The organism is Brevundimonas sp. P7753 (genome assembly GCF_013386595.1).
Taxonomy (GTDB): Bacteria; Pseudomonadota; Alphaproteobacteria; order Caulobacterales; family Caulobacteraceae; genus Brevundimonas; species Brevundimonas bullata.
Window position 1 is genome coordinate 1 of sequence record NZ_JACARP010000068.1, and the last position, 54,387, is coordinate 54,387.

The window sequence follows — 54,387 nt, forward strand, 5'->3', positions numbered from 1 at the left end:
TATGGGCGGCTGAAGGTGGGCGGGCAGGCGTTGGTGGTTGGGCAGACGGTGGCGTTGGCGCCTGTGGGGCAGGGGATGGCGGTGAAGGGGCGGAGTTTGGAGCGCTGAGGGCATCGGTCGGCAAACGCCGCTTACCGCCGCTACTGACTGATACTTTCTGATACTTTTGAAAAAGTCCGCGAACCTGCCGTGATCGGCCTTCATGGTCCTGATCTGCCACCGCTTCGAAAGGTAAACGATTGATTTCGTTAAGGCCGATTTTCGTGGCCGGCACGTAGTTTGCGCCGATTCAGCGGTCGCCGCACTTTTTCAACAGTATCGACTCATTGCGGACGTTCGGCGGTCTGCTGTGCGACGGTCCGCCATGTTGGGCGTGCTCAGATTGAGTAGGCGTGATCGTTGCGACCTAGTCAGCCCACGATTTAGGCGCGACCATCAGTCAATTGAGCTGATTCCCTTTCAGCGGGATTGATATGGTGTCGCCGTTTGGAACTGGGTTTTGCGACCAAGAAATTGCGGCAGATCTGCCAACAGGAAGCGTCTGCCCGAAAAATGTTGGGCGACGAGGCCGCTGCGGGTTTGCGCCGCCGACTTGCCGATCTGGAAGCGGTGGATGCTATCACCGAGTTGCCCTGGCTGCCCATCACTTATGGGTACGATGGGGAGGCGTCGATTGAATTTCATTCTGGCTATTCGCTGAACGTCGTGGCTATTCGCGGAGCCCCTCGCATGGTCGAGAATCTAGAGACTGACTGGACAACCGTGGATCGCATTAAACTCGTGGACATCATCAAGCCATGAGCGTCGCCGAAATCTTCCAGCCTGATTGGGTCTCGCCTCCTGGTGAAACGATCAAGGATGCGCTTGCCTACAAAAACCTGTCGTTAGAGGCGTTTTGCGTCGCGATCGGAATGGCCTTGCCCTCAGTCGAGGGGCTAATCAAAGGCGACCTCGCGATTGACGTGGCGATCGCCGATCGCTTGGCAGACACGCTCGGCTCCAATCGCCAGTTCTGGATATCGAGGGAAACCTTTTATCGGGCGAGACTTGAAGCGCGCCCGGTGGCTCCGTCGATCACCTTCGACACATTCGCCCGGCAACTGCCGCTTAAGGACATGAGAAACTTTGGTTGGTTCGAGAGCTTTTCGGGACTTTCGGACAGAGACGCCGCGCTAGCCTTCTTCGAGGATGCGCCAGGAGGTTGGCAGTCTTCGGGAAGCCAGGTTATGGACGCGGTCCGGTTCCGAACCTCGTTCGCCCATGAAAGCAATCCTGCCGCCGTGACGGCTTGGCTGAGACAAGGTGTTCGACGGGCGCATGAAATCGAGTGCGCACCTTGGGACGCAAAGGCGTTAGAGGCGGCGATTCCCGCAATACGGGCTCTGGTGCGCCAGAAAGATCCGATGGTGTTCTTCCCGAAGCTGGTCGATATCTGCCGGGCGTGCGGTGTGGCCGTCGTCTTCGTGAGGACGCCAAAGGGATGCCACGCCAGCGGAGCGACCCATTTTGCAGAAGAAAACAAAGCTGTTGTCCAGCTCAGCTTCCGATATCGCTCGGATGACCATTTCTGGTTCACGGTGTTTCACGAGCTGGGGCATCTTATCCTTCACCCTGCGAACAGGCTCTTTGTCGAGGGCAAGGACTATGAGGCGACTGAGGAAGAAGATGAAGCCAACCGGTATTCTGCGCACATCTTGATCCCCAAGGTATTTGATAGTGAGGTTCAGGCGGTCGGGAAAGATTTCAAGGCCGTGATGCGGCTGGCTCGGCGGATCGGCATCTCTCCAGGCATCCTTGTCGGTCAAATGCAGAACCGCGGCATTCTTCGCCATGAACAGCTGAACTTCCTGAAGGAGCGTTACAACTGGGCCGCGCTCCAGGCGATCACCCCCTGAAGGGGAGATAGGCATATTGCGACTTTTGCCAATTGCACAGGGAGTCTTCCATAACCTGCATCCCGACCCCCAGTGCCTCGCCTATCTGAACGACGGCATCGGTTAGATCCCGGTTTGAGATGAGAGCTTTCGGGTCATCCGTCAGCAGAAGTTTGGCGCCTACGACCGGGCCACTGGCGCCGACGAGATAGGGATATGGAGGCTCGATATCGGCAATTCCAAGCTTTCCGATCATCGTCAGGAAATCGAACTTGGCCGTTCGCCCGAATTGAACGATCGGGCAGTCCCTGTAGAGACGATGGAACACCGCCTTGGGGGCATTGCTCGAATTGGCTGCGGCATCGGCAACCAGCAGACGAAAGCCGCGATTGAGCCCAACCCAGGCCACGTAGCTCGAGATTGTGTCAGCGAGGTTGTTTTCCGCGTCTGGCCGGATGCTTTCATACTTCCTGTGATTGCCAAAAGGCACGCCGGCTAGGCCGGCGGCGTTATCGACGTACCATTGGCGGAATTCCGGAAGGTTGCTGCTGGTGCGGGTCCAGGTCCAAATGGGGCCACTGCCGAGCGCGCCGTAGACGCGCCGGGTCAGTTCCCAGCCGACGCGCTTATGAAAGCCGAAGTGGGTCGACAGGAAAGTCAGCCAGGCCGCTTCATCGCTGTCGCCCTCATTGTGGTACAGCCAGGCCGCGCGGACGGGATCGAAAAGAGCGTTGTGGGGATCCTTACGGCGAGGATCGATCGGGCGCTGCCCCAGCCGCCGCACGAATTCGATCCGATGCAAGCTATCGATCATTTGCCGAACGAGGCTGTCGAGGGCGTCTGCCCTAGCGATGCCTGGCAACGGCGTCACGCGCACTGAGAACGTCTGCAGTCGGTTCTTGAGTTCTTCAGACCGAACTTCGTCGATGTGTCTCATGCGGTCGTAACCTTCGCGGCGATATCGGTGGAGCCGTCCAAATCGAGCTGTGCGACCGCACGGCTCAATCTTCGGGAATTTTTGCGGATATAGGCGGCATAATACTGCGTCGACATAGACCGCCGGATTTCGACAACTTGTCGGAGCTTTTCACGGGCCCCGTCGAAGTTTCTCGTCAGCGCAAATATCGCGAGCAATCTAGCGATATCGGCCCAGTACGGGCTAAGCTGCTTAGCCTTGTCTAATGCGTCGGGAATTCCCGCGACTCCGCCCATGCGGATGGCGGCCTCGATTACAAATAAAGTTTTGATGTCGTTCCATTGAGAACCCGCTGGCATGTCGGGCATCTCTCGCGTGGTTTGAAAGCCCTCATGAATGTACGCGTCAATCTTCGCTCGATCCTCTTCATAGAGGTGAAGGCTGCCGACCATGTGTTTGTAGGTGCCGAGGGCGACGCCGAGATCTCTGGCGAGTATTTCCTGGAACATCGTAAAAGCGAAGACGTCATGGGGGAGGCCCTTATAAACGTCATTCGATCGCATGTGCACGACTAGGTTGAGCAAGCCGTCTCGAATTAGGAACTGTAACGTGCATGTGCACGGCGTGTCTTTCCGTCTCTCTGTAATATCTTCTCGATCAAAAAGTTGAATAACGGCTTGGCGCGACGTCGCGCGTTCTGACAATATCGACTTTACGATCTCGTATTGGGAGCGGTCTCCGCCAAAAATCCTCGGGCCGTAAGCTCCCCAGATTGTGCCATCGAGCTCAGCGTACTCGTCGTATCGCTTTAGATAGTATTGGATAGGCGCTAGCTCATTATTGCATGATATATACCAAATAAATTCACCGATTCCGCTGAAAATTGTACCTTTTGTGTCGGTTCGACTTAATCGCGCTCTTGGTCGCGTAAGTTCCAGGACAACGCCTTGAACTTCAACGGTAGATCCCTTCGTCGCCACGACGCCCATTTTGCTTTTTTGCAGCAGCCGAAAAGCTTCGTCGAGCAGGTCGTCGAGCGTTGATGCCTTAAGGTACATATTGCGCGCTGCCTCCCAAACGCGAGTCTTAGTCTGGTCTGGGCGTGGCGCAACTTCAAGGTGTCCACGCTGAGAATACCCTTGATGGGGCGATCCAAGGTCTAGTTTCTGGAGGCGGTCTAAGTTCCGTTTCTGGCGCTTCCGGGACCTCCGCCGACAACCGCTGCTGACTCGTGGCGGCGGTTTGGAACGTCTGCTTCGGGGACCTGCGAAGACTGCTATGTGGCCGAGATTAACGAGGGCGACGGCTTCGATGGTGTTCTCGCCCATGCGGTGAATTCGGCAGCGGCTCGAGCGGCAGGGGAGGCGTCCGAAGGCCTGATCGCCGCAGCGCGTCAGTTCCCTTGACGGCCGTCGCTGGGGCGAACGCGCCGAATGAGGGGCTTCCTTCGGTGGACGACGCCATCCGAATGAGTGCTGCCGTCGCCGCCGTTGTCTTAGCGGCGGATGCGAAGGCGGACCCGCAGGGACGAGGTCCGCTATTCGGTCAGCGGCGGCGCGCTCCATACCGATCGCGGGAACTGACCGTGTTCGAGGGCGGTGTCGAATAGGTTGCGGAGATATGACGTTTCCAGAGGTGGCGCTCGTTGGCGATCGTCCTTGGACGTTTGGGCCTTCGGCGGCCGCCATGCAGACCCAGCTCCGCCGCCGCCCAGTACGTCTCCGCGACTTCGTCCAAGCTGTCTTGGGGCGGAGCGGGAATCTGGGCGGCGGCGCGCTCCGCGACGGGGTCGACGCCCTTGAGAAGCTCCAGCCTGAGTTGCGTCGCCTTTTGCCGTGCATCGGCGAGCGACACCGCCGGATAATCGCCAAGGATCACCCGACGCCGAGGGCCGTCCTTGACCGCGAATCGAACTTCGAACTGCCTCAGGCCTGACGGCCAGACCCGCAGGCTAAGACCTCGGGCGCCGGAAACACGGCGCTCGAACCGACAGTCGAGCGGCTTGAGGCTGGAGATCTGGCGATCCGTCGTGATGACCTGGGTTGGCATCGAGGCAGCGTCCTGAGCAAATCAGACGCGCCCAGCCTAACATCTAGGGGGGCAATAGGGGGGCAGTCGGTGCAAGATTCGCTGCAAACCCGTGCACAGGCCTGCAAACACCAATTCGAATATATTCAGCAGCTTAAACGGTTTTTGTAATGTGATGAAAAGCCCTGAAACGGCATTCGGGGCGATTTACACCGAGAGGGTCGGCGGTTCGAACCCGTCGCCGCCTACCACTTCAAATTATTGATTTGAAATAACTCTTATCGCAGCGCTCGAGCTGAAGCTGTTCGATTTAGGTCTCAGCTTCCATAGTCGTCGCAGCGCGGGGCCATGGGTCGATGTCCAGCCTGGGCATTTGTGCGCATAGTGGCCATGGCGTCCAGCGCCCTCCTGGCCAGGCTGAGATGCGCTTAGCATGCTTGGCGTAGGAGGGCTTTCGGTCAGGTCTTTCAGCGCTTGGTGGCGGTCTCGATGATCGTGCGGGCCTGGGCGATAGCGGCTTCGGTCGTGATCCCACCGTCCTGAATCTTCTGGGCCAGATCCATCAGGGCCGGGCCGGTGACGACGCCGGTCTGGGCTTCTTCCTCAACATAGATGCGGCCAGTAACCGCGATGGCGGCGTCCCAGGCGTCGCGGACGGCGGCCCAGTAATCCCGCGTTGCGGCCCAGTAGTCATCGCCCGCCTTGGGCGAGTAGCTGGTCGAACGGTCGTAGGTGTTGATCACGTCTTCCTGGACGATGGCGACGGGCTCGCCGCCGGCCCGGCCGTCCATCTTCATGTTGTCCTGGATGTGGACCCAGCCGTTCGGCGTCAGGGCGTGACGGTTTGTGCCGAGATAGCGGTCATAGACGGGGTTCAGCACCGCGTCGCGACGCGCCAGCGGGCGCCAGGTCGGCTCGGAGCTCCAGACCTTCATGCCATTGGCGTAGGTCCAGCGGCCGACGCCGCCGTAGCGGGGCGAATCGTCCGTCTGCCAGACCGTCTGGGACCAGGCACCGACGCGCTGATCGGCGGACACCGGCGTCAGCGCCCATTCGTTGGCTCCGACATAGGCCAGGACGGTTTCCGGCTGATAGACCCAGTCCTGACGCCAGTGCTTGATGACGATGGCCTGGCCTTCGTGCTCCATGACCAGGATATGCTGCAGGCTGATCCGGTCGCCCTTGTCATAGACGACGCGCACGATCTCGCTGCCGCCCGACAGCTTGCCCTCCATCGGGTCGTAGTCGGCGTGGAAGCTGACGTTCTCGCGCATGTCGAAGTGGACGCGGTACTGACCGGCCTGGGCCAGGATCGACTGGCGGTCCTGCTCGAACCGGCTGGCGGGTGCGGTGACGCTTGAGGCGGTCTGGGCCAGGGCGGCAGCGGCGGGCGCAGCGCCCGCCAACAGGGCGGCAGCGATGAGGATGGCGCGCATTGGGCGTTCCTTTCTGGGTGAGGGTGTCATCGGGCTTCCGGGGTCAGTAGCGGACGTTCAGCGAGACGCCGAAGTTGCGGCCCGGCTGTGTGAAGGCGTCCCGAATGGTGCTGGTCTGCGACAGGCCGCGAATGTCGCTCCACCAGGCGTACTTCTCGTCGAAGACATTGAAGACGCCCGCGCGCAAGGTGGCCTTTTCGGTGACGTTCCAGAAGGCGGTCACATCCATGATGGCGAACGCTTCGCCGCCCCAGCAGGCGCCGCCGCCGCAAGCCGCGCGGTCCTTGTCGTCGGACCATGTGACCGTGGCCGAACCGCCCCAGACGCCCGAGGGCGCGGCATAGTTCAGGCCGGCGACGACCTTGACGGGATCGACGCTGGTCAGCTTGCCGCGCGCGCCGTCGGTTTCCTGATCACCGTCGGCGAAAGAGGCGGCCACGATGGCCGAGACGCCGTTGCCCCAGCGGATGTCGCCGCGCGCTTCCAGACCCCAGATCTTCACCTCGGTCAGGTTGACGTACTGATAGATCAGGGGATCGACGCCGGGCACGCCCGTGCCGCTGACCACGATCTGGGTGATGAAGTCGTCGTATTGGGTGTGGAAGGCCGTGGTCGATAGCGACAGGGTTCCGCCGAACATGTCGAGGTTGCGGAAGCGGACGCCCGCCTCGATGCTCTCGCTGGTTTCCGGCGTCAGATCCGGGTTCGGAATGGATTCATATCCGAACATCGGGTTCTCGAAGAAGTTGTTCACCTCCATCGGCGAGGGCGCCTTGAAGCCCTGGGCGTAGTTGGCGAAGACACCGAAGTGGTCATCGGCCCAATAGATGGCGCCGATCTTGGGCGACAGGTGGCTGTCGCTCTGATCCTTGGCCACGACCGGATACAGGGCGTCCGGCTTGGGCGTCAGTTCGTACCAGTCGTAACGCAGGGCCGGGATGATGCTGAGACGGCCGCCCAGCAGTTCGATCTCGTCCTGAACGAACAGGCCGGCCAGATCATATTCGGTCTTGGGGAAGGGGCGGACGGGGAAGACCTCGCCCATCGGCGGCACCGTGCCGCCACGAATGCCGTCCTGGGTGGTGCGCGACCAGTCGCCGCCGAGGGTGACGCGGTGCTGGACTGATGCGCCGCCGAACGTTTTGGACCCCTGGGCCGCCATGCCCACGATGCTGTTGTCGAAGGTGACGTCGCGGGTGCGGTCCACCGCCGGGGTGCGGTCCTCATAGGTGAACTGACGTGTCGTGGCGTCCTGCCAGTAGGCGGCGACCGACCCTTCATCCAGGCCGAAGACGTCGCTGAAACGCCAATCCAGGCTGACGCGGTCGCGCTGAGTCTCGTCCTGCGCGGTCAGGCCGATGACGGTGGCCGAATAGCTGCTGAGCGCCTCACCCTCCATGTCCTGATCGAAGTGGTCATAGGTCAGGCGGACGGTGTGGTTGGCGTTGGCGTCCCAGACCAGCTTGCCCAGGACGGCGTTAGAGGCGAACTCCTGCGGGTTCGGCTGGGTGCGGGCAGAGCCCGTGCCGCCGACTTCGGCCATGTTCTCGGTCTCATGGGCGTCGCGGCGGGTATAGGCCAGCAGGCCCGACAGCGAGCCGCTGCGGCCCGCCAGCGCCAGACCCTCGGTCCAACTGTCGTCCGACGAGTTATAGCCGACCCGCGCGCGGGCGCCGAAGGTATCGCCGCTGTTGATAAAGTCGGACGGGTCCTTGGAGATGAAGCTGACCGCGCCGGCGATGCCGTCCGAGCCATAGAGGGCCGAGGCTGGACCCCGCAGGATCTCGACGGACTTGACCAGATCAAGGTCGTTGTAGCCGCCGCGTCCCACCGCCTGGGCGCCGAAGCTGAAGCCGTTGGGCACGCGCACGCCGTCCTGAATGATCAGGACCCGGTTGCCGCCCATGCCGCGAATGGTGAAGCCCGAGTTGCCGTCGCGGCCGGCGCCAGACAGGGCGGCTGAGAAGCGGGCGGGGCTGGTGGGGACGCTGACGCCCGGTTCGAACCGGATCAGGTCCTTGATGTCCGTGACCAGGTTGGTCTCGATGGTCTCGGCTGTGATGATGCTGACGCTGGCCGGAACATCGTCCACACGGCGCTGGGTGCGGGTGCCGATCACGGTGATCGGGGCGACCGGAACGGCCTGCTCCAGATCGACGACGTCTTCAGCGAAGGCCGGGAAGGCGGCGGCCGAAAGGGCGGTGAGCCCGGCGGAGAACATCAGAAACGAACGCATGGTTACGGCCCCGGTTGGAGAGGGCTGCGCAATTACTGCGAACGATTATCAGAATCAACTGCAATATGGGCGGGGACCTGACAAATCCAGGGCGCGTCGATGACCCGCGTCGGGGTCTTAGGGTCTGTGCAGGTCCAATCGCATACCGGCGACGATCAAACAGGCCGCGTCGGCGACGGCGGCGACGCGCTGGTTCAGGCGACCGGCTTCATCGCGGAACCGGCGGCCTAGGGCGTTTTCGGGGACCAGCGACCAGCCGACCTCATTGCTCACCACCCAGACGGTCGCCGGGCAGGCGGCGAAGGCGTCGCTCAGGTCGTCGATGGCGGCGGGCAGGTCGTGATCGGCGAGCATCTGATTGCTGAGCCACAGGGTCAGGCAGTCGACGACGGCGACGTCCTCAGCGGTCAGGTCGCGGACCGCGGCGGCCAGGTTCAGCGGTGCTTCTAGCGTGCGCCAGGCCTCGCCTCGTTCGTCCCTGTGCCGGTCGATGCGGTCGCGCATCTCGTCGTCGAAGGGCTCGGCGGTGGCGATCATCAGGGAAGGGCGGCCGGTCTTCGCCGCCGCCTGTTCGGCCTGCTTCTGGGCGAAGGCGCTCTTGCCCGAACGGGCGCCGCCGAGGACCAGGGTGATAGCCATGCTTCGTCTCTCCGGTTGACCTGAGGGGCGCGCGGTCCTACTGCCACGGTCGCGTCAGGTTCCCCGAAAGGGGATCAAAAGGGAACGGAGTGTGAAACTCCGGCTGTTCCCGCAACTGTAAGCGGCTAGCCCGCGCGTCATACGCCACTGGCGGTCCGGAAGGCCACGGCCTGAACGACTTCTGGGAAGGCGACGTGCACCGGCGTTGATCCGCGAGCCAGGAGACCTGCCTGTCGCCGTCGTTCTCCGCGCGGTCGGGATGTGCCGAGCGGTCGAGGTGACTCGTGTGACGACAAGTGGAAACCAGCCGCGCCAGCGGTCCCTTCCGCGTGTCTGATCGACGCGCGAGAGGTCGTTGGCCGGCGTCGTCAAAGGAGCCGCCGGATGAACCGGATCGCCTATGCCTCTCTCGCTGCCGCCAGCCTTCTGGCCGCATTCCCCGCCGTCGCCGAGATCGCGGACCAGCAGGCCGCCGCGCCTGACGTGGCGGGCCGCGCCGGCGCCACCGCCCTGGCCGACGTCATCGTCACCGCCAACCGTTCGGCCCAGCCGATCGAGCGCGTCGGCGCCTCTGTCACCGTCCTGACCCAGGCCGCTATCGAAGCCCGCCAGACCCCCGCCGTGGCCGAGCTTCTGGCCCAGACGCCGGGCGTCAGCTTCACCCGTAACGGCGGCGTCGGTACGGCGACGGGCCTGAACATTCGCGGCGCCGAAAGCCAGCACACCGTCGTCCTTATCGACGGCGTCAAGCTGAATGACCCGTCCTCTACCCAGGGCGGCTTCAACTTCGGCAACCTCCTGATCGGCGACACGTCTCGCATCGAGATCCTGCGCGGCGCCCAGTCGACCCTGTGGGGCAGCCAGGCTATCGGCGGGGTGGTCAACATCGTCACCGCCGAGCCGACCGAAGCCCTGCAAGGCAGCCTCGACGCAGAGGCCGGCGCGCGCGGGACGACCTATTTCCGGGGCGGGATCGGCGGCGCCAACGACCGCCTGAGCTGGCGTTTGGCGGCCAGCCGCTATGACACCGACGGTTTCTCGGCCTTTGCCGCCGGCAAGGAAGACGACGGCTACACCAACACCGGCCTGTCGGGCCGCCTGAATCTGAAGATCACGGACGCCGTGTCGCTGGACCTACGCTCGGTCTGGTCGAACGGCCAGAACGACTTTGACGCCTTCAACGGCGACAGCCGTGAGTACGGCAAGACCAAGGAACTGGTCGGCTACGCCGGCCTCAACTTCGACCTGCTGGACGGCCGTTTCCGCAACCGGATCGGCTATGCCTACACCGACACCAACCGCCTCAACTACAACCCCGCGACTGCGGCCCAGCCTTTGACCTTCGACGCGGCGGGCGAGAACCGCCGTTGGGAATATCAAGGCACGTTCGCCGTCACCGAGACGCTCAACACCACCTTCGGCATCGAGAGCGAGCGTTCGGAAATGCGCACCCGCTCCCCGTCGGCCTTCAACCTGAACCCGGCCTTCGCACGCGGTCAGGCGGACCTCGACAGCGCCTATGCCCAGGTGCAGTGGACGGTGCTGGACGGTCTGACCCTGACCGGGGGCCTTCGTTACGACGATCACGCCCAATACGGGGACAACCTGCTGGGTCAGCTCGCGGCGGCCTGGGCCCTGAACGACGGCGACACCGTCGTGCGCGCCAGCTGGGGCCAGGGTTTCCGCGCGCCGGGCCTGTATGAGCTCTACAGCGAATACGGCAATCTGACGCTGCAGCCGGAAGAGTTCGACAGCTGGGAAGTCGGCGTCGAGCAGCGCCTGTTCGACCGCGCCGTGGTCTCGGCGACCTACTTCAACAGACAGGCCGACAACGAGATCCGCTACAATGGTTGCTCGACGCCCTCGACCGACCCGCTGTGCACCGTCAACGGCGTGGGCCGCTGGGGCTATTACCGCAACGTTCAGAAGACCGAGGCGCAAGGCGTCGAACTGATCGGCCGCGTGGACGTGACCGAGCGTTTGAATGTCAGCGCCAACTACACCTGGACCGACGCCAAGAGCGCCTCGGGCGCCACGGACGGCAAGCGCCTGACGCGTCGCCCCGAGCACATGGCCAACTTCGCCGCCGACTACGCCTGGCCGGTGGGGCTGAAGACCGGCGTGGCGGTGCGCTATGTGGGCGAGACGTTCAACAACGACGCCAACACGGTCGTCGTGGGCGAGTACACCCTGGTCGACCTCCGCGCCTCCTATCCGATCAACGACAACCTCGAAGTCTATGGTCGGATCGAGAACGCCTTGGACGAAGAGTATCAGACGGTCCTGAACTACGGCACGCCGGGTCAGGGCGTGTTCGGCGGCGTTCGCATCCGGTTCTGATCCGATGCATGACGCCGCGTTTCTGACGACGGCGACCCGGCACGGCGGCGGTCTGATGAGGGCCGCCGCCGCCTATCCCGACGCGCCGCGACCGTGGTTGGACCTGTCCACCGGGATCAACCCCGAGCCGTGGCGCGGTCCGCGCGCCCCGGAGGCGGAGCTGAACCGTCTGCCCGATCCCGCCGCCCTGGTCGCGCTGGAGACGGCGGCGGCGGCGGCCTTCGGCAGCGCGCCGGAACGGACGGCGGCGGCAGCCGGTGCCGAGGCGGCGATCCGCCTTCTGCCCCTGCTGCTGGGCGTGCGCTCGGTCGAGATCGTCGGTCCGACCTATGGCGCCCACGCCGAGGCCTGGCGAGCGGCGGCCGTGGCGACGCGCCTGATCGCAGCCGATCAGGCGGCGGCGTCGCAGGCGGGCGTGCTGGTCATCGTCAATCCGAACAATCCCGACGGCCGTCTGACCCGGCGCGCCGACCTGATCGCCATGGCGCGCGAGCGTTCGGCCGCGGGACGCTGGCTGGTGGTGGACGAGTCCTTCATCGAATGCGCGCCGGGCGACAGCGTGTCGGACCTGATCGAACCCGGCCTGATCGTCCTGCGCTCGTTCGGCAAGTTCTATGGACTGGCTGGCGTGCGGCTGGGCTTTATGCTGGCCGCGCCGGATATGATCCAGCGGCTGCGCGACTTGCTGGGAGATTGGCCGGTCGGCGCAGACGCCATCACCATGGGGCGCGGCGCCTATGCCGCCGCCGAATGGCGGTCGCGGACGTCCGCCGCTCTGGACGAACGGGCGGGGAGACTGGATCAAAGGCTGACGCGCGCGGGGTTCCAGATCGTGGGAGGAACCAGCTTGTTCCGCATGACGCGCACGCCGCACGCCGCACGCTGGTTCCAGCACCTGTGCCGGGGTGGAATCCTGACCCGGCCCTTCGACCATACGCCCGATGCTCTGCGCTTCGGCGTGCCGACCGAGCGGGATATGCGACGATTGGCCCGCGCGCTGGAGGCCTTCTCGTGAGTACGACGCGGCGAACGGCCTTGGTTGGAGCAGGGGCGGCCCTGATCGCCGCGCCCGCCGTGGCGCATCCTGCGCCCCGTCGCATCGTCTCGCTGAACGCCTGCCTCGACGCCATCCTGGTCCACGTCGCCGACCGAGGGCAGATCGCGGCCCTCAGCCACTATGCGCGCGAGCCGGTCGGCTCGACCATTTCCGAGGTGGCCAAGACCTTGCCCTTCACTTGGGAGACGGCGGAAGAGGTCATCGCTCTGCGCCCCGATCTGGTGCTGACCAGCCGCCACAGCGCCCTGGCCACCCGCAATGCCCTGGGCCGCATGAACATCCCGACCGAGCTGTTCGCCGTGCCCGACAGCGTGGCCGCCAGTGTGGATCAGGTGCGCGAGGTGGCCCGGCTGGTCGGTCGCCCGGCGCGGGGCGAGGCCCTGATCGCCCGCATCGAGGCGGCCCTCGCCGCCGCTGCGCCGCCGCCGGGATCGCAGCCGCTGAAGGCCCTGATCTATCAGCCCAACGGCTTCGCCGCCGGGCGGGGCACCCTGATGGACGAGATGATGACCCACGTCGGGTTCGACAACGTGGCTGGGCGGTACGGCCTCGGCAAATGGGGCAATGTCCCGGTCGAGCGGTTGCTGGCCGATCCGCCGCAGGTCCTGCTCAGCGGCACGCCGGCGCAGGGATCCCGCACCTGGGCCGACCGGGTGATGCGCCACCCGGCGCTGGCCTCGCTGTCCGGTCGGATGGTGCAGGCGCAACTGGACGAGAAGCTGCTCTATTGCGGCGGCCCGGTGCTGATCCAGACCGCCGCCGCTCTGGCTCAGGCGCGCCGCACGGCGCTGGAGGCCCTGACATGACCCTGCCGCGTCCCTTGATCATGATCGGGCTGCTGGCCCTGATCGCCGCGCTGTTCATCGCCAGCATGAGCGCTGGGCGCGTTTGGGTCCCGTGGAGCGGCTGGGCCGCCCAGCGTGGCGATCCGGCCTGGGCCATCCTGTTCGAGCTGCGTCTGCCGCGCACCGTCCTGGCCCTGATGGTCGGGGCGGTGCTGGGCCTGACCGGGGCGGCGCTGCAGGGCTATACGCGCAATCCGCTGGCCGATCCGGGCATGCTGGGCGTCTCGACCATGGCGGCGCTGGGCGCGGTGCTGACCTTCTATCTGGGCGCGGCGGCCAGCGCGCCCTGGGTGCTGCCCGGCGCGGCCATGGTCGGCGCGGGGCTGGGCGTGGTCCTGCTGCTGGCGCTGGCGGGGGCGACCAGCAGCGTCGTCACCTTCATCCTGGCCGGCGTGGTGATCCAGACCATGGCCGGCGCCGGGGTGGCCTTGGCGCTCAACCTCGCCCCCAACCCCTGGGCGGTGAACGAGATCGTCAACTGGCTGATGGGCTCTCTGGCCGACCGCAGCGTCGTCGAGCTGAAGTTGGCGGCGCCCGGCATGATCCTCGGCTGCCTGCTGCTGATGACCCAGGGGCGGACGCTAGACGCCCTGACCCTGGGCGAGGCCGGGGCGCGGTCGCTGGGGGTGCGGCTGGACATCGGTCGCTTGATGCTGGCGCTGGGCGCCGCGCTGGCGGTGGGTTCGGCGGTGGCGGTGACCGGGTCCATCGGTTTCGTGGGCCTGATCGTACCACACCTGCTGCGGCCTCTGATCGGGGCGCGGCCCGGCGGTCTGCTGCTGCCCTCGGCCCTAGGCGGGGCGGCCCTGGTGCTGGCGGCGGACATACTGGTGCGGCTGACGCCTTCGGCGGCGGAGATCAAGCTGGGCGTGGCCATGGCGGCCCTGGGCGGCCCCTTCTTCCTGGCTCTGTTGATCGGGATGCGGAGGAAGCTGGCGTGAGCATTCTGAGCGCGGACAATCTGTCTGTCCGACTGGGCGACAAAGCGGTTCTGGACGGCGTCGGCGCGGTCTTCGCGCCGGGCTTGGTGACGGCGGTGGTCGGGCCGAACGGGGCGGGCAAGTCGACCCTGCTGGACTGTCTGGCGGCGTTGAGGAAGCCCGATGCCGGGCGCGTCACGCTGGACGAACGAGCGCTGGGCGACCTGCCGTCGCGAGAGCGGGCACGCCGCATCGCCTATCTGCCCCAGAACGCCGAGATCGCCTGGGCGGTGGACGGGCGGACCTTCGTGGGTCTGGGCCGCACGCCCTATGTCGGCGCCTGGGGCCTGACCGCTCAGGACTGGGCGGCGGTGGATCGCGCCCTGACCGTCACAGGCGTTCAGGCCTTCGCCGACCGTGTGGTTTCGAGCTTGTCTGGCGGCGAGCGGGCGCGCGTCCTGATCGCCCGCGCCCTGGCCGGTGATCCGCAATGGCTGCTGGCGGACGAGCCTTTGGCGGGGCTGGACCCCGGCCATGTGCTGGACGCCTGCGACCTGTTCCGGCGGCTGGCGGATGAAGAGGGGCGCGGCGTCATCCTCACCCTGCATGACCTCGACGCCGCCCTGCGGGTTGCAGACCGCGTGATCGTTCTGGCCGAGGGGCGGGTGCTGGCCGACGCCGCGCCGGTCGAGGCCCTGTCGCCCGCCGTGCTGAAGGCGGCCTATGGCGTCGAGGCCCGCACGCTGGACGGCCTGCGCGGTCCGGTGCTCGAAATGGTCGGCCGTGCCCGCTAGCGTGCCGACGCCGTGGATCGTCGCGGGCGCCCTGCTGGTCGAGGGGGCGTTCGGCTGGCCGCGCCGCCTCAGCCATCCGGTCGTCTGGATCGGCGGTCTGATAGCGACCCTGGAACGGCGCTGGAACCGCGCGGCGTGGCCAGCGAAGTCAAGGCGCGCGCTGGGCGTCCTGACGGTTCTGATCCTGGTGGTCGTGGCGGGCGGCGCGGGCTGGGGCCTTGAGCGGCTGGCCGCAACGGCGCCCTTCTGGCCGGGACTTGCCCTGTTGCTGATCTGGGGGGCGACGGGGCTGGCGGCGCGCAGCCTGTTCGACCACGTCCGCGCCGTGGCGCGTCCGTTGGCGGCCGGCGATCTGCCTGCTGCGCGCCTCGCCGTCAGCATGATCGTCGGTCGCGACGTCGAGGCGATGGACGAAGGCGAGGTGGCGGGCGCCGCGCTGGAAAGTCTGGCCGAGAGCTTTTGCGACGGGGTGGTCGCGCCGGTCTTCTGGTTCGTGGTCGGCGGTCTGCCGGGTCTGTTCGCCTACAAGGCCGTCAACACCGCCGACAGCATGATCGGCCACATGGAGCCGCGCTGGCGCGCCTTCGGCTGGGCGGCGGCGCGCACTGACGATGTGATGAACTGGATTCCTGCGCGGATCGCCGGGACCCTGATCGCGCTGGGCGGCTGGCAGGGCTGGCGCGTCATGTGGCGCGACGCCCGCAAGCACGCTTCGCCCAACGCCGGCTGGACCGAGGCGGCCATGGCGGGCGCGCTTCGGGTTCGGCTGGGCGGGCCGGTTCGCTATGACGGGATCATCACCGACCGCCCCGATTTCGGCGACTGGGCGCCGCCGCGCGCCCATGATCTGAACCGGGGTCTTCGCGTCTATGGCCTGGCCTGCGCCGCCCTGATCTTGCTCTTGATTGTAGGAGGCCTGGCATGGCCGCATTGATCTTGACCGACCTGTTCGCCGTGCCCGCCCTGGACCGGGCGCCCCAGTCTGCTTTGCAGCAGATGCTGGACGGCAAGGCCAAGCCGCCGGGCGCCCTGGGACGGATCGAGGAACTGGCCCTGACGCTGGGCCTGATCCAGCAGCGGCTGAAGCCGGTCGTCGAGCGCCCGGTGCTGCTGGTCTTCGCCGGCGACCATGGCCTGACCCGCTCGGGCGTGGCGGCCTTTCCGTCCGGCGTGACCGTGGCCATGGTCGATGCTCTGCTGGCGGGCAGGGCCAGCGCCAACGCCTTTGCCCGCGTGGTCGGGGCGAAGGTCCAGGTGATCGACGCGGGCGTGGCCGCCGACTTGTCGGACCGGGCGGGCCTGATCCACGCCAAGGTCGCATGGGGCACGCAGGACGCCTCGGTCGAACCGGCCATGACGTCCGCTCAGGCCCAGGCCGCGCTGCTGGCGGGCGCGCGTGTGGCGCAAGCCGCAATCGCCGATGGCGCTGATCTGATCGCCTTGGGTGAAATGGGCATCGGCAACAGCGCTTCGGCGGCTCTGCTGATGCATCGGCTGGCCCCTGCTCCGCTGGACGATTGCGTGGGGCAGGGGGCGGGACACTCGCCGGAAGGCATGGCGAGGAAGCGCGCGGTTCTGGCCAGGGCTGGGGCCCGATCTGATGTCACCGCGCCCTTCGATGTGCTGACCCAGTTCGGCGGCTATGAGATCGCCATGATGGCCGGCGCCCTGTTGGCGGCGGCCAGGGCCGGGGTCCCGGTTCTGGTGGACGGCTTCATCGGCACGGCGGCGGCCCTGCTGGCGGTGCGCCTGGTCCCCGCGGCCCGCGACTATTGCCTGTTCGCCCACGCCTCGGCCGAGGCGGGGCATCGCCTGATGCTGGACGCCATGAATGCCCGGCCTCTGCTGGAGCTGGACATGCGGCTGGGCGAGGGGACGGGCGCCCTTCTGGCTGTGCCGCTGGTCAAGGCGGCCTGCGCCCTGCTGTCCGAGGTCGCCGAATTGGCCGACGTGCTGGAGGCCGCGGGGTGATCCGGCATGAGGCGCGCCTGTTCGTCTGCGCCGTGCAGTTCCTGACGCGCATCCCGACGCCGCAACTGGCCGGTTTCCAGCCGGAATGGATACAGCAGAGCGCGCGCTACTATCCGTTGGTCGGCCAGGTCGTCGGGGCGCTGTCCGCCCTGACCCTCTATGGTGCGGCCCAGGTCTGGAACCCGTGGATCGCGGCCCTGCTGGCGGTGGCGGCGGGTGTCGTGCTGACCGGCGGCTTTCATGAGGACGGACTGGCCGATACGGCGGACGGGCTGGGCGGGGGCCTGACCCGTACGCGGCGGCTGGAGATCATGAAGGACAGCCGGTTGGGCTCCTATGGGGCCCTGGCGCTGGGGCTGACCCTGGCTCTGCGCGTGGCGGCCCTGGCCATGCTGACCCAGGCCTCGCTCCTGTTCGCGGCGGTTGCGCTGCTGGCCTCGCATGGCCTGGGGCGGGCGGCGGCGGTCGGGGCCATGGCGATCATGCCCTATGGCGGCCACCCCGGCATGGCCAAGGAGGGCCGCCCAGATCGCGCCTCCTGGCTCGGACTGACCGTGGCCGCTCTGATCGCCCTGTGGCCGCTGACCTTCTTCTCGCCGGCCACGGGGGCAGGGGCTGTGGCGCTGGGACTGGCGACAGCCGCCATTCCGGCCTGGCTGGCCTGGCGGCTGATCGGCGGACGCACCGGAGATGTTCTGGGCGCGGTCGAGCAGGCGTTCGAGGTCGGCTTCCTGCTGGCCGTTGCCGGGCTGGCGGTGCGATGAAGCTGATCGTCGCGCCCTTGCATGAGGTGGCGGGTCTGGTGACGCGTCATCAGCCGTCGCACCTGATCAGCCTGGCCTCGCCCGGCCATGTCGATGCCCTCTTGGCCAAGGCTCCGCCGCACCGGCTGGACCTGAGGTTCAACGACATCGTCGAGCCGTGTGAAGGCCTGACGCCGCCGACCGAGGCGGATGTCGCCGCCTTGCTGGCCTTTGCGGCAAGCTGGGACGGGACGCGGCCCTTGCTCATCCATTGCTGGGCCGGGGTCAGCCGCTCGACGGCGGCGGCCTATGTGATCGCCTGTGACCGCACCGCGCCGGGCCGCGAGGCGGACTGGGCCAAGCGCCTGCGTAGCCTGGCCCCGACCGCCACGCCCAATCCCCTGATCGTGGCCCTGGCCGACCGCTGTCTGAACCGCGACGGCGCCATGACCCGCGCCGTCGCCGCCATCGGACGCGGGGCCGAAACCGCCTGGGGCCAAGCCTTTGAACTCGACCTGTCGCCTGAAAAAGAAACGTGCCGATGACCGAAGCTGAGCTGAACGCCCGCCACGCCGAGAAGATGAAGAAGGTTCAGGCCGCCCGCGCCCGGATGATGGCCGGCAAGACGGTCGAGCGCGGTCTGGTCATCGTCCACACCGGGACCGGCAAGGGCAAGACCACGGCGGCGCTGGGCATGGTCTGCCGCATGATCGGCCACGGGATGAAGACGTCGATCATCCAGTTCATCAAGGGGGCGATGGAGACGGGCGAACAGAACCTGTTCGACGGCTTTCCCGATCTGGTCGAGATGCGGCCCATGGGCGAGGGCTTCACCTGGGACACGCAGGACCGCACCCGCGACATCGCCAAGGTGCGCGAGGCGTGGGACGCCGCCAAGGCGCGGATCATGGATCCGGAGTGGAAGATGGTCGTGTGCGACGAGCTGAACATCGCCCTGCGCTATGATTATCTGCCGGTCGAAGAGGTGCTGGCGGTGCTGGCCGCCCGCCCGGCCGATACGCACGTCGTCATCACCGGCCGCAATGCGCCGCCCGAGCTGATCGAGGCGGCGGATCTGGTTACCGACATGCAGATGGTCAAGCACCCGTTCCGCAGCGGCGTGAAGGCGCAGGCCGGGGTCGAGTTCTGATGACGGCGCGCCTGATCGTCTGCACCACCTGCCGTCATTCGGACGAGGAGCCGGTGGACGCCGAAGGCCGCACCGGCGGCCAGCGTCTGCTCGGTCTGATTGAAGCCGCGGGGGCGGACGTCGACGGTCTTCGTGTCGAGGAACAGGCCTGTCTTTGGGCCTGCGCCAGCCGCTGTTCCGTCTATCTGTCCGGGCAGAACAAGCCCGGCTATCTGGCGGGGCGGTTCGCGCCGACGCCAGAAGACGCCCAGGCCGTTGTCGACTTCGCCCGCCTCTACGCCGCCAGCCCCGAGGGCGCCGTCGCCTATCGCGACTGGCCCGAAGGCATCAAGGGGCACTTCATCGCGCGACTGCCCAACGGCGACTGACGTCTGCTGTCCGGGCTGTTCAGTCGCGGATGAAGTGGGGCAGGAAGCGAGAGGTGTTGCGGGTGATCAGGCTGACATCCTCGCGCAGGCTCATGCCGGCGGCCTCGTCTCCGACAACCCATGAGCCGACGATGACATGGTTGCCGTCGAAGCTCGGCGGATTGCAAAGTGCCTGACGGATCCAGCGTCCCTCGCCATAGCCGCCGTCGATGATCTCGGCGACGCTACGGCCCTGGTCGATCAGTTCGACATTGGCGCCTTCGCGTGAAAACAAGGGCTTGCGGACGTAGGATGATCCAAGGGCTGAATGCGCCGGATCGTCCTCGAAATAGGCTTCCAGCAGGTTGGGGTGGCCGGCATGGCGTTCCCACAGCAGGGGCAGGATCGCCTTGTTGGACAGGATGCTCTTCCACGCCGGTTCCAGCACCGTCATCCCCGCCATCGGCAGCGGCGCGGCATAGTCGTCGCGCAGCATCTGCTCCCACGGATAGAGCTTGAACATCGCCTGGATGATCCAGTTCTCGTGGTCCACGAACTGTCCGTCCGCGTTCAGGCCGATCTGGTCGATGGCGACGAACTGCGGGTCCAGCCCGGCCTGCTGGGCCAGGTCTTCGAGGAAGCGCACGGTCTGGCGATCCTCGACGAAGTCTGCGTCCGAACTGAAGTGGACGAAGCCGCCGCCCGGGAAGATGGCCCGGAAGCGCTCAACTAGCTTCTCGTGCAGGCTGTTGAACTGATCGACGTCGGCGGGCAGGACGCCGGCCTTGATCTGATCCTCCAGCCACAACCACTGGAACACCGCCGTCTCATAGATGCTGGTCGGGGTGTCGGCGTTGTATTCGTAGAGCTTGGCCGGACCCGTGCCGTCATAGGCGAAGTCGAAGCGGCCATAGAGCGACGGATCGCCCCGGTTCCAGCTGGCGGCGACGTAGTCTCGCATGGACTCGGGGATGTCGAGGTGCTCCATCAGCCGTTCGGACTGGACCGCCTCGGCGACCAGATCCAGGCACATGGCGTGCAACTCCTCGGTCGGCGCCTCGATCCCGTCCTCGACCTCGGCCATCGTAAAGGCATAGGCGGCGGTTTCGTCCCAATAGAGTTCGCCGCCGGTGTGACGCCAGGTGAAGCCGAGGCTGTCGGCCTGGGCGTCCCAGTCAGGGCGGGGATCAAGGCGCAGACGTTGCATGGATCAGGCCGGGTCCTTGTCCGCGATGGGCGCAGATTGGCCGATGCGCGGGGTGACGATGGTCACATCCTTCTGGGTCAGGCGAGCCAGGACGTCGTCGGCCGAGGAATGGCCGGGCAGGATGCCGGCGTCGCGCAGCTTGGCGTCCAGATCGGCGCCGGTGCGGCGGTCTTCCAGGGCCTGATTCTCGCGCAGTTTTTCTTCCTGCACGGCCTGGCGCTGCTTGATGCGTTGCAGGCTGTCGGCGGCTGAGCCGATGCGCGACTGGGCGCCGGCCGAGTTCAGCGCCACCGAGGTCTGGGCGCGCTGGACGGACTCGTTGACCTTGACGATGTCGATCTCGCGACGAAGCGTCTCGATCTTCTGGTCGGTCGAGGCGATGGCGGTGCGCAGCCGCGCCTCAGCCGTCTTCATGTCCTCGATCAGCGGGCCGCGGCTGTTGATCTCGACTTCCAGTTCGGCGATGCGGCCGGCGACTTCGCGCGCCAGATCGGTCTTGCCCTGACCCAGGGCCGAGCGCGCCGAGCTTTCATACTTGGCGATCTGGTCATGGAAGCTGGCCATTTCGTTTTCGGCCATGCGGCGGCGCGCCACCAGGCCGGCCAGGTCGTCGCGCGCCTTGCCCTGAGCGTTATCGGCGTCGCGGATTTCCTGATCGAGGATCTTCAGCGCATTGGCGTCGACGACGCCTTGGGCCGCGTCATGGGCGGTGCCGCGAAACAGGGCGGAGAGTTTTCTGAGCATGGACATGGTGGGGTCTCCGAGATCAGGCGGCGTCGGCGCCGAAGGTTTCACGCAGTTCGGTGGCGTCGATGGCGTTTTCCGCCAGGGTGCGCAACTCGATCAGGATGGTCTGCAGCGTCGTCTTGCACGACAGCTCGCCCATCAGCTCATAGACGTCCTCGCCGCCGACGTTAGTGATGGCGAAGTTCGACAGCGGCACCACGCGCTGGGCCTTCAACAGGAACTCGTTGAAGGCGTGGCGGTCGGCCTGTTCGGCCACGGGCCACAGCAGCACCGAACAGACGATCTGGGCCCCGCCGACGCTGAGATAGACCGGCAGATCGCCGTATTCGTGCATGGTGGCCAGCAGCACGGCGTCCGCGCCTTCCAGCACGCGCAGGGTCATCTCGCCCTCGCGGACCAGAGGCGAGGCGTCCATGGCCTCCTTGATGGCCGGCACGGTCCAGGGGGTTTCGATCACGGCGTCCATGTGGTGGTCGTCTCCAGAAGTGATGGGGTCAGAAGTGGGGCGGCGCGCCCGGCCGGCAAGGTCTCGTCCGGCAAGATGGGGGCCGCGGGTCGAATCGGTGATGATGGCGCGGACGGCCGCCTTGACGTCGTCGCGTGCGGCCTCGGGCACCCAGAGCTCCAGCTTGACCAGCCCGGCCTCGCGGCGCGCCTGTCGCCACGCACGAATGCGCTCGGTCGCGGCGGAGGGAGGGGCGGGGGGCTTGGTCATGTTTCATGTAACGCGTAACATGAACGCTTGACATCGGGCAATGCAGGACGGAATTTCAGACCATGACCCGCATCATTCGGTCGCACCGTCTGTGTTTTCTCGCAGTCGGCTCGCCGCAGGCCTAGATAGTCACTCATGTTCAAGAAGCTTTTCGGACAGTCGGAGAAGGCCGCGCCCGCATCGCGCCTCGCCACAGTGCGCAACATCACTGTGGGTCGCACCGTGGCGCTGGACCCGCTGGCCTGGCGTCGGCTGGGCGATGAGACTCTTTTCACCCTGGACCGCGACGTGCTGGACATCACGGCCCAGGGTCTGGTCACGCTGGACGGCGGGCAGTTCGTTCACCGCTTCTATACCGACGACCACGTCATGCTTCAGGCCATGAGCGACGACGAGGCTGGGGCCGAAAGCTACGACTTCAGCCTGTTCATCCCCTGGACCTCGGCCTATCCGCCGGGCGAGCGCGAGCGCCGTATCTGGCGCGACCGCTTGTCGGCGCCGGTGTTTCATGGCGCGGCCGAGGAACTGCCCGACTATCCGCGCTTCTGGTTCTCTGAAAGCGACGCCGTCCAGCCGCCCGTCACTCTGTGGGAAACCATCTGGGACGACCGCACGGCGGTTACGCCCTATGCGAAGATCTTCCAGACCTGCATGCTGTACGGGCGCGACCTGGCTGGCGGACGCGAACTGATGATCGCCTTGGAGCAGCAGCCCGAGGGCGGCGAGACGACACACGAAATCATGATCGGCATTCCTCTGGAAATGGCCGAGTTTCGCGCCTGACGGCGCCTGGGGAGATGCAGCAGATGTTCGACTGGTTCACGTTTCAGCAGGGGGCGATCGCCTTCCTGATCGCCTTCGCCATGGCCGGGGTCTTCACCCTGGCGTTCAAGCTGATCTACCAATGGGTCACGCCCTATCACGAGCATACGCTGATCCGGGAAGGCAACACCGCCGCTTCCATCGCTCTCGGCGGCGCCCTGATCGGCTACGTCCTGCCCTTGGCCTCGGCCCTGTCGCACACCGTCAGCCTCATGGAGTTCGCCGCCTGGGCCCTGCTGGCCGGCGTGATCCAGATCCTGGTCTTCGACACCATCAGCCGCATGGCCTTCCGCAACCTGGTCGTCCGCATCGAGGCGGGCGAGATCGCGGCGGCGGTCTATCTGGCCGCCATCTCCATCTGCGTCGGGCTGCTGAACGCCGCCTGCATGACGGCGTGACCGCGATGACTGATCCCAAGGACCTGCCGAAGACCGTAACGATGCGCCGGATGAAGCGCTCGCGCATCCTGCACGTCAGCAGCCTGATGGCCACCGCCAGCTTCTCTCTGGCCGCCTGCGGGTCGCCCCAGCGCGTGGCTGCGCCCGAGCCGGAGCCCACCCCGGTCTATACCTCGCTGGACGAGTGCCGCGCCGCCAACGACATCTCGGACGCCGAGTGCGACGCCGCCCAGGCCGCCGCTCAGAAGGCCGCCGCCGAGACCGCGCCGCGCTACGCCACCCAGTCCGAATGCGAAGGTCAGTGGGGGCCGTCGCAGTGCCAGCCGAACAACAGCGGCGGCGGCTCCTTCTTCACGCCGCTGCTGGCTGGTTTCGTCGTCGGCCAGATGCTGAACGGCGGCGGCTATCGCGGGGGCGGCCCGATGTACCGGGATCGCAACAACCAGTATTCCAACGGTTATGGCGGCGGTTACGCCTATCGCGACTATCGCACCGGCCAGACCCTGACCAACGGCCGGGAATACGGCGACGTGGCCCGTCAGGCCCCCAGCCGGGTGCAGAGCCGCACCACGGTCGTCTCGCGCGGCGGATTCGGCGGCGGCGGTCGAGGGTACGGCGGCTAGGTTGTTCGCCGATGCTGAGACAAGGGTGCTGTCGCCCTTGACGTGAGCGGGCAGGGGGCTACGAACCCCGGCCCCTCTCCCCGCAGGTTTTCCCATGACGTCCGCGACGCCCGCCACGATTGGCATCGACTTCGGCACGACCAATACGGTGGTGTCGCTGACCCATGGCGACGGCCCCGCGACCCTGGTGCGGTTCCAGACGGACGAGAAGGACCTGTTCGCCTTCCGCTCGGCGCTGAGCTTCCAACTGCACGAGGCCCGCGACGGCGGCTCGCCCGAGCGTGTGATCGAGGCCGGGCCCTGGGCCATCGACGCCTATGTCGAGGACCCGCTGGACACCCGCTTCATCCAGTCGTTCAAGACCTTCGCCGCCAGCGCCGCCTTTACCGAGACTCGCATCGACAACCGCCGCTATCGCTTCGAGGATCTGCTGTCGGCCTTCCTGTTGCGGCTGAAGCACCATGCCGACGGAGCCATGGACGACCTGCCGCCGCGCATCATCGTCGGCCGTCCCGTGACTTTCGCGGGCGGCAATCCCAACGAGGCCCTGGCGCTGGAGCGTTATGAGGCGGCCTTCGCCCGTCTTGGTTTCACCGACATCCGCTATGCCTACGAACCCGTCGGCGCGGCCTTCTTCTTTGCGCGCGAGCTGAAGCAGGACGCCAATGTCCTGGTCGCCGACTTCGGCGGCGGCACCAGCGACTTTTCCATCGTGCGGTTCGAGCGGGCCGACGGCGCCCTGAAGTCCACGCCGCTGGCGCGGTCGGGCGTGGGCGTGGCGGGCGACGCCTTCGACTATCGGATCATCGACCAGCTGGTCTCGCCGGAACTGGGCAAGGGCAGCCTGTACCGCGCCTTCGACAACCGCCTGCCGATCCCGCAGCGCTACTATAGCGCCTTCGCCCGCTGGGATCAGCTGGCTCTGCTGCGCGCCTCCAAGGACATGCGCGACATTCGCGGTCTGGCCTCCACCGCGCTGGAGCCCGAGAAGATCGAACGCTTGATCGAGGTGCTGGACGACAACCACGGCTATGCTCTCTACCGCGCCGTCTCGGGTCTGAAAGAGGCCCTGTCGCGGGACGAGGAGGCGGTCTTCTCCTTCCTCGCCGGATCGGTGCGGATCGAGAAGCCGGTCAAACGCACGGACTTCGAGGGCTGGATCGCGCCCGAGCTTCAGGCCATGGAGGCCGCCGTCGACGAGGCCATGGCCCAGTCAGGTCTGGAGGGCGCGCAGATCGACCGCGTCTTCCTGACCGGCGGCACCTCCTTCGTCCCGGCGGTGCGCGACATCTTCATCCGCCGCTTCGGCGCCGACCGCATCGAAACCGGCGGCGAGTTCGAATCCATCGCCTCCGGCCTGGCCCTCATCGGCCGCGAGGCGGATCTCGACCTGTGGAGCCAGAAGGCGGCCTGATCTTGCCAGTTTAAGGAGCGCCCGTGGGGCCTGAGTTAGCGGTCCACGTGGCTTCGCATGCGGCGTTAGGGCTGTTGGCGTCCACTGGTTACTTCTCTGGTCGTATGGTTCAACAATCCCTGGTATTTTTTTGGTGTGGGGTGCTCTGATTGCATGGGGCGGCCGCAGAGGAGGATACTATGATCCGTATGTTTATGCTTTCAGCATCTGTTCTGCTTGGGTCTATGACTGCAGCTCCTGCGAAGGATGTCGAAGGAGACCCGATGGTTGGGTGTGTCTATCCGAACCAGATCGAGCGAGTTGGATACCACGTTCTTCCGGAAAGCCGATATTTCCAAGCGTCACGGGGACGCGTCTACCGATTGGACACCCAGCACGCATGTTTTGAGCCCTTTACCCTGAGGGTGCGCGTGGAGCCTCACTTAGCGACCAGCGCCAGGATGTGTCCAGGGGACCAAGTGCGAGTGACAATGTCGGTGTCGGGAGTCCCTCGTTCCAGCTTGGCTAGATTGTCTGGACCAATCAGAGATCCAGCGGAAATCAGGAGCGCACGTTCAGGTCTAGCTCGCTGAACGTCATACTGACGGATTGCCAAGGCTGAACTATGCGTGACTGTTTCGCATGGAGCCGTCACACTCGAAGCAACGAGAGGGTGACTGTTTATTGGGCTGGGAGCTAATCCCGGCCCGCCAGCCGTTCGTCCAGCCAGGCGTAGGCCGTGTCCAGCATCCGCTTCTCATCAGCCACGCCATAGGCATCGCGTTTTTCCCTCTGGCCGCAGGGCGTCGGCCACCAGCTGCTGCGGCGGCGTCGAGACATAGTGGTCGAACACCCGGCATCATCCGCACCTCGAGCGCCTTGGCGGGGGCGAGGGGCATCAGTCGCACAGGCCGGGATAACGCACGGTCAGATGCTCGATGATGGCCGTGGCCTCGACGACCGTGCGCTCGCCGTCCTGCAGCACCGGAAACTTTCGGATCGGCCACAGCGCCGTCAGTTCAGCGAAGGCGCCCTCGCCCTCCAGCAACCGGAACGCGAACGGCGTGTCGTTCTCATACAGCGCGATCAACGACTTCTGGCAGTAGGACGAGAAGGGGTGGGCGTAGAGCTTCATGGTGACTTTAGAACCTTGATGGTCGTCTGCGGACATTCCACGCGTCAGCTAAGGGTGGTTTGCGGTCCTACTCCGTACTCTCTGGTAGGCGGCAATAGGCCTCCAGCAATGCAGCAAAGGACGGAGCGACCTGCTCGACCGTGTCGAAATCATGATCCCAAATGTAGACGGCGTCACTGCGATCTCTCATGCGAAACGAGAGCAGGTTGCCCGAGCTATCGGTCGCGAAAGGGGCCAGATCATCAGGATAACCGAGCGGCCTCCAATCTCTGGTAGCCTCGACAGCCTCGTCTGGTGTCAGGAAGTCGCCCAGGTGCGGAAGATCCGATCTCTCGTCTATTGCGTCCCATAGTTCGGTGGTCGGTCTCGGCAGGCCGATGGCTAGGACCGCGCTGCGATAGGAGTCAGGATAGGTGTAGGACAACGCCTTCTCCGCCTGTTCCAGGGCGACCGGGCGCACCTTAACTGGTGGATAGTCCTCGTGAGACCAGCGTTGACTAAAAGCGCCAAGCCAAGCCGCTGGATCATTTTTCATAGCCACCTCACAGCTTGCTGCGTCCACGGGAGACAGCGCAGTCATGCCCACAGTTAGGACGGCCGCAAGCGATGAGGGAAGGCGCATGCCTCGATCCTAGCCGCGCAAGCAATGTCTGCAATGGGTTGAAAGCAGACATCTGAGCCAAACCAGAAACCGGAATTTGACCCCTCCGCCTCCCGATGCGAGATCGCGGCCCTCAGCAAGCGAGGGAACGCCCCATGACCATCACCCTGTACGGCATCAAGGCCTGCGACACGATGAAGAAGGCGCGCGTCTGGCTGGATGAAAACGGCGTGAACTACGCCTTCCACGACTACAAGGTCGCCGGCGCCAACATGGCCGATCTGAAGCGCTGGATCGCCGAGCATGGGTGGGAGGCGGTGCTGAACCGCGCCGGAACCACATTCCGCAAGCTGTCGGACACCGACAAGGCCGACCTGAACGTCGACAAGGCCGTGGCCCTGATGCTGGCCCAGCCGTCGATGATCAAGCGGCCGGTGCTGGATCTGGGCGACGGCCGGACCCTGGTCGGCTTCAAGCCCGAACGCTACGCCGAGGCGCTCCTCTAGTCTTAGGCGTCGCCTAATCCTCGACGGTGGTTTCCGGGCGGTCGTGGCCGTCCGCGCGTTCGGTGATCCACTGACCTGAGCTGTCCTCGAACTCGATCCACGAGGTGCGGTCGGGCACCTGCTGCTCGCGCGAGACGGCGACGGCGGCGGCGCGCGCGGCGTCATGGGTGGCGAAGGTCTCGGAGAAGCTGTCGCCCAGCTTGTAGGCCCAGCCCCCGTCGTGGGGGACGATGCGATAGATGATGCGGGTCATGGGCCACTCTGTCGATTGAGGATGGCTGACGCTTGGCCTCCGCGCGCCCGAAGTCGAGTCACGCTGTGGTGACGACCGCCGCCACCTTACAAAGAGTTCATGCGCGATCCTGCATCTGATCGGCGCGATCACCGCCTCTTGTTATCAGAAGGCCGCAGCGTCACGCTCGGCTCCACTATTCAAGAAGGGGCGAAACCCATGGAAGAGTTCATTCCCATAGCGTTCTTCATCATGATCGGCGCGATCGTGATCGTGCCGAACTGGCTGAAGAGCAAAGAGCGCAAGGAGATGCAGGCGACCCTGCGTTCGGCCATCGACAAGGGCCAGCCGCTGCCGCCTGAAGTCATCGACGCGCTCAGCAAGGAAAACATCAAGGCGCCGGCGACGGCGGCCCGCGACCTGCGCGTCGGCGTCATCCTGCTGGCGGTCAGCCTGGGCATCGCCCTCTTCGGTTATATGGTCAGCTTCGCCGAGATGGACGCCTTCTATCCGATCGCCGGCAGCGCCGCAGTGCCCGGCATGATCGGTCTGGCCTTCATCATCCTGAGCATTTTCAACAAGAACAAGGGCTGAGGGGCGACGGGGAGGGGAAACCGTCATGGCCAAGCCTTTACGCGATCTGCACGATGTCGAGCTCGCCGCCCTGTCGGCGGCGGGCGGTCGTCGCGAGTTCGGGGAGTTGGTGCGCCGCCACAGTCCGGCGGTGCGCGGCCTGCTGCGTCGGATGGGGGCGCAAGCCGCCCTGGCTGATGACGTGGCTCAGGACGCCTTTCTGCTGGCGTTCGAGAAATGCGCCGAGTTTCGGGGCGAGGGGACCTTCGGCGCCTGGATCAAGCGGATCGCCGCCCGCCTCTATCTGAAACGTCGCTCGAAGGACGCGCGCTATGTGGCTGAAATCGAAAACGACGAGGTCGCGCCCAGTGTCGACAGTGCGGGGCGCATGGACCTGGACGAGGCGATGAAGGGGCTGACCGAACCGGAGCGCCTGTGCGTCTCCCTGTGTCACGGGGCGGGCCTGTCCCATCCCGAAATCGCGGCCGCCATCAATTTGCCGCTTGGAACGGTGAAATCTCATGTCAAGCGTGGTCTGGATAAACTTCGGGCCCGGCTCCAGTCGGTGCCGGTTGCTCACGGGAGCGCATCCCATGTCGGTTGATGAATTCGACCCTGCCATTGAGCGCCTGTTCGCTCGGGCGCCGAGTTTCCCCGATTCGGCCCAGTTCGAGGCCGCCTTGGCTGCGAAACTGAACACGTCGTCACGTTTCAGGACCATGGCCCTGTCGGTCGCAGGTCTGGTCGGCGGCGTCATCGCCGTGCGTGAAGTCCTGAACGTCGATTTCAATTTCGCTTCCTCGGCGGTGTCCGCATCGGCCGGGTCGCAGCCGGCTCCCCAGGGGCTGAGCATGGCGGGCGTGGACGCCGCACAGGCCGCCCAATCCTTGCTGGACAGGCTGGGCCTGACCGGCCTGGACATGAGCGCCATGGGCGGAATGCAGATGTTCTGGGCCACCGCCGGGGTGCTGGTCGCCCTGCTGGCGGCCGGGGTGGTGAAACTGTCTCAGGAAATCTGACCGCCGTTTTCCTGACGAAGTCGCGACCTACTGCTGAAATTTCGGGTCGCGGCGTAAACGCCTGCGTTGCGGGCACGACGCCGACCCTCTAGGGTCGCGCCGGTTTAGCGACCAGTCTTGGCAGCGGTTTTTGGGGCGACGTTTCGTGGTTGATGTCTTCGAACAGGTCGAGGAGGAGCTTCGCTCCGATCGATACAAGCGTATGGCCCGCACCTGGCTGCCCATCGGCGCCGGCCTGCTGGCGGTCGCCCTTGTCGCCGCCCTGGCCTGGTGGGGCTGGCAGAGCTATCAGACGAATCAAGCCGACAAGGCCTCGGCCGCCTATGACCGCGGCATGATCGCGTTGCAGGCCAATAACCCGTCGGGCGCCGACGCCGCCTTCGCCGAAGCCGCCAAGACGGGCAACGGAGCCTACAAGGCCCTGGCCCTGATGCAGCAGGCCGGGATCGCCGTCTCGGCGAACAAGACCGAGGACGCCGTCAAGCTGTTCGACGACGCCGCTAAAGCGTCTCGCGACCCGATCATAGCCGACGCCGCCGCGCTGAAGGCCGTTTTCCTCATCATGGACACCGCGCCCCTGGCCGACATCCAGAAGCGTCTGGAGCCGCTGGCTAACGACAAGCGCCCGCTGCACGCCTTCGCCCAGGAAGCCCAGGCCATGGCCTTGCTGCAACACGGCAAGACCGCCGACGCCCGTCAGATCTTCGTGCAGCTGCAACTGGGTCAGAACGTGCCTGATTCGATTCGCCAGCGCGCCCAGGCCGGCGTTCAGGCCGTCGATTCCGGCACCGCCGCCGGTCTGGCCGCCATCGTCAAGGCCGCCGCCGCGACGCCGACGCCCGTTGCGGCCCCGGCTCCCGCTGCTGCTGCTCCGGCTCCCGCTGCTGAGGCGGCGCCCGCCGCCGCCCGCCCGTAATCTACGCTTTCAGGACGCCATTCATGAATCGTACGCTGAAAGTCGCCCTGTTGTGCGGCCTCGCTTTGACCGTCGCGTCGTGCGGCACTGTTCGCAACGCCCTGCCGTTCGGCCTGGGCAAGCCCAAGGAAGACGTCGCCAGGGCGTCCGAAGGCCAGCGCATCTCGATCTTGGAGTTCGAACAGCAGCTGGCCCCCTCGGCGGCCCTTTCGGGTCGTGACTTCTTCCTGCCGGGTCCGCAGGCCGCCACGGCCTGGACCCAGCCCGGCGGCAACGCCGAAAACTCGGTCGAGCACGTCATCGCCGCGCCGGAATTCTCGGTCGCCTGGAAGCGGAACATCGGCGCTGGGTCCAGCAACACGCGTCAGGTCATGGCTCCGGTCGTCGCTGACGGCGGCAAGGTCTTCGTGCTGGATGGCGAGGCCGGCGTGACCGCCGTCGACTCCGGCACGGGCGCTGTGCTGTGGAAGGCCGACGTCAAGGTCGACGAGCAGGACAAGGGCAAGCGCTTCCTGGGCATCGGCTTCGGCGGCGGCGTGGCTGTCAACGACGGCAAGGTCTTCGTTTCCTCGGGCTATCGCACCATGACGGCGCTGGACGCCGCGACGGGCGCCGTGGTCTGGCGCTCGACGGTCGACCTGCCGATCCACGGCGCGCCGACGGTCTCGGGCCAGCGCGTCTTCGTCATCGACGTCGACAATCAGCTGATCGCCTTCAACGTGAACACCGGCCAGCAAGACTGGTCCTATCGCGGCATCACCGAGCCGGCCCGCATCATGCGCGCCTCCAGCCCGGCGGTCAGCGGCGACACGGTGATCGCGCCCTTCTCCTCGGGCGAACTGGTCGCCCTGCGCGCCTCGAACGGCCAGCCCGTGTGGCAGGAGGTCCTGTCCCGGACCAGCCGCACCAGCGCCCTGTCGGAAATCCGCGACATCGCCGGACGTCCGGTCATCAGCCGCGGCTCGGTCTACGCCGTCAGCCATTCGGGCGTTCTGCAGGCCATGGATATCCGCTCGGGCCAGCCCAAGTGGTCCCTGCCGGTCGCGGGCGTCAATGCGCCCCTGCCGGTCGGCGACGTGGTCTATGTCGTGTCCAAGGCGGGCGAACTGACCGTGGTCAACCGCGAGTCGGGCCAGGTCTACTGGACCCGCGACCTGAACGAGGGCCGCGTTCGCCAGGAAGGCGGCGTCCTCGGCTTCGGCAAGCGCACCGTGCGTCCGACCTGGTCGGGTCCCATCCTGGCCTCCAACCGTCTGGTGCTGGTCAATTCGGACGGCGAGGCCGTGGCCTTTGATCCGAAGACCGGCGTGCAGCAGTCCAGCGTCAAGCTGGGCGCGGCGGCCTATATCGCCCCCGCCGCCTATAACGGCGCCCTCTATGTCCTGACGGACAAGGGCGAGCTGGTCAGCATCCGCTGACCTTTTTCCTGTTTTTGAGTTAGAAAGCCGACATGGCTCTAAAAGTCGCCATCGTCGGCCGGCCCAACGTGGGCAAGTCGACACTGTTCAACCGACTCGTCGGCAAGCGTTTGGCGCTTGTCGATGATCGCCCGGGCGTGACCCGTGACCGTCGCTATGCCGACGGCAATATCGGCGACATGGATCTGACGCTGATCGACACGGCCGGCTACGAAGACGTCACCGACGACAGCCTGGAAGCGCGTATGCGCGAGCAGACCGAGGCCGCGCTCGACGACGCCGAAGTGGTCATGTTCATGATGGACGCCCGCGAGGGCGTGACGTCGCTGGACCGCATCTTCGCCGAGCGGCTGCGCAAGGTGCACAAGCCGATCATCCTGCTGGCCAACAAGTCCGAAAGCCGCGAGAGCGGCGGCGGCGTGGGCGAAGCCCACGCCCTGGGCTTCGGCGAGCCGGTCGCCATCTCGGCCGAGCACGGCGAGGGCATGGCCGACCTGTATCAGGCCCTGCTGGCCGCCTCCGCCGACATCTTCATCGAAGAGATCGACGAGCCGGACAAGCCGATCCGCATCGCCATCATCGGCCGCCCCAATGCGGGCAAGTCGACGCTGATCAACCGGATGCTGGGCGAAGACCGGCTGCTGACCGGGCCTGAGGCCGGCATCACCCGCGACTCCATTTCGGTGGACTGGGAATACGAAGGCAAGGCGATCCGCTTCGTCGACACCGCCGGGATGCGCCGCAAGGCCCGCGTCCAGGAGAAGCTGGAAAAGCTGTCGGTCGCCGACACCATCCGCGCCATCACCTTCGCCGAGGTGGTCGTACTGGTGATGGACAAGGACGACGCCTTCGACACCCAGGACCTGCAACTGGCCGACCTGGTCGAGCGCGAAGGCCGCGCCCTGGTCTATGTCGCGTCCAAGTGGGACCTGGAAGAAGAGCCGCAGGCCAAGATGGCCGAGCTCAAGTCCCTGGCCGAAAACAAGCTGCCGCAGCTGAAGGGTTCGCCCTTCGTCGCCCTGTCGTCGCACAATGGTCGCGGCGTTGAACGGCTGATGCCGGCCATCATCAAGGCCTATGAAACCTGGTCGGTGAAGGTCAAGACCAAGGACCTGAACACCTGGCTGGCCATGGCCACCCAGAGGCACCCGCCGCCCGCCGTCAACGGCAAGCGCGTGAAGCCCAAGTACATGGCCCAGACCAAGGCTCGTCCGCCCACCTTCGTGCTGATGGCCAGCCGCGCCTCGGACATGCCGGAGCACTATCAGCGCTATCTGGTGAACTCGTTGCGCGAGAGCTTCGACCTGCCCGGCACGCCGATCCGGCTGACGGTCAAGTCGGGCGCGCCCAACCCCTATGCCGAGGGCGGCGCCAAGTCGGGTCCTGAACGCTACAAGGGCACGGCCAAGACCGCGCCGCGCAAGGTGCTGAAGGCCGAGAAGGCCGCCGAGGCCCTGTCGAACCTGCCCGGCAAGGCGCTGGAGCAGAAGAAGTCGGGCATCAAGCCCAAGGTGAAGGCCCTGGGCGGTCTGAAGGCCAGCTCCAGCAAGAAGGCCGGCCAGTCCATCGCGGTGCAAAAGGGCGCCCGCGGCGGCGCCCGGCAGGTCTCGCGCTCCGGCCGGGTCCGCACCGGCCAGAAGCACGCGCCTAAGAAGTAGGGCCGCCAAGGCCTCAAACAGACGAAGGGCGAGCCGTCAGCAATGACGGCTCGCCCTTTTCAATTTCGCAGACGGCTTCGTGGCCTCTGCAAGCCCAGAGGGGCGGCGACTAGGCTGACTGAGCCTGCTTCCAGTCCTTGAAGTTGACAGTCATGGGCGGGGTCAGGTCGGGGCGGGTCAGCTCGACCATCAAGGGGCCGATCTCGGACGGATGCGGCAGGACCTCGGGGTCTTCGCCTGGGAAGGCCTGCGCGCGAAGCTGGGTGCGCATCCGGCCGGGATCGACGATAGCGGCGCGGACAGAGGTGCTTTCGATCTCGTCGGCCCAGCATTTGACCAGGGCCTCGGCCCCGGCCTTGGTCGCGGCATACATCCCCCAGAAGGCGCGGGGATTGGCCGCCACGCTGGTGGTCAGATAGACGGCGCGACCGGCGTCCGAGGCCCGCAGCAGCGGCTCCAGCGAGCGGATCAGGCGATAGACCCCGGTGAAGTTGATCTTCTCGATCTTGGCGAACTCGCGCGGCTCGGCGTGAGCCACCGGCGTAAGGCCCGACGGCCCCATGGTCGCGGCGGCCTGAACCCAGATGTCCAGCTTGCCGAAGCGCTCGAACAGGGCGCCGCCCAGACGGTCGATGGCGCCGCCGTCGACCAGGTCGAACGGGACCAGGGTGGCGTGCTGGCCGGTGGCGGCGAATATGGCGTCGTCCAGCTCTTCCAGGCCGCCTTGGGTGCGGGCGGTCGCCACGACGTGGGCGCCGGCCTTAGCCAGGGCGAGGGCGGTCTCATAGCCTATGCCGCGCGAGGCGCCGACGACCAGAGCGATACGGTTGGCGAGGGGGAGGGAAGCGTGTTCGGACATGGTGGGCTGATAGCGCGACCCGTCGCGGGTTGGAAGGAGGGGGCTGAGATTGGTGCAGCTTGATCCCTCTCCCGGCGGGAGAGGGCTTGAGCGCACGAGAGCGCAAGCGATCGTTCTTGCGCGAAAGGGTGAGGGGCTGAGGGTCCATTCGGCGCAAGCCGTGGAGCGATGACTTACGCCGACGGTTGACGGCGACCCTCACCCTTTCGCCTTGCCAATCGCTACGCTCTTGGAGGCTCAAGCCCTCTCCCATTGGGAGAGGGAAGGCAAACTAGTACCCCGGCGCGGGCTGCCATAGACTGAAGCTCACGCCCTGATCGTCGGCGACGATGGCGGACAGGCCGGAGGGGCTTTCGGCGGGGATGGCGGCGTGTCCGCCCAGTTCACGCACGCGGGCGCAGACCGCGTGAATGTCGTTCACGCGGAAGTAGAGATGGGGAAAGGCCCTGTGTTCGCCCTTGGTGATGCCAAAGGCCGGGTCCGATCCCTTTACGTGAGCGTAGGTCGGGTGCGAGTCGGCTTCGTCGAACGTCCAGCCGAACAGACCCGCATAGAAGGCGCGGGCCTTTTCGACGTCAGGCGTGTCGATGGTGAAGTAGCCGAGCTGGATCATCCCGCCTTAAGCGGTCACCAGCAGGGAAAGTTGCGCACCGCGTGCGTCGCGGCCGCCTTCTTCGATTTCGCGGTCCACCAGACGGGTCGGATAGTCGCCGGTGAAGTAGTGGTCCGTGAACTGCGGCTGGGCCGGATCGCGCGGTCCCACGCCCATGGCGTCGTACAGCCCGTCAATGGACAGGAAGCCCAGCGAATCGACTTCCAAGATGGCGCGCATCTCGTCCATGGAATGGGTGGCGGCCATCAGCTGCGTCCGCTCGGGCATGTCGATGCCGTAGAAGTCGGGGAAGAGGATCTGCGGGCTGGCCGAGCGCAGGTGGACCTCCTTGGCGCCGGCCGCGCGGACGGCGCGCACCAGCTTCAGCGAGGTGGTGCCGCGCACGATCGAATCGTCGATCAGGACGACGCGCTTGCCTTCCAGCGCGGCGCGGTTGGGGCTGTGCTTCATGCGCACGCCCTTCTGCCGGGCGCCCTGGCTGGGCTGGATGAAGGTGCGGCCCAGATAATGGCTGCGGATGATGCCCATCTCGTAGGGGATGCCGCTTTCCTGGGCATAGCCCAGGGCCGCCGGCACGCCCGAGTCCGGCACCGGCACGACCACATCGGCGTCGACCTGGAACTCGCGCGCCAGACGGCGGCCCATTTCCTTGCGGACGTTATAGACCGAGCGGCCGTTCACCACGCTGTCGGGGCGGGCGAAATAGACATATTCGAACAGGCAGGGGCGGGCGGCGCGGGCCGGGAAGGGCTTGATCGAAGTCAGGCCTTCCTCGTCGATGACGACGACTTCGCCATGCTCGACATCACGGATGAAGGTGGCGCCGATGGTGTCCAGCGCGCAGGTCTCGGACGCCAGAACCCAGGCCTCGCCGACCTTGCCCAGCACCAGGGGACGGATGCCCAGCGGGTCGCGGGCGCCGATCATCTTGAACCGCGTCTGGGCGACCAGGGCGTAACCGCCCTCGATCCGGCCCAGGGCGTCGATGAAGCGCTCAATGATCTTGGCCTTACGGCTGCGGGCGATCAGGTGAAGGATGGCTTCGGAGTCCGAGGTGGACTGGAAGATCGCGCCTTCGGACACAAGTTGTCCGTGCAGGTGCTTGAAATTCGTCAGGTTGCCGTTGTGGGCGATAGCGATGCCGCCCTGGTCCAGATCGGCGAACATCGGCTGGATGTTGCGCAGGAAGCTGCCGCCGGCGGTGGAATAACGGGTGTGGCCGACCGCGGCGCCGCCGGGCAGGCGGGTGGTCAGCTCGGCGTTGCCGAAGGCCTCGCCCACCAGGCCCTGATGGCGCTCGGTGTAGAAGCGGTCGTCATGGACGCTGGCGATGCCGCAAGCTTCCTGACCGCGATGCTGCAAGGCGTGCAGACCCAGGGCCACGATGGAGGAGGCTTCGTTCTCGGGCGCCCCCCAGACGCCGCAGACGCCGCACTCCAAGCGGAGTTGATCATCCTCCGGCTCGCGCCAGTGTTCGCGGTGAATGATGGGATCGGCGATATGGTGGCGCATCGTCAGGCTCCGATGACCGGGAACAGGGTAACTCAGGCGGTGGCGCCGCGCACGTAGTCCGCCATTACGTCGAGGGCAAGGCTCATTGATCGGAAAACCCTTCGCGGACGGAAGATCCGACGACGGGCGTGAGCGCGTCTGCGCCCTTTCCGAGCGTCGGCAGCACGATCTGGATGATCTCGGCGGCCTTGGCGCTGACCGGGGCCAGGGTGGCCTGGGTCAGCCAGCGCGGGGGATTGTCGGTCATCACCCCCATGATGGTCAGGTGGGCGCCGCCGATCAGGGCCAGGGCTCGCACCAGTCCAAGCAGCAGACCAAAGGTCTGGTCAAAGGCGCCCAGCGCATTTCCGCGCGCGCCCTTGGAAATGGCCGAGCCGAGGAAGCGCAGGCCGAAATAAAGAATCAGGAAGGTCAGCCCCACGGCCAGCACCGACCCGGCCCAGTCAGGATCGACCAGCGACCGCCCGAACGGCGCGGTCCACGGCAGGGTGATCAGGGCCAGCAACCCCGCCAGGAAGAAGCTGAACAGGGCCGTCAGCTCGCGCACGCCGCCCCGGAACCAGCCGGCGGCGCCGGAAGCCAGGAGCACAAGGATGACGAAGACGTCGTAGCCGGTCACGCGCGCTGAGGTCCTTAGAAGAGGGGGCGCTGGAGGAAGAGAGGCCGCCTCAATAGCGGTTTTGGGAGATTCGCTCGACCACCTCGGTCAGCAGGCCGGCGGAGGTGATGGCGACGTCGCCCTTCTTGACCTTGCCCTTGGCCTGGGCCGGGGCCAGGGCGCGGTCGAAGCCCAGCTTCTGCGCCTCTCTCAGCCGGGCCTCGGCGCGATTGACGGCGCGGACCTCGCCCGACAGGCCGATCTCGCCGAAGACGACGCAGCCCTGGGGCAGGGGCATGTCCAGCGCTGAGGAAATCAGGGCGGCGGCGGCGGCCAGGTCGGCGGCGGGTTCGCTGATCCGCAGGCCCCCGGCGATGTTCAGATAGACGTCCTTGTCTCCGAAGCCGAGACCGCAGCGCGCCTCCAGCACGGCGAGCAGCATCGCCAGGCGGCCATTGTCCCAGCCGACGACGGCGCGTCTTGGCGTGCCGTAGGCAGAAGGGGCGACAAGCGCCTGTATTTCCACCAGAACAGGCCGCGACCCTTCGATGCCGGCGAAGACGGCGGCGCCCGGCGCCCGCTCCTTGCCTTCGCCCAGGAACAGGGCGGACGGGTTGGTCACTTCACGCAATCCGACGTCGCTCATCTCGAAGACGCCGATCTCGTCGGTGGCGCCGAAACGGTTCTTGCCGGCGCGCAGGATGCGGAAGGGATAGCCGCGCTCGCCCTCGAAGCTGAGGACGGCGTCGACCATGTGCTCGACCACGCGCGGCCCGGCGATCTGGCCGTCCTTGGTGACATGGCCGACCAGGACGATGGCCGGGCCGTTGTCCTTGGCCAGCCGCACCAGTTCGGCGGCGCAGGCGCGGACCTGGGTGACGGAGCCTGGTCCGGCCTCGTGGGCATCGGACCACAGGGTCTGGATGGAATCGATGATGACGATGTCGAACTTGTCGCGCTTCAGGGTCGTCAGGATTTCGCGCAAGGCGGTGGCCGAGGCCAGCGACACGGCGGCGTCAGCCACGCCCATGCGTTTGGCGCGGGCGCGGATCTGCTCGATGGCTTCTTCGCCCGAGATATAGGCCACGCGGGCGCCGTTGCGCGCCGCCTTGGCCGTGACCTCCAGCAGCAGGGTCGACTTGCCCACGCCGGGGTCGCCGCCCAGCAGGATGGCCGAGCCGGGCACCACGCCGCCGCCGCAGACGCGGTCAAACTCAGTCACGCCGGTGACTATGCGCGGCGGCTCGGGCGTGTCGGATTGCAGGGTCTCGAACTGCAGGCCCCGTCCGCGCGCCGTGGAGCTCGGCTTCATCGCGCCGGGCGGGGCCGACTTCGATTCCTCGGCCAATGTATTCCACTCGCCGCAGCCGGAGCATTGCCCCGCCCACTTGGTGTGAACCGCCCCGCAGGACTGACAGACAAAGAGAAGGGTATCGCGCGCCATGACCCTGACCTAGCAGGAATCGCGGCGCGGGCGAGGGGTCATGCGCGCGGCTGCGACCGGCTTTGACGCAAGGCGGGCGCGCGGGTTGCATTAGGCCTCATATGCCCGTCATCCTGCCAAGCTATAGCGTTGATACGACTCACCCCCCGCCGAGGCCCCCATGACCGCTCCGAACCCGCCCGCCATTGATCCGGGCCTCGTCGCCCGCGTGCAGAACATCCTGATGCGGCCGAAGCTGGAGTGGCCGGTCATCGACGCCGAATACGCCACGACGCGCAGCCTGTTCGCCCGCTACGCCATGCTGCTGGCCGCGATCGGCCCGGTGGCCAGCCTGATCGGCGGACAGCTGTTCCCGATCCACATCTTCGGCTCGGTGATGCGCACGCCCGTGGTCGGCGGCCTTCTGGGCGCCATTGTCACCTGGGGCCTGTCGCTGCTGTCGGTCTTCGTGCTGGGCCTGATCATCGACGCCCTCGCGCCGACCTTCAACGGGACCAGGGACAAGGTCCAGGCGATGAAGGTCGCCGTCTATTCGATGACCGCCGCCTGGGTGGCGTCGATCTTCAACCTGTTCCCGGCCCTAGCCTGGCTGGGCGGCCTGCTGGGCCTCTACGGCTTCTACCTGCTCTACCTCGGCTTGCCGACCGTGATGAAGGCGCCGCAGGACAAGGCTCTGGGCTATACGGCGGTCGTCGTCGTCTCCGCCATCGTCCTGTGGATGGTCGTCGGCGCCATCGCCGCTGGCGTCGTCGCCAGCTTCGTCGTCGGCACGGTCGGTCTGGGCGCGCTGGCCCTCAGCTAGAGCTTAACCGACGTAGAGGCGCGGCACGCGCGGCGTGATCGAGGTCAGCATCTCATAGCTGATGGTTCCCGCCGCCGTCGCCGCGTCGTCCACCAGACGGTTTGCGCCGAAGATCTCGACCGTGTCGCCGGCCGCCACATCCAGGCCGGTGACGTCCACCGCCAGCACGTCCATCGACACCCGACCTATGATGGGGCGAAGCTCGCCTGCAACCCAGACCTGGCCGTTCGGGCTGTTGCTGCGCATGACCCCGTCGGCATAGCCGGTCCCGCAGGTCGCCACCCGGACCGGCGCCTCGGCGCGATAGCCTTGCGAATAGCCGACCGTCTCGCCCGCCGGCACGTCGCGCACCTGCATGATCTGGGCGTTCAGCGTGGCTACCGGGGCGATGCGGCTGTCGGGCTTGCCCTCAGGCCCGCCGCCGAACAGGCAGATGCCGGGCCGGGCTGCGTCAAAGGCGAAGTCCGGGCCCAGGAAGCAGCCGCCCGAGTTGGCGAACGACCGCGTCACGCCCGGATAGCGGGTGACTGCGGCGGCATAGGCGTCGCGCTGGGCCCGGTTCATCGGGTGGGCCGGTTCGTCGGCGCAGGCCAGGTGGGTCATCACCAGCTCCAGCCCCTCGAACGGCTCGGGCGCGTCCTCGACGCGGAAGCCCAGCCGGTTCATGCCGGTGTCCAGTTGCAGACCGCAGGCCCCGCCGCCCGCCGCCGTCCAGGCCGCGATCTGGCCGGGCTGGTTCAGCACAGGGCGCAGGTTCGCCGCCTTGATCAGGCCCGCTGACGAGCCGTGACAGCCGTCCAGCACATAGATGACCGGCTCAGCCCCCAGGGCCTCACGCAGAGCCACGCCCTCGGCCGCCCGCGCGACGAAGAAGGTCCGCGCCCCTTCAGCCATCAGCCGCCTGGCCACCGCGGCGGCGCCCAGGCCATAGCCGTCGGCCTTCACGACCGGATTGACCGGCACGCCGATCAGGCCTTGCAGGGTGTGGAAATTGCGCGCCAGGGCGCTGAGATTGACGGTGAGAGAGGCGGGGAGGGACATAGCCCCCTTATGCCGCAAGTTTCGTGCGGCGCCACCGGCTTTACGCGGCTTTCCGCCGTCTGTTCGCCTATCAACCGCCTCCAATCCCTTGAACCGCCCGGGATTGCGCGCCGCCGTGGGCTCCCAGCGCGCCGTAGTCCGCCTCTGGCCTAGATTGGCGCTTGCCGGTCTTTGACATCGCCATCCGCCGCCGTCCGCCAACCACGAATTTCTCTCCCTTCCCCCTCGATGGGGGAAGGGTCGGGGATGGGGGTGAGGGCGCTGCATTGGAAGGTTGAACGCATGAGGCGCTTAGCGTCTCTTCAGTCTCCCATTGCACCAATTGCACTGTTTTTTTCTTCGCCCAGTGCAACAGGCCTCCGACCCCTACTCAGGGATATCCGCAAAGGCGCTGCCGTAGCGGTCGTCGTGGGCCAGGTTGCCGAAGCGGACGGTGTCCGCGTCGAAGGCCAGCTTGACGATGCCGATGGGGCCGTGACGCTGCTTGCCGATGACCACCTCGGCCTGGCCCTGCAGCCGGTCCATGTCCTGCTGCCATTGCAGGTGCTCCTCCGAGCCCTCGCGCGGTTCGGCCCGGCCCAGGTAGTAGCTCTCGCGATAGACGAACATGACGCAGTCGGCGTCCTGCTCGATCGAGCCGGATTCACGCAGGTCGGACAGTTGCGGCCGCTTGTCTTCGCGCTGTTCGACCTGACGCGACAGCTGCGACAGGGCGATGATCGGCACGCCCAGTTCCTTGGCCAGGGCCTTCAGGCCGCCGGTGATCTCGGACACTTCCTGCACCCGGTTCTTCTGACCGCCGCCTTCGCCCGTCGTCACCAGTTGCAGGTAGTCGACGATGATCAGATCCAGGCCGTGCTCCATCCGCTTCAGGCGTCGCGCCCGCGCCGCCAGCTTGGAGATGGAGATGCCGCCGGTGGCGTCGATATAGAGCGGGCTCTCGCCGATCTCGACCGCCGCGTCACGCAGCTTGCCGAAGTCCGAGGCGTCGATCTCGCCCTTGCGCAGCTTGTCCGAGGACACGCCGGACGCGTCGGCCAGAATACGCATGGCCAGCTGTTCGGCGCTCATTTCCAGCGAGTAGAAGGCGACGACGCCGCCGTTGACCGTCTTGCGGCCCTCGGGCGTCGGTTCCCACTGATAGGCGCGGGCCACGTTGAAGGCCATGTTGGTGGCGAGCGCCGTCTTGCCCATCGACGGACGACCGGCCAGGATCAGAAGGTCGGACGGGTGCAGGCCGCCCAGCTTGCGGTCCAGGTCGTTCAGGCCGGTGGCCAGACCCGCCAGCTTGCCCTCGCGCTGATAGGCCTCGCCCGCCATTTCGACGGCGCCGGCCAGGGCGGTCGAGAAGCTGACGAAGCCCGACGACGGCTTGCCTGTCTCAGCCAGCGAATAGAGGGTCTGTTCCGCCTGTTCGATCTGTTCGTCGGCGGGCGTCTCTGGGTTGGGCGCCTGCTTGATCATCTCGCCGCCGATGCGGATCAGGTCGCGGCGCAGGGCCAGGTCATAGATGACGCGGGCGTAGTCGGGGGCGTTGGCCGCCGGAGGGGCGCGGTCGACGAGGTCGGCGAGGTATCGCAGACCGCCGAACTCATGGAAAGCCGGGTCCTGCTTGAACCGCTCCATCAGGATGGTCGGCTCGGCCAGCAGGCCCTGACGGATGTGATCCTCGATCGCCTCGAACAGCCGCTGATGGAAGGGCTCGTACATATGCGAGCCGCGCAGTCGGTCGCTCAGCCGCTCGAACACGGCGTTGTCGAACATCAGCGAGCCCAGCAGCGCCTGCTCCGCCTCCAGGTTGTGGGGCATGGACGAGACGGAGACCTGGTCTGTATTTCCGTAGGGCATGGGAGCAAAGGCGTTCATGGGGCTAGCCATAGCCCTAACCGACGCCCGCGTCAGATGCGGGCATGGCCTTGGTCGTGGAAAGCCGTTTCGGCCTGTGGACCGTCCTGAAAACCCCTGTCGGATCAGCGGTCGGGCCAGGCTTCAGGCCGGGCAGGGATGCTCCGCCGCCATCCATTCCCGCACCGCCTGGGTCACGCTGATGTTGCGCCGCGCTGCCGGGATGGCGTTGAAGCGGGTCAGGATCATGTCGGGCGACAGGCTGATCTTGGCGCCTTCGGGAATACAGGTGGCGGCGCGCCGGTTCGCGGCCTGGGCCGCTTTCTGCTCATCGCCGACCGTTTTGAAGGCGCTGTTGATCTCGTTCATCAGCCGCCGCGTGTCCGACCGCAACAGGGCCATTGGATTGCGCGGGATACGATTGGCCGAAGTCAGGAACTCCTGAACCGTCATAGCGCTGGCGCTGCCGGCCCAAAGGCTGGCGGCGGCGGCGAGGATAAGCGTGGCCTTTTTCATACGGACCCCTCCGATTGGAATGGCCCAGCTTGGTTCGATGTCTGTGGCGGAACAATGGCTGACGAGACGGCCACGGCGTGGCCGCCGCAGCCGCCACGCCGCTCCTCAGCAACAGCGTCCGGCGCGAGGAGGGAAGAAGACCCTCCTCGCGGGGACTGCCGCCTAGGCTGAGGTTTCGATCACCACTTCACTGCGATGCGGCCATAGACGAAGCGACCGTTGAAGCCGTAGGGCGAGAAGTTGGAGAAGGGGAAGGCGCCGGTCGTATTATTGGCGCGCAGGCTCTGGCGCGGGTACTGGTCCAGGATGTTGTCGGCCCCGACCGAGACGATGACCTTGTCCGTGAGGCGGTAACGCGCCTCGAAATCGGCCACCAGGGCGGCGCCCAGTTCCAGGTCTGTGGCCTCCGATGCGCCCGCCGCCAGAACGTCCCCATAGCCGGTCAGGCGCACCGTACCGCCGAGACGCTGGGCTTCCCAGTCTGTCTGGAACACCACCTTCCACGGCGGGGAGCCTTCTTCAAAGCGGGCCACGGCCTGACGCCCGAACAGGCTGGTGGGCGTGGGCAGGACGCCGCTGTCGGTCACCGGCGTCTTGGTGACTTTGAAGTCGTTGACGTTGCCCGCCAGGGTGAAGTCCAGGCGGTGGCCGACAGCGGTCTCGGCGCGATAACGGGCGACGACGTCCAAGCCGGTCGTCTCAGTGTCCACGCCATTGATGAAGAAGCGCGCGGCCGATGCGCCATAGGGCGCCAGCAGGTCGAAGATGGTGCGGGCGTTGGTCCCCACGGCTGCCGTGGCGCTGCCCGTCAGGGTTTCTGACAGGATGACGCGGTCCTTGATGTCGATGCGATAGGCGTCAGCCGTCAGCTCGAACGGGCCGTTGCGGGCCACGAAGCCCAGCGAGTAGTTGACGGACTCCTCGGCATCCAGCGGCGTGCCGCCGAGCGCTACGCCGACCTCGCTGATCGACGGATAGGTGCCGGTCTCATAGGGGACGTTGTCGATGTAGAGGATCGAGGTCTGGGTATAGTACTGCTGTTGCAGGCTGGGGGCGCGGAAGCCGGTCGAGACCGCGCCGCGGACCGCGAAGTGGGGGGTGAAGTCGTAGCGGGCCGCGAACTTGCCGGAGACGTTGTCGCCGAAGTCCGAATAGTTCTCGTAGCGAACAGCCCCCGATAGGGTCAGGCCGTCGATGACCTCGCCTTCCAGGTCCAGATAGACGCCGACGTTGTTGCGATCCTCGTCCACCTCGTTGCTGGGCGTGAAGCCGGTGAAGCCGCGCGAGCCGAAGGCGAGGGTGGCGCCCCCGGCTGTCAGAACCGGGCCGCGAGCGTAGGAGGCCTCTTCGCCGGCCCCGATCTGATAGTTTTCGCTGCGGGCCTCAAGGCCGACGGCCACGTTCAGGGGGCCATGCCAGCCCAGGTCGTACTCGCGGCTGGCGTCGATGCCGAACACCAGCTGATCATACTGCAGCGACCCGGCGTCGAACTGGGTCGGGCCGTCGATGCCGTAGGTCGGGTTCATGGTGTTCTCGGCGCCGAACTCGATCTTGTTCGAGCCGTAGCCGAGATTGATGTCGATGCCCCATTCGCCCAGAGAACCACGGACGCCGCCCGCAGCGGTCCAGTCGGTCGTGTCCGTCAGGATCTCGGGCAGGTAGCCGTTCGGATACTTGCGGCCCGAGCCATAGTCGGGGTTCTGGGTGGCGTCCGTCGGGGTGCGATAGAAGGCGGCGGCTGAGGCGTCGCGCTTCTGATAGCCGGCCCAGCCATAGGCTTCCCAGCCGGCCGCCAGCGGGATGCCGGCGTTCAGATAGACCGACAGATCTTCGGCCTGGGCGTCGCCCTGACCGCCGGTGATGCGGCCCAGGGTCGGGTTGATGTCCGAACGGTTGGTGCGGTCGCGGTCACGATACTCGACCGAGGCGGTCAGGAAGCCTTCATCGCCTATGGCGAAGCCCTGCCACCCCGATACCGTCAGGGTGTCGCCGTCGCGGATCTTGCCCTTGCGGCCGTAGAAGCCTTCATAGTCGGTTACATACTGGCCATAGGTGACGGTCGCGCCGCCGCCGTCGCGCGCTTCGCGCAGACGCAGGTTCAGAACCCCGGCGATGGCGTCGGAGCCATACTGGGCCGCCGCGCCGTCGCGCAGCACCTCGATGCGCTCGACCGCCGAGGACGGGATGGCGTTCAGGTCCACGGCGGAGGAGCCGCGTCCGACCGAGCCGTTCAGATTGACCAAAGCGGTCTGGTGGCGGCGCACGCCGTTGACCAGAACCAGGGTCTGATCAGGACCCTGCCCGCGCAGAGTGGCTGGGCGGATGGAGTCGGTGCCGTCGGTCGCCGAGGGGCGCGGGAAGTTCAGCGCGGGCACCGAGGCCGCGAGCTGGGCCGCCAACTCGGTCGTGCCGCGTTGCTCCAGGGTTTCCGCCGTGACCACGTCCACGGGCGCGACGGTGTCGAGGCGCGAGCGGTTGGCGACGCGGGTGCCGGTCACGACGATGTCGTCAACGGCGGTGGGGTCGACTGAGGCCTGCTGGGCGGCGGCGCCGCCGGCGAGCAGCAGCGTGACGCTGGAGGAGGCCAGGAACAGGGCGGAGCGGAAGGCGGTTCGGTTCATCTCGAGAGGTCTGCTTTTCTGATTGGACGCAAGGAATCGCGCCGCGCCGTTGAGCAGCGACGATGGAACTGTGCGTCAGTAACGTTGGTCGTCAAGGCCGGCGGCGGACCGACCTTAGTCGGGTCAGTGGCGGGCCGGACATCGTCCCGGTCGAGCGACCGGGCGAGGGGTGTCCGCGTAGAAGCGCATTCGCATCGTCATCTCCCGCCCATCGAAGGAGGATGAGCTGTGACCATATTGCGGTGCGAAAACGGCGCGGGATATCGAGATTATGTGGTGTGGTGCTCAGAAAAACTAAACAGACCGGCCAAGAAAAAGGGGCGCGTCCCGAAGGACGCGCCCCTTGATCGATACCGTCAGTCGACAGATCAGGCTTCGTCGCCGAAGCCTTCTTGCTGACCAGCGCCGCCTTCGATCAGTTCCTTGGCGGACTGCTCGGCTGCGTTACGCTCGTCGTCGAACTGGGCGCGGATGACATCCTCGCCCTTGGCTTGACGTTCGGCTTCTTCGGCCGAGCGGGCGATGTTGATCTTGACCGTGGCGCGGACCTCGGGGTGCAGGCGAACCGGCACTTCGTGGACGCCCAGGGCCTTGATCGCGACGTTCAGCACGACTTGCGAACGCTCGACCTTGCCGCCTTCGGACTGAATGATTTCAGCCACGTCGCGACCGGCGACCGAACCGTACAGGTGACCCGTTTCACCGGCCTGACGGATCATGACGTAGGTCTGGCCGTCGATCTTGTCGGCGACCTTCTGTGCGTCGGCCTTGTTCTTCTCGTTGCGGGCTTCGATAGCCGCGCGGTCGAGTTCGAACGCTTTCAGGTTGGCCGAGGTCGCGCGACGAGCCTTGTCGCGCGGCAGCAGGTAGTTACGAGCGAAGCCGTCCTTGACGGTGACGACGTCGCCGATGGCGCCGAGGTTCTCGACGCGTTCCAGCAGAACGACCTTCATCTTACTTCACCACGTACGGCAGGAGGGCCAGGTAGCGCGCGCGCTTGATGGCCTTGGCCAGTTCGCGTTGCTTCTTGGCGGAAACGGCGGTGATGCGCGAGGGCACGATCTTGCCGCGTTCGGAAACGTAACGCTGCAGCAGCTTCACGTCCTTGTAGTCGATCTTCGGTGCGTTGGCGCCCGAGAAGGGGCAGACCTTGCGACGACGATAGAAGGGGCGACGTCCAGCGGCGCCGGAGCCGGCCGGGGCGCCCGGGGAGGGAGCGGTTGTGTCGGTCATGATCCGGTTCCTTATTCCGAAGCCGCAGCTTCGTCGGTGCGCGCGGGGCGATCACGATCGCGCTCACGTTCACGACGGGCCAGCAGGGGCGACAGTTCCAGGTCGAGTTCCTCGACGCGGACGGTCAGCCAACGCAGAACGTCTTCGTTCAGCGACAGCTGACGCTCGACTTCGGCCACGGCGGCAGCCGGGGCGTCCAGAGCGAGCAGGGAATAGTGAGCCTTGCGGTTCTTCTTGACCCGGTAGGTCAGGTTGCGCAGACCCCAGTACTCGATCTTGGCGACGCTGCCGCCGCCTTCTTCGATCAGAGCCTTGATGGTGTCGTTCAGCGCTTCGGCCTGTTGCGCCGAGATATCCTGGCGCGTCATGACCGTGTGCTCGTAAAGAGCCATGCGGTAGTCTCCCTTGTGGGCATCGGCGTGAAACGGACCGGGTAAGTCCTGTCCACGATGGCTCCTGAAGCGGCGGCCGGGAGGACTTCCCGAACCCTTTGGCGTTCCGCAACAGGACCGAAGCCCTGGAAAGGCGGCGCGTATAGGGGAAAAAGCCCGCCAGAGCAAGGCTCCGGGGCCTGTATTGCCAGGCCGGGCCGAAACAGCGGAGGGTCTCGGCCTGACCGGAGACGCCGCATGACCCCATCCGAGCCGAGCGCCGCCCTCAAGAAGCGCTGGTCCCTGATCGGGCCGGGCATCGTCGTGGCGGCGACGGGCGTGGGGGCGGGGGATCTGGTGGCGACCCTGATCGCCGGGTCGCGCTTCGGCTACGCCCTGCTGTGGGCGGCCATCATCGGGACGGTGCTGAAGATCGCCCTGGCCGAGGCCGTGGGGCGCTGGACCCTGGCCAGCGAGCGGACGATCTTTGACGGCTGGTCGAGCCTGGGGCGCGGGCTGCTGCCCGGCGCCATAGGCGGGCGGCTGAACTGGGCCGGCCTCTATTTCGGTCTCTACGTCGTCATCTGGGGCTTTGTGTACGGCGCGGCGGCCATGACGGCCACGGCCCTGCCGCTGGCCGCCCTGTTCCCGGTCCTGGACCTGAAGGTCTGGGGGATGCTGAGCGGGATCGCGGGGCTGAGCTTCGTCTGGTTCGGCGGATACGGCGTGTTCGAGAAGGTGATGACGGCCTGCGTCGGGGTGATGTTCGTCACCGTGGTCGGCCTGGCCGTGATCGTGACGCCGGATATTCCGGCCCTGCTGACCGGACTGTGGCCCAGCCTACCGCAGGGGTCGGTCTTCTATACCCTTGGCCTGATCGGCGGGGTGGGCGGGACCATCACCATGGCGGCCTATGGCTACTGGCTGAACGCCAAGGGCTGGAAGGGGCCGGGCTGGATGGCGGTGATGCGGCTGGACAACCGGGTCGCCTATATCGTCACCGGGGTTTTCGTGGTGGCCATGCTGATCGTCGGGGCCGAGCTGCTGTACGCGGCGGGCATAGCCTTGCAAGGCGGTGAGCGGGGGCTTCTGGACCTGGATCAGGTGTTGAGGGAGCGGTTCGGGCGACCGGTCTCGATTCTGTTCCTGGTCGGCTTCTGGGCCACCAGCTTCTCAAGCCTGCTGGGCGTCTGGCAGGGCGTCAGCCTGATGTTCGCCGACTTCACCGCCCATGTGCGGGGGCGGGCGGGCGAGGAGGCGGTGCGCGGCGACCGCAGCCGGGCGTTCAGAGGGTTCGCCCTGTGGCTGACCTTCCCGCCCATGGCCCTGCTGTTCATGGACCGGCCCTTCGGTCTGATTGTCGCCTATGGCGTGCTGGGCAGCCTGTTCATGCCCTTCCTGGCGGGGACGCTGCTGTGGCTGTTGAACAGCGACCGCGTGCCGAGGGAATGGCGCAGTCAAGGGCTGTCGAACACGCTGCTGGCGGCGGCGGCCATCCTGTTCGCCGTCTTGGCGGGCAAGGAGCTGATTGGGTTGTTCTGAGGCGGCTCACGGCGTCAGCAGCGATTGCAGGGTTGCGGCCAAGGCCGACTGTAAGGGCCGACCCTCACCCTTTTGCGCGGCCAATCGCCTTCGGCTCTTGGGCGCTCAAGCCCTCTCCCAGCGGGAGAGGGTTGTACGGTGCGACGAAAAAAACAATGCAATTGGTGCAATAAGTGCAACCGGCGGGCTCTGCGATCCTCCCTTGCGTAGCGGGGGAGGATTTCAGGAGGGCGGGGGTGCGGGTCATGAGGCTATTGTGGCTCAGGTTTCGGGGGGCGTGCGTTGATCGACGCCAGAGCCGTCCAATCCCTGTGATTCACTGGGATCGGGGCGGGGAGTCGTGCGCAAGGTCCCGGTTCGAGGGGGCGAGTTCTTGCCGTAGGGGCGGGTTTCGCCTACGCCTCGGCGTCTTGAATCAACGGACTACGGATCGTTTCGCATGACCCTCGCGCTTCTCTTCCCCGGCCAGGGCAGCCAGAGCGTCGGCATGGGCGCCGCTCTCGCCGAGGCTTTCGCCAGCGCCCGCGAGGTCTTCGCCGAGGTCGACGACGCGCTGAATCAGAAGCTGTTCGACCTGATGCGCGAAGGCCCGGAAGATCAACTGACCCTGACCGAAAACGCTCAGCCGGCCCTGATGGCCGTGTCGGCGGCGGCGGCAAGGGTGCTGAAGGTCGAGTTCGGCGTGGACGTGGCCAAGGCCGGTTTCGTCGCCGGTCACTCCCTGGGCGAATACTCGGCTCTGGCCGCTGTCGGCGCGATCAGCCTGTCGGACACGGCGCGCCTGTTGAAGCTGCGCGGTCAGGCCATGCAGCGCGCCGTGCCGGTGGGCAAGGGCGCGATGGCCTCGCTGATCGGTCCCAAGACCGACCTGGCCCTGGCCGAAGCCGCTGCTGCGGCGGGCTCGGAAGTCGGCGTCTGCGTCGTCGCCAACGACAACAACAACGGCAACGTGGTGATTTCGGGCGACAAGGCCGCCGTGGACCGCGCCATCGAGAAGGCCAAGGAACTGGGCGCGCGGGCCATCCCGCTGAACGTCTCGGCGCCCTTCCACTGCCCACTGATGCAGCCCGCCGCCGACGAAATGGCTGATGCGCTGGCGGAGGCGAAGATCGTTGCGCCCCTGGTCGCCGTGGTGGCCAATGTCACCGCCCGCCCGGAAACGGACCCGGAAGTCCTGCGCCGCCTACTGGTCGAGCAGGTCACGGGCCGCGTGCGCTGGCGCGAGAGCATGGAGTGGATGGCAGGGGAAGGCGGCGTGACCCGCTTCGCCGAGATCGGCTCGGGCAAGGTCCTGACCGGCATGGCCAAGCGTATCGCGCCCGACGCCGAGAGCCTGGCGCTGAACACGCCGGAAGACCTGGAAGCGTTCGCGAAGGCGGTGACGAGTGGCGAGTGACGAGTGGCGAGACATTCGCCCCTTCACTCTGCTTTTCCTCGCCACTCGTCACTAATCACTCGCCATTACGGAGAGACATAATGTTCAACCTTTCGGGAAAGATCGCCCTGGTGACCGGCGCGACCGGCGGCATCGGCGGGGCCATTGCGCGCTCGCTGCACGCTCAGGGCGCGACGGTGGTGCTGTCGGGCACGCGCGAGGCCGTGCTGGCTGATCTGGCCAAGGAGCTGGGCGAGCGCGCCTTCTTCGCCGCCGCCAACCTGTCGGATGCGGAATCGGTGGATGGGCTGGTGGCGCGGGCTGAAGAAGCCGCCGGCGGCCCGCTGGACATCCTGGTCGCCAACGCGGGCATCACCAAGGACGGTCTGCTGATGCGGATGAAGGACGAGGACTTCCAGTCCGTCATCCAGATCAACCTGGAAAGCTATTTCCGCCTGACCCGCGCAGCGGTTAAGGGGATGATGAAGCGCCGTTCGGGCCGCATCATCGGCGTGACCTCGGTGGTCGGCGTGACCGGCAACCCCGGCCAGACCAACTATTCGGCGTCCAAGGCCGGCATGATCGGCTTCTCCAAGTCGCTGGCCCAGGAAGTCGGTTCGCGCGGGATCACGGTGAATTGCATCGCCCCCGGTTTCATCGCTTCGCCGATGACGGACGTGCTGAACGACCAGCAGCGCGAGGCCATCCTGACCAAGATTCCGTCAGGCCGACTGGGCACGGGCGAGGAAATCGCCGCCGCCGCCGTCTATCTGTCGTCCAACGAAGCCGCCTATGTCACGGGGCAGACCCTGCACGTGAACGGCGGCATGGCGATGATCTAAAGCGTTGCGCGTCGCCATCACGACGCGCAACAATCTATTTCCCGCCCCGATGGCTGTGCTAAAGGGCGGGAATGCTTCGCGGCGGTGAGTCCCTCGGGTCTTGCTTCCAACCGGCTGCCGTGACACGGCGAACACTGAGACCCCGCCTTCACGGCGACAACAAACAGGCAGAGAGACACTCATGTCCGACACCCTCGAACGCGTCCGCAAGATCGTTATCGACCACCTGGACGCCGATCCGGACAAGGTCACGGAAAAAGCCTCCTTCATCGACGACCTGGGCGCCGACTCGCTCGACAACGTCGAGCTGGTCATGGCCTTCGAAGAAGAATTCGACGTCGAAATCCCGGATGACGCCGCTGAGCACATCCAGACCGTCGGCGACGCTGTGAAGTTCATCGACGAGAAGCTGGCTGGTTAATCCAGCTGCGATCCGTCGCACTTCCAAATGATGGCCGCCGTGACGGGACCCTAGCGGGACCGTCCGGCGGCCATTATTGTTTTCGGTCACGATTCTTATAGTCCAAGGAGCGCGAACCATGCGCCGCGTCGTCATCACGGGCCTCGGCCTTGTCACCCCGCTCGGTTCGGGCGTGGAACATGTCTGGAAGGGCATCGTCGAGGGCCGCTCGGGCATTGGTCCGATCACCTGCTTCGACACCGAGGGCTATGGCTGCACCATCGCGGGTGAAGTTCCGTCCGTGGACGGTCGTGGACGCGGCGCGCCGGATCAGCCGGGCGTCTTCGATCCCGATCAGGTGATGTCGGCCAAGGACAGGAAGCGCGTCGACGACTTCATCCTGTACGCCATCGCCGCCGCCGACGAGGCTCTGGCCGATGCGAACTGGAAGCCCGAGACCGAGGACGACAAGGAAGAGACCGGCGTCATGGTCGGCTCCGGCATCGGCGGCCTGGGCCCCATCGCCGAGACGGCCATCGTGCTGAAGGAACAGGGCGTCCGTCGCGTCAGCCCCTTCTTCATTCCCTCGGCCCTGATCAACCTGGCCTCGGGTCAGATCTCGATCCGCCACGGGCTGAAGGGACCGAATCACTCGGTCGTCACCGCCTGCGCCACCGGCGCCCACGCCATCGGCGACGCGGCCCGGATGATCGCTCTGGGCGACGCGGACGTCATGGTGGCGGGCGGCGCTGAAAGCTCGGTCGTGCCGATCGGCATCGCCGGCTTCCTGGCCTGCAAGGCCCTGTGCACGGCCTACAACGACACGCCCGAGAAGGCCTCGCGTCCCTATGACCGCGGCCACGCCGGCTTCATCATGGGCGAGGGCGCCGGCATCATGGTGCTGGAAGAGTACGAACACGCCAAGGCGCGCGGCGCCAAGATCTACGCCGAGGTCGTCGGCTATGGCATGAGCGGCGACGCCTATCACATCACCGCCCCGTCCGAGGACGGCGACGGCGGCCTGCGGGCCATGAAGATGGCGCTGAAGCGCGCGGGCATGGAGCCGTCGGACCTCGACTACGTCAACGCCCACGGCACCTCGACCATGGCCGACTGGATCGAGCTGCGGGCCATCGAGCGTCTGGTCGGCGATCACGCCAAGGACGTGGCGGTGTCCTCGACCAAGTCGATGACGGGGCACCTGCTGGGCGCCGCCGGGGCCATCGAGAGCATCTTCTCGGTCCTGGCCATTCGCGACCAGATCGCCCCGCCGACCATCAACCTGGACGATCCCGAGCACGAAACGGCCATCGACCTGGTGCCGCACAAGGGCAAGCCGATGAAGATCGATGTCGCCATGTCCAACAGCTTCGGCTTCGGCGGCACCAATGCGGCCGTGATCTTCAAGAAGGTCGACTGATTTGGCCAAGGCTCCGTCGCGTCGCCCCACGCCCAAGGTTCGCATCCCCAAGTCGCGCGTACCGAAGCGGGGCGGCGGCGGGGGGCCTAAATCCAGCCTCGGCGTCGGCCTGATCACCGCCGCCGGGACGCTGGGCGTCTTCGTGGCGGCGGCCCTGATCGGCCTGTGGGTGGTCTATTGGGGGCCTGGACCGTCAGCCAGGGAGGGCGAGGCGACCATCGTCACCCTGCCGTCGGGGGCGGGCGTCTCGGCCATCGCCGCCAATCTGAAATCGGCGGGCGTGATCCGCTCGACCGACCTGTTCCGCGCCGCCGTCAGCCTGAGCGGCGCCGACCGCAAGATCCGCGCGGGCGAGTATGAGGTGCCGTCGGGCGCCTCACTGGCCACCGTGGTCGGCCTGCTGGTCGACGGCAAGGCGGTGCGCCACTACGTGACCCTGCCCGAGGGCTGGTCCTCGGCCCAGGCGGTCGACATCCTGATGAAGCAGCCGGTCCTGACCGGCGAGGTCGAGGTTCCGCCTGAGGGCAGCCTGTGGCCCGACACCTATGAGGTGTCGCGCGGCGAGACCCGCGCCTCGGTCGTCGCCCGGATGCAGCGCGCCGCCACGAGCAAGCTGGCCGCCCTGTGGGCGCAGCGCTCGCCCAACACCATCATCACGACGCCGGAAGAGGCCATGGTGCTGGCCTCCATCGTCGAGAAGGAGACCGGCCTGGCCTCGGAGCGGCCCCAGGTGGCGGCGGTCTTCACCAACCGGCTGCGGCTCGGGATGCGGCTGGAGAGCGATCCGACCATTGTCTATGGCGTGACCAAGGGCCGTCCGCTGGGACGCGGCATTCGCGCCTCGGAGCTGCGGGCCCAGACGCCGTGGAACACCTATCTGATCGACGGCCTGCCGCCGACGCCCATCGCCAACCCCGGCGAGGAGGCGCTGAAGGCGGTGCTGAACCCGCCGCGTTCGGAATACGTCTTCTTCGTCGCGGACGGCACAGGCGGTCACGTCTTCGCGCGGACCTATCCCGAGCACCTGCTGAACGTGGCGCGCTGGCGCGAGATCGAGCGCCGGAAGGCGGGCCTGCCGCCCGGCCAGACGGCTTCTGTTCCGGGCGCTGCGACGACGCCGATGGGCGAGGGGGCTGTGGTCGAGACGCCTGCGGGCGCCGCCGTCATCACCATGAATCCGGCGGCAGCACGATGAGCCAGATCTCAGGCATGACCGGCTTTGGCCGGACCGACGGGGCGCTGGACGGCTGGACCTGGACGGTCGAGGCGCGTTCGGTCAACGGGCGGTCGCTGGAGGTGCGCTATCGCGGTCCCGGCGGCTTCGACAATCTGGAACGGCTGACCAAGGCGGCGGCGCAGGCGCGTCTGAACCGGGGTCAGGTGACGCTGGGCGTTCAGGCCAAGCGGGCCGAGGGCAGTGAGCCCGCGCCGCGCGTCAATGAGGCCGTCCTGGCCACCTATCTGAAGCTGGCGAACCAGTTGGCGGAAGAGGGTGCCGTGCCGCCCTCGGCTGACGGCCTGCTGTCCCTGCGCGGCGTCATCGAGGTGGCCGAGGAGGACGAGGACCCCGAGGCCCGCACCGCCGTCGAGACCGCCATCGCCGCCACCATCGAACAGGCGCTGGACGCCCTGAAGCTGTCGCGTCAGCGCGAGGGCGAGCAACTGACGCCGGTGATCCGCGACTTTGTCGGGACCATCGAGGCCTTGGTCGCGCGGGCGGAACTGGAAGCTTCGAGCCAGACCGAGGCGATCCGCGAACGTTTCACCCGCCGGATCAGCGAACTGGCCCCGGATGCGCCGGGTCTGGAGGAGCGAATCTTCCTTGAAGCGGCGGCCCTGGCGACCAAGGCGGACGTGCGCGAGGAACTGGATCGCCTGACCGCCCACGTCGATTCCGCGCGGACACTGTTGCAGCAACCCCCCGCCGGGCGAAAACTCGACTTCCTGATGCAGGAATTCATGCGCGAAGCGAACACGCTCTGCTCGAAATCCGCTACCACGCCGCTCACCGGAATCGGCCTCGAACTGAAGGCCGTCATCGAGCAGCTTCGAGAACAAGTTCAGAATGTCGAATAACCGCACCCCCCGCCGTGG

General features: G+C 66.4%; 58 protein-coding genes and 1 riboswitch (1 of these 59 only partly in view). Of the genes, 33 read left to right on the forward strand and 25 right to left on the reverse strand.

The features are described from left to right. Positions 1–486 precede the first annotated feature (486 nt). Together HX774_RS13125 and HX774_RS13130 are read left to right on the forward strand one after the other, a co-directional pair. Positions 487–801 (forward strand): hypothetical protein, encoded by a 315-nt coding sequence (locus HX774_RS13125; protein ID WP_178827392.1) that lies wholly within the window; start codon positions 487–489, stop codon positions 799–801. Further along, complete coding sequence (locus tag HX774_RS13130; RefSeq protein ID WP_178827394.1) at positions 798–1,895, forward strand: ImmA/IrrE family metallo-endopeptidase; 1,098 nt, start codon at positions 798–800, stop codon at positions 1,893–1,895. Before HX774_RS13125 ends, HX774_RS13130 begins: the two co-directional genes overlap by 4 nt. On the opposite strand, the gene HX774_RS13135 is transcribed toward HX774_RS13130, so the two are convergent. From HX774_RS13135 to cobU, 6 genes are all read right to left on the reverse strand, one after another. Next, on the reverse strand, positions 1,885–2,811 hold the full coding sequence (locus tag HX774_RS13135) for a hypothetical protein (RefSeq protein ID WP_178827396.1): 927 nt from the start codon (positions 2,809–2,811) through the stop codon (positions 1,885–1,887). The two genes, HX774_RS13130 and HX774_RS13135, sit on opposite strands and share 11 nt — an antisense overlap. Further along, positions 2,808–3,848, reverse strand: coding sequence for a thymidylate synthase (locus HX774_RS13140; RefSeq protein ID WP_178827398.1), 1,041 nt, complete (start codon positions 3,846–3,848; stop codon positions 2,808–2,810). The genes HX774_RS13135 and HX774_RS13140 overlap by 4 nt, the downstream gene beginning before the upstream one ends. Before the next feature lie 487 nt (positions 3,849–4,335). Further along, on the reverse strand, positions 4,336–4,839 hold the full coding sequence (locus HX774_RS13145; protein WP_178827400.1) for an Arm DNA-binding domain-containing protein: 504 nt from the start codon (positions 4,837–4,839) through the stop codon (positions 4,336–4,338). 446 nt (positions 4,840–5,285) lie between these two features. Continuing rightward, positions 5,286–6,254: a DUF6607 family protein gene (locus HX774_RS13150; protein WP_178827402.1), complete on the reverse strand. Its 969-nt coding sequence runs from the start codon at positions 6,252–6,254 to the stop codon at positions 5,286–5,288. A 43-nt stretch (positions 6,255–6,297) separates the two neighbouring features. Then, on the reverse strand, positions 6,298–8,490 hold the full coding sequence (locus HX774_RS13155) for a TonB-dependent hemoglobin/transferrin/lactoferrin family receptor (protein WP_178827405.1): 2,193 nt from the start codon (positions 8,488–8,490) through the stop codon (positions 6,298–6,300). A 117-nt stretch (positions 8,491–8,607) separates the two neighbouring features. After that, the gene (cobU, locus tag HX774_RS13160; protein WP_178827407.1) at positions 8,608–9,129 is read right to left on the reverse strand and encodes a bifunctional adenosylcobinamide kinase/adenosylcobinamide-phosphate guanylyltransferase; all 522 of its coding nucleotides are present in this window, start codon (positions 9,127–9,129) and stop codon (positions 8,608–8,610) included. A 39-nt stretch (positions 9,130–9,168) separates the two neighbouring features. Then, positions 9,169–9,378, forward strand: a riboswitch (cobalamin riboswitch). A 135-nt stretch (positions 9,379–9,513) separates the two neighbouring features. Here cobU and HX774_RS13165 point away from each other — a divergent pair. From HX774_RS13165 to HX774_RS13215, 11 genes are read left to right on the forward strand one after another with little or no spacing between them, the layout of a single operon-like run. Then, complete coding sequence (locus HX774_RS13165; protein ID WP_178827409.1) at positions 9,514–11,469, forward strand: TonB-dependent siderophore receptor; 1,956 nt, start codon at positions 9,514–9,516, stop codon at positions 11,467–11,469. Between the two features lie 4 nt (positions 11,470–11,473). Then, a complete protein-coding gene (cobD, locus tag HX774_RS13170) occupies positions 11,474–12,484 on the forward strand; it encodes a threonine-phosphate decarboxylase CobD (protein ID WP_178827411.1) in 1,011 nt (336 codons plus the stop codon). Beyond that, a complete protein-coding gene (locus tag HX774_RS13175; protein WP_178827413.1) occupies positions 12,481–13,332 on the forward strand; it encodes an ABC transporter substrate-binding protein in 852 nt (283 codons plus the stop codon). The genes cobD and HX774_RS13175 overlap by 4 nt, the downstream gene beginning before the upstream one ends. Further along, positions 13,329–14,312, forward strand: coding sequence for an iron ABC transporter permease (locus tag HX774_RS13180; RefSeq protein WP_178827414.1), 984 nt, complete (start codon positions 13,329–13,331; stop codon positions 14,310–14,312). Before HX774_RS13175 ends, HX774_RS13180 begins: the two co-directional genes overlap by 4 nt. After that, positions 14,309–15,085, forward strand: coding sequence for an ABC transporter ATP-binding protein (locus tag HX774_RS13185; RefSeq protein WP_178827416.1), 777 nt, complete (start codon positions 14,309–14,311; stop codon positions 15,083–15,085). The genes HX774_RS13180 and HX774_RS13185 overlap by 4 nt, the downstream gene beginning before the upstream one ends. Continuing rightward, positions 15,075–16,019 (forward strand): adenosylcobinamide-phosphate synthase CbiB, encoded by a 945-nt coding sequence (cbiB, locus tag HX774_RS13190; RefSeq protein ID WP_370523590.1) that lies wholly within the window; start codon positions 15,075–15,077, stop codon positions 16,017–16,019. Before HX774_RS13185 ends, cbiB begins: the two co-directional genes overlap by 11 nt. Further along, positions 16,007–17,056, forward strand: coding sequence for a nicotinate-nucleotide--dimethylbenzimidazole phosphoribosyltransferase (cobT, locus tag HX774_RS13195; RefSeq protein ID WP_178827421.1), 1,050 nt, complete (start codon positions 16,007–16,009; stop codon positions 17,054–17,056). The genes cbiB and cobT overlap by 13 nt, the downstream gene beginning before the upstream one ends. Continuing rightward, positions 17,053–17,820 carry an adenosylcobinamide-GDP ribazoletransferase gene (gene cobS / locus HX774_RS13200; RefSeq protein ID WP_370523592.1) on the forward strand — a complete coding sequence of 256 codons (768 nt, stop codon included), beginning with the start codon at positions 17,053–17,055 and terminating at the stop codon, positions 17,818–17,820. The genes cobT and cobS overlap by 4 nt, the downstream gene beginning before the upstream one ends. After that, a complete protein-coding gene (locus HX774_RS13205) occupies positions 17,817–18,344 on the forward strand; it encodes a tyrosine phosphatase family protein (RefSeq protein WP_178827423.1) in 528 nt (175 codons plus the stop codon). Before cobS ends, HX774_RS13205 begins: the two co-directional genes overlap by 4 nt. Then, positions 18,341–18,949 (forward strand): cob(I)yrinic acid a,c-diamide adenosyltransferase, encoded by a 609-nt coding sequence (cobO, locus tag HX774_RS13210; RefSeq protein WP_178827425.1) that lies wholly within the window; start codon positions 18,341–18,343, stop codon positions 18,947–18,949. The genes HX774_RS13205 and cobO overlap by 4 nt, the downstream gene beginning before the upstream one ends. Continuing rightward, positions 18,949–19,317 carry a DUF1636 domain-containing protein gene (locus tag HX774_RS13215; RefSeq protein ID WP_178827427.1) on the forward strand — a complete coding sequence of 123 codons (369 nt, stop codon included), beginning with the start codon at positions 18,949–18,951 and terminating at the stop codon, positions 19,315–19,317. Before cobO ends, HX774_RS13215 begins: the two co-directional genes overlap by 1 nt. Positions 19,318–19,336: 19 nt before the next feature. Here the strand turns inward: HX774_RS13215 and HX774_RS13220 are convergent, their stop codons facing one another. From HX774_RS13220 to HX774_RS13230, 3 genes are read right to left on the reverse strand one after another with little or no spacing between them, the layout of a single operon-like run. After that, positions 19,337–20,503: a glutathionylspermidine synthase family protein gene (locus tag HX774_RS13220; protein ID WP_178827429.1), complete on the reverse strand. Its 1,167-nt coding sequence runs from the start codon at positions 20,501–20,503 to the stop codon at positions 19,337–19,339. Between the two features lie 3 nt (positions 20,504–20,506). Then, positions 20,507–21,253, reverse strand: a complete 747-nt coding sequence (locus HX774_RS13225) for a PspA/IM30 family protein (protein WP_178827431.1) — start codon at positions 21,251–21,253, stop codon at positions 20,507–20,509. A gap of 16 nt (positions 21,254–21,269) precedes the next feature. Then, positions 21,270–21,965, reverse strand: coding sequence for a YjfI family protein (locus tag HX774_RS13230; RefSeq protein WP_178827433.1), 696 nt, complete (start codon positions 21,963–21,965; stop codon positions 21,270–21,272). Between the two features lie 135 nt (positions 21,966–22,100). Here HX774_RS13230 and HX774_RS13235 point away from each other — a divergent pair, with 135 nt between their 5' ends. The 4 genes from HX774_RS13235 to HX774_RS13250 all read left to right on the forward strand — a co-directional run bounded on the left by HX774_RS13235 (position 22,101) and on the right by HX774_RS13250 (position 25,222). Beyond that, positions 22,101–22,748 carry a YjfK family protein gene (locus HX774_RS13235; protein WP_178827435.1) on the forward strand — a complete coding sequence of 216 codons (648 nt, stop codon included), beginning with the start codon at positions 22,101–22,103 and terminating at the stop codon, positions 22,746–22,748. Positions 22,749–22,771: 23 nt separating this feature from the next. Then, positions 22,772–23,185, forward strand: coding sequence for a DUF350 domain-containing protein (locus HX774_RS13240; RefSeq protein WP_178827437.1), 414 nt, complete (start codon positions 22,772–22,774; stop codon positions 23,183–23,185). 5 nt (positions 23,186–23,190) lie between these two features. Then, entirely contained in the window at positions 23,191–23,808 is a 618-nt protein-coding gene (locus HX774_RS13245; RefSeq protein WP_178827439.1) for a DUF1190 domain-containing protein, read from the forward strand. Positions 23,809–23,902: 94 nt separating this feature from the next. Continuing rightward, a complete protein-coding gene (locus HX774_RS13250; RefSeq protein WP_178827441.1) occupies positions 23,903–25,222 on the forward strand; it encodes an Hsp70 family protein in 1,320 nt (439 codons plus the stop codon). 675 nt (positions 25,223–25,897) lie between these two features. Here the strand turns inward: HX774_RS13250 and HX774_RS19770 are convergent. The 3 genes from HX774_RS19770 to HX774_RS13260 all read right to left on the reverse strand — a co-directional run bounded on the left by HX774_RS19770 (position 25,898) and on the right by HX774_RS13260 (position 26,958). Continuing rightward, on the reverse strand, positions 25,898–26,041 hold the full coding sequence (locus HX774_RS19770) for a hypothetical protein (RefSeq protein ID WP_218650420.1): 144 nt from the start codon (positions 26,039–26,041) through the stop codon (positions 25,898–25,900). Between the two features lie 58 nt (positions 26,042–26,099). Then, positions 26,100–26,336, reverse strand: coding sequence for a glutathione S-transferase family protein (locus tag HX774_RS19775; protein WP_218650421.1), 237 nt, complete (start codon positions 26,334–26,336; stop codon positions 26,100–26,102). Positions 26,337–26,403: 67 nt separating this feature from the next. Continuing rightward, on the reverse strand, positions 26,404–26,958 hold the full coding sequence (locus HX774_RS13260) for an SMI1/KNR4 family protein (RefSeq protein WP_178827443.1): 555 nt from the start codon (positions 26,956–26,958) through the stop codon (positions 26,404–26,406). A 134-nt stretch (positions 26,959–27,092) separates the two neighbouring features. Here HX774_RS13260 and HX774_RS13265 point away from each other — a divergent pair, with 134 nt between their 5' ends. Continuing rightward, complete coding sequence (locus HX774_RS13265; RefSeq protein ID WP_178827445.1) at positions 27,093–27,443, forward strand: ArsC family reductase; 351 nt, start codon at positions 27,093–27,095, stop codon at positions 27,441–27,443. A gap of 13 nt (positions 27,444–27,456) precedes the next feature. Here the strand turns inward: HX774_RS13265 and HX774_RS13270 are convergent, their stop codons facing one another. After that, positions 27,457–27,696, reverse strand: a complete 240-nt coding sequence (locus HX774_RS13270; RefSeq protein WP_114816694.1) for a DUF2188 domain-containing protein — start codon at positions 27,694–27,696, stop codon at positions 27,457–27,459. A 99-nt stretch (positions 27,697–27,795) separates the two neighbouring features. Between HX774_RS13270 and HX774_RS13275 the strand changes: the two genes are divergently transcribed. From HX774_RS13275 to der, 6 genes are all read left to right on the forward strand, one after another. Next, on the forward strand, positions 27,796–28,269 hold the full coding sequence (locus HX774_RS13275; protein ID WP_326969792.1) for a DUF6249 domain-containing protein: 474 nt from the start codon (positions 27,796–27,798) through the stop codon (positions 28,267–28,269). 25 nt (positions 28,270–28,294) lie between these two features. Beyond that, complete coding sequence (locus tag HX774_RS13280; RefSeq protein WP_178827447.1) at positions 28,295–28,852, forward strand: RNA polymerase sigma factor; 558 nt, start codon at positions 28,295–28,297, stop codon at positions 28,850–28,852. Beyond that, the gene (locus HX774_RS13285; protein ID WP_114816691.1) at positions 28,842–29,267 is read left to right on the forward strand and encodes a hypothetical protein; all 426 of its coding nucleotides are present in this window, start codon (positions 28,842–28,844) and stop codon (positions 29,265–29,267) included. The genes HX774_RS13280 and HX774_RS13285 overlap by 11 nt, the downstream gene beginning before the upstream one ends. A gap of 145 nt (positions 29,268–29,412) precedes the next feature. Then, on the forward strand, positions 29,413–30,183 hold the full coding sequence (locus tag HX774_RS13290) for a tetratricopeptide repeat protein (protein ID WP_178827449.1): 771 nt from the start codon (positions 29,413–29,415) through the stop codon (positions 30,181–30,183). Positions 30,184–30,206: 23 nt separating this feature from the next. Beyond that, entirely contained in the window at positions 30,207–31,601 is a 1,395-nt protein-coding gene (locus tag HX774_RS13295) for a PQQ-binding-like beta-propeller repeat protein (RefSeq protein ID WP_178827451.1), read from the forward strand. A 32-nt stretch (positions 31,602–31,633) separates the two neighbouring features. Then, a complete protein-coding gene (gene der, locus HX774_RS13300; RefSeq protein ID WP_114816689.1) occupies positions 31,634–33,259 on the forward strand; it encodes a ribosome biogenesis GTPase Der in 1,626 nt (541 codons plus the stop codon). A gap of 109 nt (positions 33,260–33,368) precedes the next feature. Here the strand turns inward: der and HX774_RS13305 are convergent, their stop codons facing one another. The 5 genes from HX774_RS13305 to radA all read right to left on the reverse strand — a co-directional run bounded on the left by HX774_RS13305 (position 33,369) and on the right by radA (position 38,285). Continuing rightward, on the reverse strand, positions 33,369–34,118 hold the full coding sequence (locus HX774_RS13305) for an SDR family NAD(P)-dependent oxidoreductase (protein WP_178827453.1): 750 nt from the start codon (positions 34,116–34,118) through the stop codon (positions 33,369–33,371). A 271-nt stretch (positions 34,119–34,389) separates the two neighbouring features. Further along, complete coding sequence (locus HX774_RS13310; RefSeq protein WP_178827455.1) at positions 34,390–34,731, reverse strand: VOC family protein; 342 nt, start codon at positions 34,729–34,731, stop codon at positions 34,390–34,392. A 6-nt stretch (positions 34,732–34,737) separates the two neighbouring features. Next, on the reverse strand, positions 34,738–36,243 hold the full coding sequence (gene purF / locus HX774_RS13315) for an amidophosphoribosyltransferase (protein WP_114816686.1): 1,506 nt from the start codon (positions 36,241–36,243) through the stop codon (positions 34,738–34,740). Between the two features lie 82 nt (positions 36,244–36,325). Next, complete coding sequence (locus HX774_RS13320) at positions 36,326–36,862, reverse strand: CvpA family protein (protein ID WP_178827457.1); 537 nt, start codon at positions 36,860–36,862, stop codon at positions 36,326–36,328. 49 nt (positions 36,863–36,911) lie between these two features. Further along, positions 36,912–38,285, reverse strand: coding sequence for a DNA repair protein RadA (gene radA, locus HX774_RS13325; protein ID WP_178827459.1), 1,374 nt, complete (start codon positions 38,283–38,285; stop codon positions 36,912–36,914). 160 nt (positions 38,286–38,445) lie between these two features. Here radA and HX774_RS13330 point away from each other — a divergent pair, with 160 nt between their 5' ends. After that, positions 38,446–39,087, forward strand: a complete 642-nt coding sequence (locus HX774_RS13330; RefSeq protein WP_114816683.1) for a YIP1 family protein — start codon at positions 38,446–38,448, stop codon at positions 39,085–39,087. 3 nt (positions 39,088–39,090) lie between these two features. On the opposite strand, the gene alr is transcribed toward HX774_RS13330, so the two are convergent. The 7 genes from alr to rpsF all read right to left on the reverse strand — a co-directional run bounded on the left by alr (position 39,091) and on the right by rpsF (position 46,735). Then, positions 39,091–40,128 carry an alanine racemase gene (gene alr / locus HX774_RS13335; RefSeq protein ID WP_178827461.1) on the reverse strand — a complete coding sequence of 346 codons (1,038 nt, stop codon included), beginning with the start codon at positions 40,126–40,128 and terminating at the stop codon, positions 39,091–39,093. Between the two features lie 366 nt (positions 40,129–40,494). After that, positions 40,495–41,994 carry a replicative DNA helicase gene (locus HX774_RS13340; RefSeq protein WP_114816681.1) on the reverse strand — a complete coding sequence of 500 codons (1,500 nt, stop codon included), beginning with the start codon at positions 41,992–41,994 and terminating at the stop codon, positions 40,495–40,497. Between the two features lie 123 nt (positions 41,995–42,117). Next, positions 42,118–42,489 (reverse strand): hypothetical protein, encoded by a 372-nt coding sequence (locus HX774_RS13345; RefSeq protein WP_178827463.1) that lies wholly within the window; start codon positions 42,487–42,489, stop codon positions 42,118–42,120. 179 nt (positions 42,490–42,668) lie between these two features. Further along, positions 42,669–45,110 carry a TonB-dependent siderophore receptor gene (locus tag HX774_RS13350; protein WP_178827465.1) on the reverse strand — a complete coding sequence of 814 codons (2,442 nt, stop codon included), beginning with the start codon at positions 45,108–45,110 and terminating at the stop codon, positions 42,669–42,671. 368 nt (positions 45,111–45,478) lie between these two features. Beyond that, entirely contained in the window at positions 45,479–46,063 is a 585-nt protein-coding gene (gene rplI / locus HX774_RS13355; RefSeq protein WP_114816678.1) for a 50S ribosomal protein L9, read from the reverse strand. 1 nt (position 46,064) lies between these two features. Next, positions 46,065–46,343 carry a 30S ribosomal protein S18 gene (gene rpsR / locus HX774_RS13360; protein WP_114816677.1) on the reverse strand — a complete coding sequence of 93 codons (279 nt, stop codon included), beginning with the start codon at positions 46,341–46,343 and terminating at the stop codon, positions 46,065–46,067. Positions 46,344–46,354: 11 nt separating this feature from the next. Further along, a complete protein-coding gene (gene rpsF, locus HX774_RS13365) occupies positions 46,355–46,735 on the reverse strand; it encodes a 30S ribosomal protein S6 (protein ID WP_178827467.1) in 381 nt (126 codons plus the stop codon). Positions 46,736–46,972: 237 nt separating this feature from the next. Between rpsF and HX774_RS13370 the strand changes: the two genes are divergently transcribed. From HX774_RS13370 to gmk, 8 genes are all read left to right on the forward strand, one after another. Then, a complete protein-coding gene (locus HX774_RS13370) occupies positions 46,973–48,256 on the forward strand; it encodes an Nramp family divalent metal transporter (RefSeq protein WP_178827469.1) in 1,284 nt (427 codons plus the stop codon). 439 nt (positions 48,257–48,695) lie between these two features. Further along, the gene (fabD, locus tag HX774_RS13375; RefSeq protein WP_178827472.1) at positions 48,696–49,652 is read left to right on the forward strand and encodes an ACP S-malonyltransferase; all 957 of its coding nucleotides are present in this window, start codon (positions 48,696–48,698) and stop codon (positions 49,650–49,652) included. A gap of 80 nt (positions 49,653–49,732) precedes the next feature. Beyond that, on the forward strand, positions 49,733–50,473 hold the full coding sequence (gene fabG / locus HX774_RS13380) for a 3-oxoacyl-[acyl-carrier-protein] reductase (protein ID WP_178827473.1): 741 nt from the start codon (positions 49,733–49,735) through the stop codon (positions 50,471–50,473). Between the two features lie 181 nt (positions 50,474–50,654). Further along, positions 50,655–50,894: an acyl carrier protein gene (locus HX774_RS13385; RefSeq protein WP_105564338.1), complete on the forward strand. Its 240-nt coding sequence runs from the start codon at positions 50,655–50,657 to the stop codon at positions 50,892–50,894. 118 nt (positions 50,895–51,012) lie between these two features. Beyond that, positions 51,013–52,293, forward strand: coding sequence for a beta-ketoacyl-ACP synthase II (gene fabF, locus HX774_RS13390; protein WP_178827475.1), 1,281 nt, complete (start codon positions 51,013–51,015; stop codon positions 52,291–52,293). Position 52,294: 1 nt separating this feature from the next. Beyond that, positions 52,295–53,488 carry an endolytic transglycosylase MltG gene (gene mltG, locus HX774_RS13395; protein WP_178827477.1) on the forward strand — a complete coding sequence of 398 codons (1,194 nt, stop codon included), beginning with the start codon at positions 52,295–52,297 and terminating at the stop codon, positions 53,486–53,488. Next, on the forward strand, positions 53,485–54,369 hold the full coding sequence (locus HX774_RS13400; RefSeq protein ID WP_178827479.1) for a YicC/YloC family endoribonuclease: 885 nt from the start codon (positions 53,485–53,487) through the stop codon (positions 54,367–54,369). The genes mltG and HX774_RS13400 overlap by 4 nt, the downstream gene beginning before the upstream one ends. Then, positions 54,359–54,387, forward strand: partial view of a guanylate kinase gene (gene gmk, locus HX774_RS13405; protein ID WP_114816669.1) — the 5' end (the start) only. The gene runs 613 nt beyond the window's last position; 29 of the gene's 642 nt are visible here — the first part of the coding sequence; it begins with the start codon at positions 54,359–54,361; the stop codon falls past the right edge of the window. The genes HX774_RS13400 and gmk overlap by 11 nt, the downstream gene beginning before the upstream one ends.

Excerpts from the sequence above, each read along its gene's own strand:
- HX774_RS13275 (WP_326969792.1), top strand. The coding sequence starts at position 27,796 with ATGCGCGATCCTGCATCTGATCGGCGCGATCACCGCCTCTTGTTATCA.
- cobT (WP_178827421.1), top strand. The coding sequence starts at position 16,007 with ATGGCCGCATTGATCTTGACCGACCTGTTCGCCGTGCCCGCCCTGGAC.
- HX774_RS13285 (WP_114816691.1), top strand. The coding sequence starts at position 28,842 with ATGTCGGTTGATGAATTCGACCCTGCCATTGAGCGCCTGTTCGCTCGG.
- HX774_RS13350 (WP_178827465.1), bottom strand. The coding sequence starts at position 45,110 with ATGAACCGAACCGCCTTCCGCTCCGCCCTGTTCCTGGCCTCCTCCAGC.
- HX774_RS19770 (WP_218650420.1), bottom strand. The coding sequence starts at position 26,041 with ATGTCTCGACGCCGCCGCAGCAGCTGGTGGCCGACGCCCTGCGGCCAG.
- HX774_RS13155 (WP_178827405.1), bottom strand. The coding sequence starts at position 8,490 with ATGCGTTCGTTTCTGATGTTCTCCGCCGGGCTCACCGCCCTTTCGGCC.
- HX774_RS13165 (WP_178827409.1), top strand. The coding sequence starts at position 9,514 with ATGAACCGGATCGCCTATGCCTCTCTCGCTGCCGCCAGCCTTCTGGCC.
- HX774_RS13345 (WP_178827463.1), bottom strand. The coding sequence starts at position 42,489 with ATGAAAAAGGCCACGCTTATCCTCGCCGCCGCCGCCAGCCTTTGGGCC.
- HX774_RS13310 (WP_178827455.1), bottom strand. The coding sequence starts at position 34,731 with ATGATCCAGCTCGGCTACTTCACCATCGACACGCCTGACGTCGAAAAG.
- HX774_RS13215 (WP_178827427.1), top strand. The coding sequence starts at position 18,949 with ATGACGGCGCGCCTGATCGTCTGCACCACCTGCCGTCATTCGGACGAG.
- radA (WP_178827459.1), bottom strand. The coding sequence starts at position 38,285 with ATGGCGCGCGATACCCTTCTCTTTGTCTGTCAGTCCTGCGGGGCGGTT.
- HX774_RS13225 (WP_178827431.1), bottom strand. The coding sequence starts at position 21,253 with ATGTCCATGCTCAGAAAACTCTCCGCCCTGTTTCGCGGCACCGCCCAT.
- fabF (WP_178827475.1), top strand. The coding sequence starts at position 51,013 with ATGCGCCGCGTCGTCATCACGGGCCTCGGCCTTGTCACCCCGCTCGGT.
- rpsF (WP_178827467.1), bottom strand. The coding sequence starts at position 46,735 with ATGGCTCTTTACGAGCACACGGTCATGACGCGCCAGGATATCTCGGCG.
- HX774_RS13240 (WP_178827437.1), top strand. The coding sequence starts at position 22,772 with ATGTTCGACTGGTTCACGTTTCAGCAGGGGGCGATCGCCTTCCTGATC.
- der (WP_114816689.1), top strand. The coding sequence starts at position 31,634 with ATGGCTCTAAAAGTCGCCATCGTCGGCCGGCCCAACGTGGGCAAGTCG.
- HX774_RS13370 (WP_178827469.1), top strand. The coding sequence starts at position 46,973 with ATGACCCCATCCGAGCCGAGCGCCGCCCTCAAGAAGCGCTGGTCCCTG.
- HX774_RS13205 (WP_178827423.1), top strand. The coding sequence starts at position 17,817 with ATGAAGCTGATCGTCGCGCCCTTGCATGAGGTGGCGGGTCTGGTGACG.
- HX774_RS13180 (WP_178827414.1), top strand. The coding sequence starts at position 13,329 with ATGACCCTGCCGCGTCCCTTGATCATGATCGGGCTGCTGGCCCTGATC.
- HX774_RS13330 (WP_114816683.1), top strand. The coding sequence starts at position 38,446 with ATGACCGCTCCGAACCCGCCCGCCATTGATCCGGGCCTCGTCGCCCGC.
- HX774_RS13220 (WP_178827429.1), bottom strand. The coding sequence starts at position 20,503 with ATGCAACGTCTGCGCCTTGATCCCCGCCCTGACTGGGACGCCCAGGCC.
- HX774_RS13245 (WP_178827439.1), top strand. The coding sequence starts at position 23,191 with ATGACTGATCCCAAGGACCTGCCGAAGACCGTAACGATGCGCCGGATG.
- HX774_RS13385 (WP_105564338.1), top strand. The coding sequence starts at position 50,655 with ATGTCCGACACCCTCGAACGCGTCCGCAAGATCGTTATCGACCACCTG.
- HX774_RS13235 (WP_178827435.1), top strand. The coding sequence starts at position 22,101 with ATGTTCAAGAAGCTTTTCGGACAGTCGGAGAAGGCCGCGCCCGCATCG.
- HX774_RS13295 (WP_178827451.1), top strand. The coding sequence starts at position 30,207 with ATGAATCGTACGCTGAAAGTCGCCCTGTTGTGCGGCCTCGCTTTGACC.
- fabD (WP_178827472.1), top strand. The coding sequence starts at position 48,696 with ATGACCCTCGCGCTTCTCTTCCCCGGCCAGGGCAGCCAGAGCGTCGGC.
- HX774_RS13130 (WP_178827394.1), top strand. The coding sequence starts at position 798 with ATGAGCGTCGCCGAAATCTTCCAGCCTGATTGGGTCTCGCCTCCTGGT.
- HX774_RS13400 (WP_178827479.1), top strand. The coding sequence starts at position 53,485 with ATGAGCCAGATCTCAGGCATGACCGGCTTTGGCCGGACCGACGGGGCG.
- rpsR (WP_114816677.1), bottom strand. The coding sequence starts at position 46,343 with ATGACCGACACAACCGCTCCCTCCCCGGGCGCCCCGGCCGGCTCCGGC.
- HX774_RS13260 (WP_178827443.1), bottom strand. The coding sequence starts at position 26,958 with ATGCGCCTTCCCTCATCGCTTGCGGCCGTCCTAACTGTGGGCATGACT.
- HX774_RS13250 (WP_178827441.1), top strand. The coding sequence starts at position 23,903 with ATGACGTCCGCGACGCCCGCCACGATTGGCATCGACTTCGGCACGACC.
- HX774_RS13150 (WP_178827402.1), bottom strand. The coding sequence starts at position 6,254 with ATGCGCGCCATCCTCATCGCTGCCGCCCTGTTGGCGGGCGCTGCGCCC.
- HX774_RS13280 (WP_178827447.1), top strand. The coding sequence starts at position 28,295 with ATGGCCAAGCCTTTACGCGATCTGCACGATGTCGAGCTCGCCGCCCTG.
- HX774_RS13270 (WP_114816694.1), bottom strand. The coding sequence starts at position 27,696 with ATGACCCGCATCATCTATCGCATCGTCCCCCACGACGGGGGCTGGGCC.
- cobU (WP_178827407.1), bottom strand. The coding sequence starts at position 9,129 with ATGGCTATCACCCTGGTCCTCGGCGGCGCCCGTTCGGGCAAGAGCGCC.
- HX774_RS13340 (WP_114816681.1), bottom strand. The coding sequence starts at position 41,994 with ATGAACGCCTTTGCTCCCATGCCCTACGGAAATACAGACCAGGTCTCC.
- HX774_RS19775 (WP_218650421.1), bottom strand. The coding sequence starts at position 26,336 with ATGAAGCTCTACGCCCACCCCTTCTCGTCCTACTGCCAGAAGTCGTTG.
- rplI (WP_114816678.1), bottom strand. The coding sequence starts at position 46,063 with ATGAAGGTCGTTCTGCTGGAACGCGTCGAGAACCTCGGCGCCATCGGC.
- HX774_RS13230 (WP_178827433.1), bottom strand. The coding sequence starts at position 21,965 with ATGACCAAGCCCCCCGCCCCTCCCTCCGCCGCGACCGAGCGCATTCGT.
- alr (WP_178827461.1), bottom strand. The coding sequence starts at position 40,128 with ATGTCCCTCCCCGCCTCTCTCACCGTCAATCTCAGCGCCCTGGCGCGC.
- fabG (WP_178827473.1), top strand. The coding sequence starts at position 49,733 with ATGTTCAACCTTTCGGGAAAGATCGCCCTGGTGACCGGCGCGACCGGC.
- cobO (WP_178827425.1), top strand. The coding sequence starts at position 18,341 with ATGACCGAAGCTGAGCTGAACGCCCGCCACGCCGAGAAGATGAAGAAG.
- HX774_RS13265 (WP_178827445.1), top strand. The coding sequence starts at position 27,093 with ATGACCATCACCCTGTACGGCATCAAGGCCTGCGACACGATGAAGAAG.
- HX774_RS13305 (WP_178827453.1), bottom strand. The coding sequence starts at position 34,118 with ATGTCCGAACACGCTTCCCTCCCCCTCGCCAACCGTATCGCTCTGGTC.
- HX774_RS13145 (WP_178827400.1), bottom strand. The coding sequence starts at position 4,839 with ATGCCAACCCAGGTCATCACGACGGATCGCCAGATCTCCAGCCTCAAG.
- purF (WP_114816686.1), bottom strand. The coding sequence starts at position 36,243 with ATGCGCCACCATATCGCCGATCCCATCATTCACCGCGAACACTGGCGC.
- HX774_RS13135 (WP_178827396.1), bottom strand. The coding sequence starts at position 2,811 with ATGAGACACATCGACGAAGTTCGGTCTGAAGAACTCAAGAACCGACTG.
- cobD (WP_178827411.1), top strand. The coding sequence starts at position 11,474 with ATGCATGACGCCGCGTTTCTGACGACGGCGACCCGGCACGGCGGCGGT.
- HX774_RS13140 (WP_178827398.1), bottom strand. The coding sequence starts at position 3,848 with ATGTACCTTAAGGCATCAACGCTCGACGACCTGCTCGACGAAGCTTTT.